The organism is Maricaulis maris, from assembly GCF_036322705.1.
GTDB classification, from domain to species: Bacteria; Pseudomonadota; Alphaproteobacteria; order Caulobacterales; family Maricaulaceae; genus Maricaulis; species Maricaulis maris_B.
In genome coordinates, this window is record NZ_AP027270.1 from 400135 (window position 1) to 457805 (window position 57671).

The window sequence follows — 57671 nt, forward strand, 5'->3', positions numbered from 1 at the left end:
GACGGTGGTCGAATTGGCGGCGGCGAGGGCGCTGTAATCGGCGTCCGGCCCATCCTGCTTGACCACGCCGGAGGCAAACGTCACCGACTGGGCATGGTCGCGATGGGTCAACGGAATACCCGCGGACGCGGCGCAGGCGATGGCGGCCGTGATGCCTGGCGTGACCTCAACGGCGATGCCGGCCGCGCGGACCACGTCCAGCTCCTCGCCGCCGCGTCCGAAGACAAACGGGTCGCCGCCCTTGATGCGGACCACGCGCTGACCCTTGCGGGCCTCGCGCACAAGGATCGCGCTGATCTCGTCCTGCGGAATCGGATGGTGGCCCTTGGTCTTGCCGACATCGATACGCAGCGCATCGCGGCGGGCGAGATCCATGACGCCGTCGGAGACGAGGCGGTCATGGACAATCACATCGGCCTCGCGCAGCAGGCGGGCGGCCTTGAGGGTCAGGAGGTCGGGATCGCCGGGACCGGCGCCGACCAGATGCACGATCCCGGCCGCGGGACCGGTCTCGCCATTGAGCTCGCGCAGCATTTCGCGGCGGGCGCCGGCGCTGTCACCTGACAGGGCGAGATCGCGGGCCTTGCCACGCAGGGCGCGTTCCCAGAAGGCGCGGCGATCGTCGAAATTGCGCAGCACCGACTTCACCGTCCCGCGCAGCTCGCGGGCGAGATCGGCGATGACACCGATGCGCGCCGGCAGGATCTGCTCGATCGCGGCGCGGATATCGACGGACAGGACCGGCGCGGCGCCGCCCGAGGCAATGGAAACGACAATGCCGTCGCGGTCGACAATGGCCGGGGTCTGGAAATCCGAGGCCGCCGGGCTGTCGACGATATTGACCCGAGCACCCTGGCTGCGGCCCCAACGGGCCATCCGGGCAATCGCCCGATCTTCGCCACCGGCGATGAAAATCATTGTCGCGCCACGAAAGTCCCGCCGGGTCGGCACACGGGGGATGATCTTCGCATATCGGGCAATATCCGAAGCGACAGGATCGATGGACTCACCGGTGAACCAAAGCAACCGGGCTGGGGATGACGCAAACAGGCGTGCTTTCGGTTCGGCCATCGGGCCATGCCCGACAACGATCACCGTCTGCCCCTCCAGGGGGATGGATGCAGGGAAAACACGCATGGTCACTCGTCCAATCCTGCGCCTTCGTGGCGCGACGAGTTCAATATTTCTATTCGATGCAGCGATTACAAACGACGATTATTGGCTTTTGAAGTTAGAAAAACTAAACTGATCCCATGGCCCAGACATCCCGCCTTCCGCCGCTCAATGCCCTGCGCGCCTTCGAGGCCGCCGCCCGGCTTGAGAGCTTTGCCCGCGCCGCCGACGAATTGGCCGTCACCCCGGGGGCGATCAGTCAGCAGATCCGGCAGCTGGAAGAGCATGTCGGCGCACCGCTGTTCGTCCGCCAGGGACGCGGTTTGAGCCTGACCGAGGCCGGCCGTGCGGCGGCCGGGATCACCTCGGAGGCCTTCGAGACGCTCGAGCGGGCGGTCTCGCTGATGCGCCAGCCCGTGCACCGTCGCGCGCTGACGGTTTCGGTCGCCCCTTCCTTTGCCGGCAAATGGCTGGCCCCGCGCCTGTTCCGCTTTCAGGAGGAAGTGCCGGGCGTCGAGGTGTGGATTGCCGCGACGTCCGAGCGGGTTGATCTCGCCGCCGGTGCTGCCGATCTGGGCATCCGCTATGGTCCCGGTGGCGACATGACGCTGAATGAGGAGACGCTGCTGGCCGAGGAAGTCCTGCCGGTCTGCTCGCCGGATCTCCTGCGCGATGGCCCGCCGCTGACCCGCGCCCAGGACCTGCAGGGCCAGACCCTGCTGCATGATGCCTCACCGGAGACCGAGGTCAACGGTGCCGACTGGGCCTCCTGGCTCAAGGCGCGCAATGTGCGCGGGGTCGATGTCGCCGGTGGCGTGCGTTTCAACCAGTCCGCCCTGGTCATCGATGCGGCGGTCGCCGGTCGCGGCGTCGCCCTCGCCAAGCGCGCCCTGGTCCAGAACGACCTCGCCAGCGGCCGCCTCGTCGCCCTCTTCCCCGACGGCACCACCCCGGTCCGCTCGGCCTATCATATCGTGACGGCGAGAAACCGCCCGCTGAGCCCTGATGCGCGGGCGTTTATTGCCTGGCTGAAGGCGGAGGCACGTGTGCACGAGCATTCTGTGGATGAGCTTTAGGGCAACGTGGACGAGGGGCGTTCTCGCACTCTCATCCATTCATCGCTTGCCGGGAGTTCGCGCTATCCGGTTTTCAAGGTCAAGGGCGCATACGCGCCGCTTCGCGGTTTCACCCTTGAGCTTGAAAACCGGATAGCGCCCGCTGGCTGACAAGCGATTTATGGGCATTTCCGCGCGAGGCGCTACCAGTCCAAAGCTCATTTTTCCCGGCCGGAGACCTGCGCAGGCAGGTCGCAGAGCGGGGACCGACCCGCCTTTCCGGTGGTGATGAGTCTCCCGTTGGTCCCGGATCGCGCGATGCGCGTCCGGGAAAAATGGGAGGGATTGCTCGCCAGTCTCGCAAATCGCTTTCACCCTTGAGCTTGAAGATCGGATGGAGCCGGCTAGCGGACAAGCGATTTATGGGTAGTTCCGCGCGAGGCGTCGCGCTCCAACAAGTCTCCCTCTGCACCGTCATCCCACGGTCGCGACCGTGTCGCGATCCGGGGGACCTCAGCCAAACCGTCGACAGGGAAGCGCAGGTCCCCCGGATGCCCGCTTCGCGGTCACCGTGGGATGACGGTTGAGTTTAGGCGCGTGCTTCATCTGACGGTTCATCATTCCCCGTTACCGCCACCATTTTGCACTTGCTTCGCACTAACAAACAAAGCCGTGCGCAATCGGTCGCTTAAAGGGGAAATCGCTTGACCCTTGCGGCGTTCACCATGTGAGAATGGACGTAATTCTGCGACCCTCGACGGTCGCCGGCCCACAGCACAGAGCGGGCGCGAGCCCGGGGTGAGGACGATGAAGCCGACTGATACGCGCGATCCCGACTATTTTCACAAGGTCGTGGATTGCCAATGGGCCTGCCCGGCACATACGCCGGTGCCCGAATATATCCGCCTGATTGCGCAAGGTGAATTCACCGAAGCCTATCTCGTCAACCGACGCTCGAACGTGTTTCCCGGCATTCTCGGCCGGGTCTGCGACCGTCCCTGCGAGCCGGCCTGCCGGCGCGGGCGGGTCGAGGAGGAGCCGGTTGCGATCTGCCGCCTGAAGCGGGTCGCCGCCGACCATCGCGACGAGGTCAAGCATCTGGTGCCGCAAAAGCCGGAGCGGACCAATGGCAAGAAGATCGCCCTGATCGGGGCCGGTCCGGCCTCGCTGACAGTCGCCAATGACCTGGCGCCGCTGGGCTATGAATGCACGATCTTTGAAGCCCATCACCGCCCCGGCGGGCTGATGATCTCCAACATCCCCTCCTTCCGCCTGCCGGAAGAAGTGCTGGACGAGGAGATCGGCTATATCCTCGACCAGGGCGTGGAGCTGAAGACCGGTCACCGCATCGAGAGCCTCAAGGCGCTGACCGAGAGCGGCTATGACGCCGTCTTCATCGGTTCCGGTGCGCCCAAGGGCAAGGACCTCAATATCGAGGGCCGCGAGGACGCCGACGCCAATATCCACATCGGTATCGACTGGCTGGAAAGCGTCGCCTTCGAGCATGTCGACAAGATCGGCAAGCAAGTCCTTATCATTGGTGTCGGCAACACCGCGATGGATTGCTGCCGTACCTCGCTGCGCCTCGGCGCCTCCGATGTGAAGGTGATGGCCCGCAAACCGCGGCAATTCTTCAAGGCCTCCCCCTGGGAGCTCGAGGATGCCGAGGACGAGAATGTCGAAATCCTGGTCAATCATTCGCCCAAGCGCTTCGTCGTCGAGAACGGCAAGCTGACCGGGATGGAATTCGAGCTGATGGAATACGAGCTCGATGAAGACGGCCGGATCACCGATACCCGGACCACCGGGACCAAGATCATCCCGTGCACCGATGTCATCCTGGCGATCGGCCAGGAGAATGCCTTCCCGTGGATCGAGCGCGATATCGGTATCGAGTTCGACAAGTGGGGCGTGCCCATTGTTGACGAGAAGACCTTCGAGTCGACCGTGAAGGGCGTCTTCTTCGGCGGCGACAGCGCCTTCGGTCCCAAGAACATTATCTGGGCGGTCGAGCACGGCCACCAGGCGGCGATCTCCATCCACAAGCATTGCGAGGGCTCGGCGCTGGATCAGCGCCTGCCGCGCGGGGTCAATCTGCAATCGGCCAAGATGGGCGTGAATGAGTGGATGTATTCCAACAGCTATACCGGCGAGCATCGCCGGCAGATGCCGTTGGCCGAGCTCAAGGCGCGTCTCTCCAACCGCAAGGTCGAAGTGGAGATGGGCTATACCGCCGAGCAGATCGCGACCGAGGTCCAGCGCTGTCTGAACTGTGACGTACAGACCGTGTTCGAGGCACCCTTGTGCAAGGAATGCGATGCCTGCATGGATATCTGCCCGGTCGACTGCCTGTCGATCGTGCCGGTCGCCGAGGAGGCCGAGCTGCGCCAGTCGCTGCGGGTACCGGCGACCAACAAGGACCAGGACCTGTTCGTCTCGGAACCGCTCAAGGATACCGGGCGGGTCATGGTCAAGGACGAGAATCTCTGCCTGCATTGCGGCCTCTGCGCCGAACGCTGCCCGACGGCTGCGTGGGACATGCAGGACGCCGACATCTTCATTCCGCATGTCGATGACGAAATCAGGAAAGTGGCTGCCGAATGAAGGATCTCGTGGATGTCTCCGGTGACGTGCGGGTCAATGACTTCGTCATCAAGATCGGCAATGTAAATGGCACCGGCTCGGCCTCGGCCAATGGTCTCCTGATGAAGGCCATTTTCCGCATGGGCGTGCCGGTGGTGGGCAAGAACCTCTTCCCCTCCAACATCCAGGGCCTGCCGACCTGGTATGAAATCCGCCTGACCAAGGACGGCTATATGGCCCGCTCCGGAACGGCGGAATTCATCGTTGCGATGAATGCCGAGACCTACAAGCAGGACCTCGCCGCGGTCAGCCCCGGCGGCTTCCTGCTCTATGACTCGACCTGGCCGCGCCCGGACCTGCATGCCCGCGCCGACATCACCGCCATCGGCGTGCCGCTGGCACGCCTGGTCAATGCCGCCTTCGACAATGCCCGCACCCGCGTTCTGATGAAGAACATGGCCTATGTCGGCGCTGTCGCCGGCCTGACCGGTCTCGATGTCGAGGTCATCCGCGGTCTGGTGAAGGAGATGTTCGGCACCAAGGAACACCTGATCGACGCCAATATGAAGGCGATCGGGCTGGGCCTCGACTATGTTCGCGAACACCATCCCGAGCCGCTGCCGCTGCATATCGAGGCGATGGACAAGACCGCCGGTCACATCATGATCGACGGCAATACCGCCGCTGCGCTGGGCTGTGTCTATGCCGGGGCGACGTTCGGCGCCTGGTATCCGATCACACCCTCGACCTCGCTGATGGATGGCTTCAAGTCGTTTTGCGAGAAATTCCGCGTCGATCCGCAAACCGGCGAGCACAATTACTGCATCATCCAGGCCGAGGACGAGCTGGCCTCGGTCGGCATGGCGATCGGTGCCGGCTGGAACGGGGCCCGGGCCTTCACCCCGACCTCGGGGCCGGGCATCTCGCTGATGAGCGAGTTCATCGGCTTTGCCTATTATGGCGAGGTGCCGCTGGTCCTGTTCGACGTCCAGCGCGCGGGCCCGTCGACCGGCCTGCCGACGCGGACCCAGCAATGCGACATCACCCTGGCGGCCTATGCCAGCCATGGCGATACCAAGCATATCCTGCTCTTCCCGGCCAATCCGAAGGAATGCTTCGAGATGGCGATCCAGAGCTTCGACATCGCCGAGCGCTTCCAGACCCCGGTCTTCTTCATGACCGATCTCGATATCGGCATGAATGACTGGATGATCCCGGAACTGGAATGGGATGAGAGCTATACGCCCGATCGCGGCAAGGTCCTGACCGCCGACGAGATCGAAAAGCTTGAGAAATTCTACCGTTATGAAGACCGTGACGGCGACGCGATCCCTTATCGCACCCTGCCGGGGAGCCATCCCAAGGGCGCCTATTTCACCCGCGGGTCGGGTCATAACTGGAAGGGTGGCTATACCGAGGACAGCGCCGAGTACAAGGAAGTGCTCGACCGTCTGACCACCAAGTGGAAGAACGCGGCCAATGCCGTGCCCGCGCCGGTGATCACCCGCTGCGGCCGGAACGCGCGGCGCGCGATCATCTCGGTCGGCGGCTGTGACGGGGCCGTGCTGGAAGCGCTCGACCGCTTCGCCGAAAACGGTGTCGAGCTGGATTACCTGCGCGTTCGCGGCTTCCCGTTCAATGCCGAGGTCGACGCCTTCATCGCCCAGTACGAGGAAGTCTTCGTGGTCGAGCAGAACCGCGACGGCCAGTTGCGATCCCTGCTGGTCAATGAAACCGCGGCCGACAAGACCAAGCTCATCCCGATCCTCGATTATGCCGGGATGGCGGCCAATCCGAAATTCATCATCGAGGGCATCTCGGCCCATCTCGAAGCCCTGGGAGACGTCGCATGACCTCCATGAGCAAGCCTTTCATCGACAAGCACCTGCCCAAGAACAAGCTGGGCCTGTCGGTGCGTAATTATGAAGGCGTGATGTCGACCCTGTGCGCCGGCTGTGGCCATGACTCGGTCACCGCGTCCCTTGTGCAGGCCTTCTGGGAGCTTGATCTGGCGCCCGAGAGCGCGGCCAAGATCTCCGGCATCGGCTGCTCGTCCAAGACGACGGCCTATTTCATGGGCCAGTCGCACGGCATCAACACCGTGCACGGTCGCATGCCGTCGGTCGCAACCGGTGCCAATGCCGCCAATGGCGATCTCAACTATATCGGCATTTCCGGTGACGGGGATTCGCTGTCGATCGGCTTCGGCCAGTTCGCCCACGCCATCCGGCGCAATCTCAACATGCTCTACATCATCGAGAATAATGGCGTGTACGGGCTGACCAAGGGGCAATTCTCGGCGTCCGCCGATTACGGCTCCAAGTCCAAGAAGGGCGTCGCCAACGAGCAGACCCCGATCGACCCGTGCGTCCAGGCGCTGACCCTCGGCGCGGGCTTCGTGGCGCGGGCGTTCTCCGGCGACAAGTCGCAGCTCATCCCGCTGATCAAGGCCGGTCTGAAGCACAAGGGATTTGCCCTGATCGACGTGATCTCGCCCTGCGTGACCTTCAATGACCATGCCGGCTCGACCAAGAGCTATGCCCATACCTACAAATACTATCACCCGCTGGTGCACACCGATTTCGTCGCCCATGCCGACGAGGTGACCGGCTCCTATGACAAGGACGGGGCGATGCGGGTGACCATGCAGGATGGCGGCGAGCTCTTTCTGCGCAAGACGGCGGATGATTATGATCCGCGCGACCGCGCCCAGGCCATCGAGACGCTGTTGATGAACAAGACCGAGGGCGAGATCCGCACCGGGCTTTTGTATCTCAACAGCGATCTGCCGGACATGCAGGCGGCCAACAAACTGCCGAAAATCCCGCTCAACCAGGTGCTCTATGAGCGCCTGACCCCGGGCAAGGCAGCGCTCGCCAAACTGCAGGCGCGCTACCGCTGACCCGTATCGTGGAGGCCTGAGGTGAGCCTGTCAGGGCTTTTCAGTCTGGCGCTGGTTCTGCTCGGCGCACAAGTGATCGAAAGCGGCGACGCGGCCGGGTCAGTCGCGGCGGAGCCGTCGGTATCGACCTGGCGCCCGACGGTTGTCGCCTACCATGCGCCGATCTATCCGGCCGGTCCGATGAGCCGGGGCCTGGAAGGGGCGTGCACCGTCTTGCTGCGGGTCGACCAGGCCGGTCTGGCGGTGATCGAAACGGTGAGCTGCAGCGATGCGGGCTTCGAGACCGCCACGCGGGAGGCCGTCGCCCGTTGGCGCTTCACGCCCTTCCCGGGGCCCGAGCCGCTCAGTGAGCGTTTCCAGCAGCCGGTCACTTTCCGTCTCGAATAAGCGGCGTCAGCGTTCACCAGTTTCGCTGAATCGTTCAATCCGCGGTGCGGCGTCATTGGCCGCTGCCCGCGCGGCCGGGCTGTCTTCCAGGCCGGCCAGGGTCACATGGATGAAGCTGGCACCGGTTTCGTCGCGGATCGGTGTGTAGCGCACCTGCCAGAAGCGGTCGGCCTGTCCGGGATCGGCCCAGACCGCCGACGCGCCGAGTATCTGCCCATCGTCGATACCGCCGCGAGCCAGCAGGTTCAGATCGCTGATCAGGCGAGCCAGCGCCGGAGCGTCGCAAATCCGCGCCCGGCCGCCCATGAAATCCCGGCTCATCTCAGCGCTGATCGCCTCGACCTGCGGGCCCTTGTGGCCGGTCTGTACCAGCAGGCAAGGGAAGGGGCTGTGGTCGACCGTCGCCCGCAGATCGTCAAACAGTGACCGGGTGCGCGGGTCTGCGGCCAGCTTGGTCAGGGCCTCGGCGACCGCCGGTGGCGGCGAGACGGTTCCCGCTTCCAGGCGTGAGACATAGGTTTGGCTGACGCCGATGAGTTCTGCCAAAGCGCCTTGCTTCAGTCGCAGCCTCAAGCGAAGCGAACGGACCGTCTTTGCCCAGTCAGTTTCCAAGGACCGTCCCCAACCCCTTTGAAATTCAGGGTATTATGTTGGCCCTTCACGCGCGAATGGGCACTCATAAAATATGAATGCCTGTTGTCGTCGGTGCGCGTGGTCACAAACCCAGCGCGCGACCAACATATCCCGGCAGGTCCGACATCAGCACGCCGAGCTCGCCGCGGGCCCAGGCGGGCAGGAAAATCGCGAGGACAACGCTGATGATCAGGCCGAGGAAGGCCCGCAACACGTCCGAGGTGACATCCCACAGCGCCGCCAGCCTGGAGCGCAGTCCGGCGATATAGGCGATGGCGATCTCACGGCCCGCCAGCATGCCGAGGAAGACCCAGGTGGTGCTCATCGGCACGTCGTTGAGCTCCTTGAACACGAACAGGATGATGCCGTAGATCACATCGATCGCGGTCGCGGCGCGGATATCGGTCGAATTGGTCTTGGACAGGACGATCTTCTGGATCTCGCCACCGCGATTGCGGAAAATGATGGCGTGCAGGGCCAGCATGACAACGGTCGCAAAGACCAGCAGGAGCGGCGAGAAGCTGACCTGGGTCTGCATCACCGCCACCCCCTCGCGCAGCAGCGGCGCGCCGCTGCCGTCGAGCACCGGTACCAGCTCGGTCGTGCGGGGCAGGAAGATGAAGATGTTGGCGAGGTCCTGCATCAGCCACTGCGACCACAGGAAGGCTGTGGCCGCCCATTGGGCGGCAAACCAAGCCGGGTGATGGGGCTGGTCCTTGGTACGATCGATCCAGCGCTCGAAGACGCGCGAGATCAGCAGGTAGACGAAGAAGGCGGCGCCGATCGCGACGATGTAGCCGAGGCCGGATTTCACCAGCATTTTCGGCAGCACACCTTCCGTATTGGCGCCGCCGGTCAGGGCAAAAATGGTCAGGACGAGGAAGGTCGTCGATACCGGGATGCCGTAGCGGGTGAGGATGAGCAGGAAAAGCGGCGGGATGGCGTGCCACCACTGCACACCGCCTTCCGGGTAGGGCAGGGAGTTCAGGCGGTCGAAGGCGATATCGCCATTGCCGCCGAAAAAGCCCCACAGCATGACCGCGACGATGATCGAGCAGGCATAGGCCCACAATACCCACCAGGGCCGCTTCGCGTTTGAGCTCAGAAACGTGCCGAGCGTCTGGATCGCGTCATTGGCGACAATGGAATAGGCGGCAATGAGGAAGCCGAGGATGGAGAAAATCCAGACCGTGGTGTTCAGATCGGCCATGGCCGGACATCCTTTTCAAGAGCAGTTGTCGGGGCAGGTAGCAAACAGCAGGGCCCTCGATCAATCAGCGTCTTGCCGCGCGCGTGCAATTTCACGCAGGTGTCACAAATAAGCGCTCCTGCGGCTGCCGGCTGTGCCGGGTCACCCCGACCAGTCTCCGAGCCCGCGAAGGTTCCTTTGACGATTCGACGGAAAGCGTTGAAAGTACGGCACGCTATTGCTTTGGCCATTCACATGGTAAATGCGATATCGGGTCCGTGCAGGGGTTGTGCGGATCATACGTGGCCGATGATGCACTGATTCAATGATGCAGCGATCCAGCGCATGATGATCGTGGATCGGATCGGGTCGATGCGGCACTGCCTGGGCTCCAATGGATCGGGCCTGCAAGGGGGACGGATTTGGTAGATGATATCAAATTGTCGATGACGTCGAGCAAGGTGAACTGGCCAGCCGTGATCCGGAATTTCCGGATGTCCAAACGGCTCAAGCAAGCTGCGCTCGCCGGTGATCTCGGTGTCACCCAGGCCATGATCTCGCGCTGGGAAAACGGGGATAGCGAGCCGCCCGAGCGGATCAAGCGCCGGATGGCTGAACTCGTCCAGGACGCCTTCGTGATCGCGCCCGCGCCGACCTGGGTCGATCTGGTCTCACTCAATCCATCCGTTGAATTCGTCACCGACGCCATGGGGATGATCAAGGCGATCTCGATCGGGGCGCTCGACCTGTTCGGCCTCAAGCGCAACGAAATCGAGGGGCGCAATGTGCGTGATTTCCTCGGCGGCGATTTTTCCGCTGCGCTGGTGCAGTTGCGCGCCGAGGGCATGTTCCAGAACAATCTCGCCTTCGCCCAGAGCATGGGCACGCTGGAAGTGAATGTGTCCTCGGGCATGCAGTCGCTGCTGTGCGACTTCATCCACTGGCCGCGCATCTCCGAGGCCCGCACCGTCTATTGCATCCATTCCGGCGCCACTCTGGACGAGAAGCGTTATTCAAAGCGCCTCGAGGAGCGGGGCGACAAGGTCGTGGTGCGGCGGACGTTCTGATACGCCCGCGCGCCGTGCAGACATGACACTTGCGGACATGAAAAAGGGCGACCCGGCGGGCCGCCCTTTTCCGTTCAGTCCAGCAATATCGCTATTCGCCCATCTGCGCATCGCGCAGGGCGCGGAACTCATTGCCCTCATACCAGTTCGGCCAGTCGTCCGAATTGGCCAGCCTCGAGCCGACATTGAAGAACAGCGTGGTGTCCTCGATCATGCCGGACATGTCCCAATCGGCGGAATATTCATCGCCCGGTGCGTGATAGCGATTGGCGCGATAATCCTCGCCCATCGCCTCGCCGCGTTCCGAGCCTCCCTCGCGCAGATCGAACCCGCCATCGGCGTAGAGCATCGGCACGCCCTTCTTGGCCAGCGAGATATGGTCCGACCGATAGAAATAGCCGGCCTCCGGGGTGGGGTCGGGTACGATGTAACGGTCCTGTTCGGCCGCGGCCTCGGTCAGCAAGTTTTCCAGCTCTGACGCGCCATGGCCGACCACGACGACATCGCGCGCCCGGCCGGATGGCAGGATGGCATCGATATTGATCCCGCCCACCGTCTGGTCGTAGGGCACGATCGGGTTTTCGCCGTAATAGGCCGAGCCGAGCAAGCCGGACTCCTCGGCCGTCACGGCGAGGATCATCACCGAGCGCTCCGGCGGATTGGCGACAAAGGCCTCGCCGATCTCGAGGATGGCGGCAGTGCCGGTCGCATTGTCGACGGCGCCATTATAGATGCCGTCCTCGCCCTCGGGCACGTCACGGATACCGATATGGTCCCAGTGCGCCGTGTAGAGCACGTATTCGTCCGGCCGCGTGGTTCCCGGCACGATGCCGACCACATTGCGCGAAGCCATCGTGCTGGTCGTGTTGACCAGGGTGCCCGAAGCGGTCAGCCCGGTCATCGGCACGGCCTCGAAACCCGGCTGGGCGGCGGCCGCGGTCAGGGCGTCAAAGTCGAGACCGGCGAGGGTAAACATCTCGCGGGCCCGGTCTTCCGTGACCCAGCTTTCGACATCGGCGAAGCGGCCCTGACCCGGCTCGCGAGCCAGGTCGAGCTGGGTGCCGGACCAGGATCCGGAGACCACGTTCCAGCCATAGGAGGCCGGGGCAGTCTGGTGGATCAGGATGGCGCCGGCCGCGCCCTGGCGGGCCGCTTCCTCATACTTGTAGGTCCAGCGGCCGTAATAGGTCATGGCATTGCCGTTGAAGAGGCCGCTATCGGGATTGGCGTAGCCGGGATCATTGATCAGCATCACCACCGTCTTGCCCTCGACATCCAGCCCGGCATAGTCGTCCCAGCCATATTCCGGTGCGACAACGCCATAGCCCACGAAGACCAGCTCGCTGTCGGTGATCGAGACTTCGGGCGCGTTCTGCTTGGACCAGTAGACCACATCCTCGCTCATGCTGAGGCCAAGCGGTTCGCCCTCAAAGGCAATGTCGAAACTGGACTGGTCGGTCTCGAGCGTCACCGAGAGCAGCGAGACGGGCTGGAAATAGCTGCCCTCATAGCCCGGCGCGAGGCCGATGCGCGCCATCTCGTCGGCGATCCACTGGCTGGCGGCAATGCCGCCCGGCGTTGCCGGAGCGCGGCCCTCGAAAGCGTCATCGGCGAGGGTGGAAATGCGATAGCGCAGATCGGCCTCGGTGATGGCGGCGCTTGTCATGCTTTCGGTATGGCTGGCCGCGTCGCCCGTTTCGGGTGTGGCGGCGGTGTCCATGCCGCTCTCGCTGGCTGGCGTGCAGGCCGCGATTGCCAAACCAATCAGCGCTGCAGGAAATCCGGTATGTTTCATCTCAATCCCCTATCAAGCCTTGGGCATTGCCCGCTTTGTGTGCAACATCGTGCATTCGTCGCGTCGGGCCGCAAGGTATCGCACGCAGGGGTGACATGGAAATCGGGTTTGACCAAACCTGAATGACCATTCATGTTTGCGGCGCCTTCATGTTTGCGTCGACGGAGAGTGACGCAATGCACAGTCGATCAACGGCTGGCAGGCGAACAATGACCGGCAGGCCTTGAGGGGAGACATCATGGCGACTGATAACGGGAGCGGCGCACTCGGCGCCGAGAAAAAAGCCAGTGCAGGCTATCGCAGCGTCGTCATGCTGCTGCTGTTTCTGGTCTATGCCTTCAACTTCCTTGATCGCCAGATCATTTCCATCCTCGCCATTCCGATCAAGGAAGATCTCGGCCTGACCGACGAGCAGCTCGGCCTGCTTGGCGGGATCGCCTTCGCGCTGCTCTATTCGACGCTTGGCGTTCCGATCGCCTGGTTCGCCGACCGCATGAGCCGGACCTGGATCATGACGATCGCCCTGACCGTCTGGAGCGGTTTCACCGCCGTCAGCGGTTTCGCGCAGAACTTCACCCAGCTCTTCCTCGCCCGCGTCGGCGTCGGCGTCGGTGAGGCGGGCGGGGTCGCGCCGGCCTACACGATCATTGCTGACTATCACCCGCCGGAGGAACGCTCGCGGGCCCTGGCGATCTACTCGCTCGGCATCCCGGTCGGCAGCGCCTTCGGTGTGATCGCCGGTTCGCAAATCGCCGGCGGCGGGATCTCCGACTCGCTCGACTGGCGCTCGGCCTTCTTCATTGTCGGTATCGCCGGCATCGTCCTGGCGCCGATCTTCAAGCTGGTCGTGAAAGAGCCCAAGCGCGGCCAGTTCGACAGCGGCCCCACCAAGGCGGCCCAGTCGCGCCAGGAAGTCGGTGTCTATTCCGACCGGAAAACCCGCATTCTCTCCATCGCCGGCGCGGTCCTGTTCGCGCTGCCGAGCCTGCTCTCGATCTTCAATATCCTGGTTTTCGGCGCCACCTCGATCCAGTCCGTGCCGCTGCTGCTGGCCGCCTCCGTGGTCGGTGCCCTGTCCGGCTGGATGGCCGGTCGCTGGGTTTCGCGCACGACCAGTCCGGCCATGCTGATGCTCGGTCTGGCGGTGCTCCTGCCGCTGTCGGCGCTGGTCGCCTGGGTCGTTCCGGCCCTGAGCGGTGCCGGTTTCGGCGTCTCGGCGATTGGCTGGCTGGTCGGTCATGTCGTCGCCGGTGCCATGATCGGGGCCTTCTTCGCAGCCTTCCGTGACTTCATGTCCCTGGCACTCGAGAAGCCGAGCTTCTGGCTGATGATCATGGGCGCCTCGGCCTCCTCGATGATGGGCTATGGCGTCTTCTTCTGGCTGCCCTCCTTCTTCTCGCGCAGCTTCCAGCTCGGCCTTGTCGAGACCGGCTGGCTGTTCGGCGGCGTGCTGTTCGTCGCCGGTAGCCTCGGCATCTTCCTCGGTGGCGTGATGGGCGATCTGATGGGCAAGTCGAAGCGCTCGGCCTTTGCCACCGTTCCGGCGATCGCCTTCCTGCTCAGCGCACCGCTGTACTGGGCCGGGATCATGGCGCCGTCGCCGCTGCTGGCCGTCATCATCCTGTTCATCCCGACCGCCCTTGGCCTGGCCTGGCTGGGACCGGTCCTGTCGGCCTTCCAGCACCTGATGCCGCCGCACATGCGGACCAGTGCCTCCTCCGTCTTCCTGCTGATCAACAACCTGCTCGGCATTGGCGGTGGTGTGTATGTGCTCGGCCGGGTGTCGACTGTGCTGCAACCAACCTTCGGGGATGGCTCGCTGCGGATCTCGATCGTGATCGGTGCCAGCATCTATCTGGTCGCGGCCTTCTTCATGTTCTGGGCCGCCCGCTACCTGGCCAGGGATTGGGAAGGGGGCGGCGAGACCGTTCCAGTCCCGCAAGCCGAACCGCCGACGGAGGCCGAACCGTCCTGATGACTGACGTTGACTTCACCGAGCATTTCTTCACGACGGCGGATGGTCCGCGCCTCAACTGGCGGGACTATCCGGCGATCGGCCCGGAAACCGGCCTGCCGGTGCTCTGCCTGCACGGGCTGACCCGCAATGTGAAGGACTTCGAGGACCTCGCCCCGATGATCGCGGCGACGGGACGGCGGGTCATTGCGGTCTCGGCCCGCGGTCGCGGCCGCTCCGATCATGATCCGGTCGCCGAGCGCTATCAGCCGCCGGTCTATGCCGGCGATATCCTGGCCCTGATGGCCGAGATCGATCTGCCGCGCGCGGTCTTTGTCGGCACCTCGATGGGCGGGTTGATGACCTTCATCATTGCCGGCCTGCACCCGGAACGCATCGCGGCGGCGGTGATCAATGATATCGGTCCGGAAATCGCTGTCGAAGGGCTCGACCGGATCAAGGCGAATGTCTCCAGCCGCGAGCCGGTCTCGAGCTGGGCGGAGGCGGCGGCGCGGACCCGTCAGGCGAATCTCGCGGCCTTCCCGAAGCGTGCCGATGATGAGGCCTTCTGGGAGGACTTCGCGCACAAGACCTGGGTCGAGCGCGCGGACGGCATGATCGCGCTGGCCTATGACGGGGCGCTGGTGGCGCAGATGGAGGATGGCGCGCCGCTGCCGGACCTGTGGCCGTTCTGGACACCCTTCGCCGAAATTCCGGTGCTGGTCGTGCGTGGCGGCATCTCGGACCTGCTGACGCCGGCAACCATTGCCGAGATGAAGCGTCAGAAACCCGACCTCCGGGTCGTGGAAGTGCCCGATGTCGGACACGCACCCTTCATGACCGAGCCGGAAGCCTGGACCGCGATCAAGGCGCTGCTGGCCGACTGCGACTGATCAGCTGAAATAGCGGCCGATCACGGCCGCGTTCGGCGCCTCATTCCAGCAGATCCGGGTGCCGGTCCCGCCGTCAAAGCGGGCGCCGCAGACATGTCCGGTCTTGACCTTGGCATTGTCGTCATACCCGTCGAGCGCAGCGTGCATGTAGCGCAGGATGCCGTTCGAGGTAATGACCACGGCGAGGCCGTCTGTCTTTGCCGCGTCGGCGAGGGCGGCGAGGGCATTGGCCTTGAGCTCCTCGTCCGGGGGCGACCAGTCGACGCCGTCCGGGCGGGTATGTCGCTTGTCCCAGCAGTCCAGTGTGTCCTGGCCGAATTCGGCGACGATCTCGTCATTGGTCTTGCCGCCCCAGGAGCCGTAATCAATCTCGGTCAGGCGGGTGTCGATCTCGATCGAACCGGCAAATCCGGTCAGCTCGGCGACGATTTCCGCAGCGCGGCGGGTCCGCTTGAGCGGGCCGCAGATGAGGCGCGCCGGCGTCAAACCCTTTTCGGCGAGCGCCTCGCCCAGCGCGCGGGCCTGGGCTTCGCCGCTTTCGACGAGGGGCAGGTCTTCCTTCGCGCCCACCCAGACCGGGGTGTCGCCGGGGCCGAATGTATTGCCGTGGCGGGCAAGCAGGACGCGTCCCATCAGACCAGCTCCCCTTCGCGTGCGATGATTGCCGCGACGCGCTCGGCGTCTTCCGGCGAGTCGACGGACCAGGCCGACCGGCCGCGATAATCGGTCAGCACGACGCGGATCGGGATACCGTTCTCCAGTGCCCGAAGCTGCTCCAGGCTCTCGGTCAGCTCGAACGGCGTCGGTTCCAGCGCGACCAGTCTTTCCAGCGTCTCGCGGCGATAGCCGTACAGGCCGATATGCTGATAGGCGGGTGCACCTTCGCCGGCCTTGCGGCGGAAGGGGATGACCGCCTTGGAGAAATACATCGCGTCCATGGCCTTGTTGAAGACAACGGTCGTACCCGAGGCCGAGCCCTTGGCCTTGTCCTCGCGCATGCGCGCCTCGGTCGCCTTGGGCAATTCGATCGCCGGGGTCGCCATCTGCAGCGACGGATCGGCCCGCAGGGCTTCGGCGACGCCGCCAATGACCCAGGGCGGGATCAGGGGGGCATCGCCCTGCACATTGATGATGATCTCGGCATCGCTGTGCAGGCGGCGGACGGCGTCGAGCGCACGTTCGGTCCCGTTGCGGCAGGCCGGATCGGTCATCACCGCTTCGCCGCCGGCAGCCGTGACAGCGTCGGCGATCCGGTCGTCATCGGTCGCGACCACGACCCGGTCGACCCCGTCGGCGGCGGCCGCGATGCGCCAGACCCGCTCGACCATCATCTGGCCGGCGATGCTGGCCAGTGGCTTGCCGGGGAAGCGGGTTGATCCGTAACGGGCGGGAATGACGGCGAGAACGGACATCGGCGATCCTCAAATCCTGTGGTCTCCGGCTTGTTCCACACACGGCGGCGAAATTCCACTCCCGCTTCAAGGCTGACGCTGCGCCATGCTGGAATTTTCCGTGCGCGAGCGGCGCTGATGTCTTAGAGAGTTCGGGCGCGCCGCTTGGCTGACGCACAGATTTGCCCCCCAACCCGCCAGAAGGACCGGACATGCGCCATTTCCTTTCGACCGCAGACTGGACTCGCAACGAACTTCAGGGCCTGCTCGACCGAGCCAGCGCTTTCAAGTCCGGCGAGCGAAGCCGTGCGCTTGAGGGCAAGTCGGTGGCGCTGGTCTTTTTCAACCCGTCGCTGCGCACCCGTTCCTCCTTTGACATTGGCACCCATCGCCTCGGCGGTCATGCCATCGTGCTCGACGCCAAGGGCGCGACCTGGCCGATGGAGTTCGGGGATGGCGCGGTGATGGATGGGGACAAGGAAGAGCATGTCCGCGAGGCTGCACGCGTCCTGTCCAGCTATGTCGACCTGATCGCCATTCGCTGCTTCCCCGAGTTCAAGAACTGGCAGACCGAGCGCGAGGATCCGCTGATCGAGGCATTCGCGCGGCATGCGACCGTGCCGGTGATCAACATGGAGACCATCGTCCACCCTTGTCAGGAACTGGCCCACATGCTGGCCCTGCAGGAGCGGATGGGCCCGATCGCTGACAAGACCTATCTGCTGACCTGGGTGCCGCACCCCAAGCCGCTCAACACGGCGGTGGCCAATTCCTCGCTCCTGATCGCCTCAAAGTTCGGCGCCAATGTCCGCATCCTGGTCCCGGACGAGGCCTTCCGTCTGGATGAGCGCTACATGTCGGCTGCCGAGCGCTTTACGGCCGAGGGCGGCGGCTCCGTGACCCTGACCACCGATGTCGAGGCGGCCTATGACGGCGCCGACGTGGTCTATGCCAAGAGCTGGGGCGCCTTGCCGTTTTATGGCAATTGGGACGCCGAGGCGCCGCTGCGCGCCAAGGGGGCCGATTTCATGATCACGCCGGAGAAGATGGCGCTGACCAATAACGCCGCCGTCAGCCATTGCCTGCCGATGCGCCGCAATGTGAAGATTGCCGACGCGGTCGTGGACAGCCCGGCCTTCATGGGCATCGAGGAAGGCGCCAACCGCCTGCCGGTCCAGATGGCGGTGATGGAGGCGCTCGCCGCCCAGGCGGGAGGGGTGGAATGAGTTCGAACCCGCCCGGCGTCCGCCAGACCATCGTCCAACTGCTGTCGCATATGCGCGACGGCAAGGAGATCCGCGAATATCTCCATCGCTTCTCCGGGATCGACCAGGAACGCTTTGCCGTTATCAAGGTCGGCGGTGCGGTCATCCAGGACGATCTCGAGGGTCTCGCTGCTGCGCTCGCCTTCCTGCAGACAGTCGGACTGACGCCGGTCGTGGTGCATGGCGGTGGGCCGCAGCTGGATACGGCACTGGAAGCGGCCGGGATCGAAACCGAGCGGGTCGACGGCCTGCGGGTCACCCGTGACGCCGCCATTCCGATCATTCGGGACACGTTGACCCAGGCCAATCTCACCCTGGTCGATGCGATCCGCAATGCCGGGGGCCGCGCGGCGGCCGTCCCGCGCGGCGTGTTCGAGGCCAGGATCGTCGACGAGGCCCGTCTGGGCCGGGTCGGTGAGCCGAGCCGGATCCATCTCGACCTGGTCGGCTCGGCGGCGCGGGCCGGTCAGGCCGCCATCCTCGCCTGTCTCGGCGAGACGGCCGATGGCAAGCTGGTCAACATCAATGCCGACGTGGCCGTGCGCGCCCTCGTGCACGCACTGCAGCCCTACAAGGTTGTCTTCCTGACAGGGACGGGCGGTCTGCTCGACGAGGATGGTGACATCCTGTCCTCGATCAACCTGGCCACCGATTTCGCCAGCCTGATGGAGGCCGACTGGGTCAATGGCGGGATGCGGCTGAAGCTGGAAGAGATCAAGCGTCTGCTTGACGACCTGCCGCTCTCCTCCTCGGTCTCGATCACCCGCCCGGCCGAGCTGGCCCGCGAGCTGTTCACCCATGCCGGGGCCGGCACGCTGATCCGCCGCGGCGAACGCATTGTCGAGGCCGACAGCAAGGACAGTCTTGACCTCGGCCGTCTCGATGCGCTGGTGACCAAGGCCTTCGGACGCCCGGCGATTGCCGGGTACTGGGACGCGCTGACCGTCGACCGGGCCTTCGTGACCGAGAGCTATCGCGCGGCCGCCATCACCACCCGGCTCGATGGCTGGGTCTATCTCGACAAGTTCGCGGTGCTCGACGACGCCCGCGGCGAAGGCCTGGGCCGGACGGTCTGGCAGCGCCTCGTCGATTACGCCCCGCGCCTGATCTGGCGCTCGCGCACCAGCAATCCGGTCAATGGCTTCTATTTCGAGGAATGCGACGGCGCGGTGCGGCGCGATGACTGGACCGTGTTCTGGCGCGGTGACATGGGCCCGACCGAGGTTGCGGGCGTGGTCGAGACCGCCTTTGCCTTGCCGCCAACCCTCGAGGCGCCGCAATGAGCGTCCGGCGGGTCGGCCTGGTCGGCGCGCGCGGCCATACCGGACGGGAACTCCTGCGTCTGATCGCCGACCGCGATGATGTCGAGCTGGTCTTCGCCAGCTCGCGCGAATGGGCCGGGCAGCCGGTGTCCGAAATGGCACCGGAGATCGCCACCGACCTCGCCTTCGAAGCGCTCGGCCCGGACGATGTCGCGGCACGGGCTGTCGACGCCGTGATCCTCGCACTGCCGAACGGTGCGGCGGCGCCCTTTGTCGCCGCCCTCTCGCCCGGGACGGTGATTGTCGACCTGTCGGCCGATTATCGCTTTGATGATGCCTGGACCTATGGCCTGCCGGAAATCCATGGTCGTGAGGCCCTCGCCGGTGCACGGCGGATCGCCAATCCCGGTTGCTATGCAACCGCCGGCCAGCTCGCCATCGCGCCGTGGCGCGGCCGGTTGGCCGGGGATGCCCATGTTTTCGGTGTGTCCGGCTATTCCGGTGCCGGGACGACGCCCTCACGCAAGAACGACACGGCAGCCCTGGCGGACAATCTCATGCCCTATGCGCTGAGCGGGCATCTGCACGAGCGCGAGATGACCCGGCATATGAGCGAGGGGGTGCGCTTCACGCCGCATGTCGCCGCTTTCTTCCGCGGGATTGTCGCGACCACGCATCTGACGCTCAAGGCGCCGGTGACGCCCGCCGAGGTCGCACAGGCCTATGCGGCTGCCTATGCCGGCGAAGCCCTGATCCGGGTCATGGACGGCATTCCGGAAGTGCGCGATGGCGCGCTTCAGCCGGGTGCCGTGATCGGCGGTTTTGCGCTCGATGAGAGCGGCCGCAAGCTGGTCGTGGTGTCGGCGCTCGACAATCTGCTCAAGGGCGCCGCCGTCCAGGCCATGCAGAACCTGGCCCTGGCCCTGGGGCTGCCTGAAGGCGTCTACTCGCCGTCCCCGCTATAGCCGCGCAGCGGGGTCGTCTGGTCGGCCTCGTCAAAGGCGCGCCAGCGGATTTCATAGGCCTCGTCACGGACAACGCGCTGATGGCCCTCGGCCACCCAGAGCGTGAAATCGCGCGTATAGGGACCATCCAGCTCGATCGCCAGGTCCCCGACCGGCTCGAAGCGCTCGAAGTCCTCGCGCATACGGGCGACTTCGCGGGGCCGGTTGGAGACGATCAGCAGGCGTCCCGCCTGATCCTCGGCCAGCGGCCAGACATCCTCGGCATGATTGGTCGGGCCAGCCTGGCGCAACCACATGGCCATGCGGCCTTCGAGCGCCGGCGCATACCGCTGCATCTGGTGAAAGGCGTTGCGATCATCAAACACGATCATCGCGTAGTCGTCGGCGTTGGCGGCGGCGAGGATGGCGTCGGCGGTGTCGTCCCAGGCGCGGATACGCTTGGTCGCGTCGCCGAGACCCAGGGCCTCCACGAGCGGCGGGCTGGCCGCGATCGAGACCGCAAACAGGCCAATCGCGCTATGCACACCGATGGAGCCGAACAGGACCCAGCGCCGCCAGTCGGGGCCGCGCAGGAGGAAGGCCAGTACGAGGAGCGTGCCGGCGACATAGGTCGCCGCAGCCCAGTTGGCGTGGGCCCGTGAAATGAAGGCCTGGACCGACACCACCAGCAGGGGTGGCAGGGCGTAGAGGACCAGCAGGCGCTGGTCGGCGTCGACCCGGAAGAAGCGGGCGAGGGTGAGGCCGAACACCGTCAGCAGGATGACGAAGGTGACGGGCCCGAACACGCCCGGCTGGGCGCCGAGGAACTCGATCAGCTCTCCGGGATGAAAAAGGTCGCCGCCCCAGTTGGCGTTGGCTGCCGTATGGCTGACCGTCGCGAAGTCATGGGCGGCGTTCCAGACCAGGTTCGGCGCGAGCAGGGCCAGGAAAATCGCCAGGGCAACAAGACCGCGCAGGCTGACAAGCGCCCGCCGAACCGGGGCGTCGAAGATGATCGCCAGCCCGGTAGAGAGCAGGAAATAGATCATCGCGTATTTGGACAGGAAGCCGAAGCCGAGCGCGGCGCCGAGCCCGACAGCGGCACCCCAGCCTGCGCCAGCGCGCAGGCGCAATAGCGCATAAAGCCCGCCGGACCAGGCGCTGAACAGGACGGCATCGGTGGAGATCACGAAGCCGGACAGCCAGATCCCCGGCATCGTCAGATACAAGGCCGCTGCCCAGAAACCGGTTCGGGCGTCCCACAGCTGGCGCGCGCTCAGCATCAGGAAAGTCGCCGTCGCGGTGTGCAGGAGCGGGGCGGGCAGGCGGATGGCAAAATCGCTGTCGCCAAACAGGCCGGTCGACAGGCTGATCAGCCAGGCGATCATCGGCGGCTTTGAGTAATAGCCCCAGTCAAAATTCCGCGACCAGACCCAGTACTGGGACTCATCCTGGTAGAGCGAGACCGGGCTGACCGCGAGCGCGAGGATGCGCAGGACCGCGAAGCCCAGGATCAGGACGATGGCAGCCTGCGTCCACGAGAATCGACTCGGCAGGATAGAGGTAGGCGACTCGGGCATGGCGGGTCCGGAGGCTGTCAAAAAGTGTTACATTTTCGCCGCAGGCTATGCGCTTTTCGACTCCGACCGTAAAGGGCCGCGTGGATAAAATTCTGCGCGCAAAAAATCTGAAGGTGGCGGATTTTGAGGTTTTGTGCGGCTGCACACACATATCTTGCGGTTTGCTGCGATCGCGAATGGCCGCGTCGCGGTCTATCCGGACGCGGACTGTCACAAAAGGTTCGTTTATGTGTCTTGGAAAGTTCGACCCCGCAGCGTAGATCGCCCCTGCTTCGTACGGGGACCTGTGTCCCTGCTCTTCGGTTTATCGGGGGACATGCTCAATGTCTTTTACTAAGAAACTCTCTCTCGGCACGGCGGCCATCGCCCTGCTCGCCGCGGCCCCGGCTGCGGTTCACGCTCAGCAGACGTCGTCTCAGCTGCGCGGCGTCGTTGTCGATGCAAGCGGTTCGCCGGTTTCCGGTGCCGCCATCACGATCATCCACGCTCCGTCGGGCACGGCTTCTGTCGCGACCACGAACGAGTCGGGCAGCTTCGTGCAAACCGGCCTTCGCGTCGGCGGTCCTTACAGCATCACGGTTTCCGCGTCCGGCTTTGACGGCCAGGCGATGGACGGCATGTTCCTCCAGCCGGGCAGCCAGGCTCCGATCACGGTCACGTTGAACTCCAGCGTCGAGACGATTGTCGTCACCGGTGCCGCGATCAACATGATCGACCTGAACAACGGTGTTGGCTCGAACTACTCGGCTCGCGACATTGCGAACCAGCCGGCCGCCAACCGCGACGTGCTCGCCACGATCGCCCGCGACCCGCTCGCTTTCTCCGGCGCTGAAGGTCAGCTGACCGTCGCCGGCGTGAACCCGCGCTTCAACGGCCTGTCCATCGACGGCTCGCTGCAGCAGGACGATTTCGGTCTCGGTTCGAACACCTACGCCACCGCGCGTTCGCCGATCTCCCTCGATGCCGTTGAATCGGCCTCGCTCGCCATCTCCGACTACTCGGTTACGGCGTCCGGCTTCACCGGCGGCCTGGTCAACATCACGACCCGCTCGGGTACGAACGAGTTTGACGGTTCGGCTTACTACTATCGCCAGAACGAAGAGTATTTCGGTGACGAGTCCGACGGTCGCCCGGTGACCATCGCTCCGTTCGACGAAAAAGAATACGGCGTCACCCTCGGTGGCCCGATCGTTGAAGACACGCTCTTCTTCTTCGTCTCCTACGATGAGTTCGAGTCCGGTTCGGGTTCCGACTTCACCGTTGCCGACGCCAATGACGACATCGACGCCGGCTTCTACTCGGCGCTCAACGACCTCGTCCTGACCGAGCTCGGCTACGACATGGGCGGCCGCCCGTCGACCGTCTCCCTGCCGGTCACCTCCGAGCGCCTGCTCGGCAAGATCGACTGGAACATCAACGCCGATCACCGCGCGTCGTTCACCTACCAGTCGACCGAAGAAGGTGGCAGCTCCGTCAGCCGCCAGAACTTCACCACCGCATGGTATGACGTCCCGGTCGAGCTGACCGCCTATACCGGCCAGCTGTTCTCCGATTGGACGCCGGAATTCTCGACCACGCTGCGCGTGAACTACAAGGAATTCTCCCGCGGCCAGATCTGCGGCGGCGGCACCACCAGCCCGCACCTCGAATTCCGCCTCTCGCAAGCCGACATCGCCGGTACGGCGCTTGACGGCCTGCTGACCGCTCCGGGCGAAGAGACCTTCGTCGGTGGTTGTGACCGTTTCCGTCACGCCAACGAGTACAATGATGACCGCCTTCAGATCCTCGCCCAGGGTGACTATGTCTATGGCGATCACCTGATCACCTTCGGCGCCGAGTACGAGCAGTTCAACCTGTTCAACCTCTTCGTCGCCGGTTCGAATGGCCGTTTCATCTACAGCGATGTCACGGAAATCCTGAACAACACCCCGCAGATCGATTACGTCAACGTGCCGAGCAACGTGGCCGCCGACGGCGCTGCGGCCTGGGGCTATGACCAGCTTGCCCTGTTCCTGCAGGACACCTGGCAGTTCAACGCGGACCTCGAACTTGGCTTCGGCATCCGCTACGAGCGCTTCACCCAGGGTGACGTTCCGGCCAATGATCCGTCGATCCTCGCCACCTATGGCCAGTCCTCGACGGAAAACCTCGACGGCAAGGACCTCATCCTGCCGCGCGCCAGCTTCCGCTGGACCCCGAGCGAGCGTACGACCGTGACCGGTGGTTTCGGCCTGTTCGCCGGTGGTGAGCCGAATGTCTGGATTTCGAACGCGTTCCAGAGCCCGACCGGCTTTGCGCGCCAGAATGCCGGCACGCCGATCACCAATTTCGACATCCCGGCGGCCCTGCTCGCCTCGGTGGCCGGTTCCACCGGTAACGCGATCGACGTGATCTCCCCGGACTTCGAAATCCCGTCCGATTGGAAGGCTTCGATCCGTTTCGATCACGAGCTGAACCTGAACCGCTTCGGCTTCAACCTCGGTGACGGCTACAACTTCTCGGCCCAGTACCTCTACACTGCGCCGCGTGACGCCTTCATCTGGACCAACCTGGCCCAGACCGAGCTGGCCGCAGCCCTGCCGACGGGCGTGGCACCGGATGGTCGCACCATCTATGCCGACCTCGACGATCTCGGCATTCGTAACCTGACCGAGCTTGGCAATGCAGACGGCAGCGACAGCCACGTCTTCTCTGTCAGCCTCTCCAAGGAATACGAGAACGGCTTCGGCTTCTTCGTGTCCTATGCCTACCAAGACGTCCAGTACGTCTCCGAGGGCAGCTCTTCGCGCGGCATCTCCAACTGGCGCGGCATCACGGCGATCGACCGGAACAATCCGGAAGTTCGTACGTCTGCCTACCAGATCTCGGACGCCTTCAACGTCGCGCTGTCCTACGAGCGTGATTTCGTCAGCGACCTGACCACGCGCTTTGACATCTTTGGCCAGATCACGTCGGGCTCGCCCTACACGCTGACCTATGACGTCAACAACTCCAACGCTCTCTTCGGCCGTGCCGGTGACGGCGAAGGTCCGTTCGACAACAACCCGCTCTACATTCCGCTCTCCGGGACGGATGCGCGCGTTGTTTATGCGACCGGCTTCGATCAGACCGGCTTCTCGAACTTCGTCGACTCGATCGGCGCAGCTCGCGGCAGCATTCATGAAGTGAACTCGGCCCAGTCGGCCTGGAACCAGCAGTGGGACTTCCGCGTCTCGCAAGAACTGCCGGGCATCCCGGGTGCTGACCGCTGGGTCGGCGAGAACAGCTTCTCGATCGTTCTCGACGTGATCAACTTCCCGAACCTGCTGAACAGCGACTGGGGCACCCAGACCAATGGTCCGGGCAATGGCCAGCTGGGCGTGGTTCGTGCTGACCTCGTCAGCGCGGCTGACGTGGCTGCCAACGGTGTTGACGGGGCCACGGCTCTGACCGGCGACGCACCGCGTACCGCCTGCCTCGCGGCTGGTGATTGCGTGTATCGCTACAACTCCTATCGCGACAGCGACACGGCGTTCGCGAGCAACTTCAACTCGGTTTACCAGGTCCGCGTGGGTCTGCGTTACGAGTTCTAGTCACTCGACAAAACGTGAAGTCCGGAAGGGCGGCCCTCGGGCCGCCCTTTCTTTTTGCCGGTTCGAACAGGCGGCTCGCCAAGGTTCAATCTGCGTGATAGAGGCGCGATCATGATGATTGATCTGCCTCACGAAACCGCCCCCCAGTCCCGCCTGTTCACCTGCTGGCCGTCCGATGCCTCGCTGTGGGAAGAGAATCTCGAACCGGCCCAGGCCGAGTTCGCGGCCTTCCTGAAAGCGGTGATCGCGCCGTCTGCGACGGGCCGGACACTCGATCTCACCATTCTCGCCTCGACCGGCCAGGCCGAAGCGTCGGCCCGCAAGGCGCTGGGGAATCGGGCCAAGGTCGTCCGGGCGCCGTTCGGCGATGTCTGGGCCCGCGATACCGGTCCTGTCTTCCTGCGCGAGGACGGCGAGCCGGTTGCTGTACGTTTCCGCTTCAATGGCTGGGGCGGCAAGTATGAGCTGCCGGGGGATGACACGATCGGCGGCGTGATCGCCCGCCTGGCCGGTGCGCCGGAGCGTCGGATCGACCTCGTCGCCGAGGGCGGGGCGCTGGAGTTTGACGGCGAGGGCACGCTGATCACCACGCGGCAATGCCTGCTCAATCCCAATCGCAATCCGGGGCTCGGCGAAGCGGACGTCGAGGCTCGCCTCAAGGCCGCCCTCGGTGTCGAAACCGTGCTGTGGGTCGATGAGGGCCTCGTGGCCGATCATACCGACGGGCATATCGACAATATCGTCCGGTTTGCCCGGCCGGGCGTGGTCGTGTGTCAGAGCCCGTGGGGCGATGACGACCCGCAGGCCGAAGTGCTCGAGGCGATTGCGCGGCAGGTGTCGCGGATGAGCGATGCGAAGGGCCGGCGTCTCCAGGTCCGGCGTATTCCGTCTCCGGGCCGGGTCGACCTGGGCGATGGCGAGGTCGTTCCGGCGAGCCACATGAACTGGGTGATCGGACCGCGACGGGTCGTCGTCCCGACCTATGGCACAAGCGGCGGCGAGGCAGCCGTCCGGGCCCTGCGAAGGATTTTCCCCGATCATGAGGTGGTCGGAAGCTCGGCGCGTGCCATATTGTCGGGTGGGGGAGCCTTTCACTGTGTGACCTGTCACCAAGCCGGAGACTAGGGATTGATCCGATCCGCCCTGACTGCCTTCACGACTGTCTTGTGTGCGGCCCTGACCGGTCTGGCGGCGTCGCCGCGGGCCGCGGCCCAGCTGACGGCCCTGGTCGCCGAGCCGGCGCCCGCGGTGCCGTCTGACAGCGTGACCCCGTCGGATCAGGCCGGGCTGGCGGTGCTCTATCCCTACCGGGCGACCTTCCCCTATCTGGAAACCCTCGAGGCGCGGCTTGACGAGGCGCTGGCCGACCGGCGCGTGGTCGGTCTCGTCGCGGCCGTGATCGAGAATGGGGAGCCGGTCTTCATCTATACTCATGGCGAGACCGCGGCCGGTTCCGGCGAGGCGGTGACGCGCGAGACGCTGTTCCGAGCCGCGTCTGTCTCGAAGACCTTTACCGGCACGCTGCTCGGTGTTCTCGAAGCCGAGGGCCTGCTCGACCTGTCAGCCCCGGTGCCGGGCGATGTGCTGCGGGTCCGCGGCAGCCGACAGCCGACGCTGGAAGAGATCGCCAGTCACCGGACCGGCCTGCCGCCAAACGCCTATGATCTCGATCTCGAGGCTGGCCAGGCCCCGTCGCGGATCCGGGAACGCCTGTCCGGCGTCGAGCTGATCTGCCCGGTGGGCGAGTGCTATACTTACCAGAATATCGCCTTTTCGGCGCTCGAGAGCCTGGTCGAAGACGCCACGGGCGAGGACTTCTCCAGCGCCTTGCGCGACCGGCTTCTGGAGCCGCTCGGCTTGCCCTCGGCCTCCATTGGCACAGCGGCGCTGACAGCGTCACCGTCCTGGGCGCGTCCGCACAGTGGCTGGCGGCGGCTCGGAAACCGGCCGGGCGATCCGGCGACACCCTATGACACCATCCCCTCGGCCTCGGGGCTCAACCTGTCGCTGGACGATATGATCGTGTGGGCGCAGGTGCAGATGGGCACGCGGCCGGGCCTGTCCGAACCGGTCCGAACCCGCATCCATGCGCCTCTGACCGATACCGTGCGCGAGACCCGTCGTCTTGGCGATCTGCGCACCCGGGTCGACCAGACCTGGTACGGGCTGGGCTGGCGGGTGTATGACTGGGAAGGGCGGACCCTGGTGCTGCATTCCGGTTACCTGTCCGGCTATGGCGCGCAGATCGTGCTTGAACCGGAGACCGGTTTCGCCTTTGTAGCGCTCTGGAATTCGGATAACCGCCCGGCCTGGTGGTTATGGCCGACCGTCATGGACCTGCGCACCGGAAATGGTCCGGGAACCTGGCTTGATCGCTTCGTGGAGGACTGACCCTCATGGCACGTACACTCACTGTCGCCGGCCTTCAGGCCGCTTTCGGGACCGATATGGCCGCCAATATCGCGACCGTCACCGCGTTGGTGCGCGAGGCGGCGGCCAAGGGTGCCCAGGTCATCCTGCCGCCGGAACTCTTCCAGGGGCCCTATTTCTGCAAGGTCCAGGACGAGGCCTTCTTTGCGGCGGCCTATCCGGCTATGGAGCACCCCTGTGTGACGGCCCTGCAGCCGCTGGCCGCCGAGCTGGGCGTCGTCATTCCGGTCTCGATCTATGAGCGCGACGGGCCGCACTACTACAATTCCATGGTGATGCTGGATGCCGACGGCTCGGTGCTGGGCGTCTACCGCAAGAGCCATATCCCCGACGGGCCGGGCTATATGGAGAAATTCTACTTCCGGCCGGGCAATACCGGCTTCAAGGTCTGGGATACGAAATTCGGCAAGATCGGGGTCGGTATCTGCTGGGACCAGTGGTTCCCGGAAGCGGCCCGGGCCATGACCATGCTGGGCGCCGAGGTGCTGCTCTACCCGACCGCGATCGGGTCGGAACCGCATGATGACAGCCTCGACACCGCGGCGCGCTGGCAGCGGGCGATGCAGGGCCATGCCGTCTCCAACGTGATCCCGGTGATCGCCGCCAACCGGATCGGTGACGAGGGGGGGCAGGTCTTCTACGGCTCATCCTTTGTCGCCAGTCATACCGGCGAGAAGACCGACGAGCTGGGACGCAGCGAGAGCGGGATCGTGTCGGGCACGTTTGATCTGGATTACCTGCAGCGCCACCGCGCCGCCTGGGGTTTTTTCCGTGATCGGCGTCCGGACCTCTACGAGCCCTATTTCACGCCGCGCTCGTCCTGACGGTGTCGGTCGTGGCGGGCCCGGTCACGGCGCTTGCCGGTCGGCAGTAGCATGATGATGACGAAGGCGACCGCGATGGCGGGCCAGCCAAAGGCGATGGCCTGGTCGGTCTGACCCTGGGTCAGGCTGAACGCTGACGCCGTCAATCCGCCGGCGGTTACGGTCGCTGCCGTGAGCAGCATGGCAAGGCTGTAGCCCATGCATTCCTCCAATACCCCCGCGTGGTCGTTATCATCGACCCCTCTGTGGCATCACAATGGCAGAAATCGGCTAACACTTGGTTTCCGCAAGGCTTGATCTGTTTCGGGCAGTCGGGTGGACGGGCGGCGCTCGAATCCCGCTATCAAAAAGTACTTTGTAATGTAAAGTACTCTTGCATCAGTCAGTGGAGATCGACATGCAGACCGAAATCACAGGAACTCCGGCCCCAGCCGGCCAGGCACCGCGCGCGACGGGCCGCAGCAATTTCGCCGGGACCGTCATGTTCGCCTGTCTCGCCATGACAGGTATGGGGGCGCCTGCCGCTGCGCAAGTGGCCGTGCCGGATATCCTGCCCGGAGACGCCCTGGCCAGCATGGTCGGGGAATGGCAGGGCACCGGCTGGTCGGCCATGCCGGATGGCAGTCGAGAGAGTTTCGACATTTTCGAGCGCGTCGAAAGCATTGGTGGCGGCAATGCGATCATGATCCGCGGCATGGGCTATGCCCCGGCAGGTCAAGGCCGCAACGGTCGATTGGTCCATGATGCCGGCGGCTTTGTCAGCATCGCGGACGGCGGCTACCAGATGTTCGCCGCAACCGCGCGGGGCGCGCCGGAAAGCTATCCGATGACGATCACCGAGACCGGTTATCAGTGGGAAATCACGCTCGGGCCGCAGGGCCGGATGGTGTTCGAGGCCTGGATCGAGGGCGACAGCTGGGTCGAGACGGGCCAGTACTGCAATCCGCAGGGCACGTGTTTCCCGACCCTGGAAATGACGCTGACCCGGGTCGCCGACTAGGCGTGACCGGTGACCAGGGCGCCGAGAATGCCGTCGATGATGAACTGGGCGGCGAGGGCGGCCAGGATGACACCGAGGATGCGCGTGATCATGGCGGCCATCGAGTCGCCGATCACCCGCATCACCGGGCCGATCAGCAGGAAGGTGACCAGGCAGACCACCAGGATCACACCGGCCGAGGCCAGCACGACACCGCGTTCCATCCAGCCACTGGCGTCGGACATGTAGAGCATCACCGTGGCGATGGCGCCGGGACCGGCCAGCATCGGGATGGCCATCGGGAAGACCGAGATGTCGTCCCAGGTCTCGGGGTGCTCGTCATGCTCGCCGATGATCGTCTCGGCCCGTTCCTCGCGGCGCTCGGTCCGCTTCTCGAAGATCATTTCCAGCGCCATCAGGAAGAGCAGGACACCGCCGGCGATGCGGAAGGCGTCGAGGCTGATATGCATGGCATTGAGCAGCCAGCCGCCGCCCAGCGCGAAGCCGAGCAGGACACCGGTCGCGATGATCACCGACTTGATCGCCATCCGGCGCCGGTGCGCGTTCGGCGCACCATCGGTCAGCGCGGCAAAAATCGGCGCCACGCCGGGCGGGTCGATGGCGACAAAGAAGGTCACAAGGGCGGAGGTGAAGAGTTCAAGCATGTCGGCGGTCCTGTCTGAGCCGCCCGCATATCGGTTCGGCGCCGCGGCGTCACCCCCTGTTTCGGCGGCGAGCTGCATGGTTCCCATGCCAAAACGCTGCAACTTGCTTCCCAAGTCTTCGATAATTGCCTGATCACTGGCGAGCCGGGCGGTTTTTCTTGCCCGGTCCGCCGCGCCGGTCCACGCTGCTGAGGAGCAGGGGGGATTGCCATGAAGCGCCTGACCGGATTGATGTTTGCCGCGCTGACGGCCTCGCTTTTGCTGGCCGCCTGCCAGCCCGCTGCCGGCGGTGGCGAGGCCCGCACGATCTATCGCGGCAATACGATCGAACCGCTCAGCCTCGATCCCGACAAGGCCCATATCATGGACGAGCGGGTCATCATCGCCGACCTCTTCACCGGGCTCTACGAACCGACCGCCGATGCGCACCCGATCCCGGCCCTGGCCAATACCGCGGATGTTTCGGAGGACGGCCTGGTCTGGACCTTTACCCTGCGCGAGGCGCTGTGGTCGGACGGCACACCGATCACCGCCGATGATGTCGTCTTCGGCCTGCAGCGCGCCCTCGATCCGGCGACCGGCAACCAGTTCGGCGCCCCGCTCTTCCCCATCGCCAACGCCCAGGCCGTCTATGAGGGCCGCGTGCCGGTCACGTCGCTGGGCGTGCGGGCGATTGATGAGCGGACGGTCGAGATGACCCTGGAAGGGCCGACGCCCTTCCTGCCCTCCATCCTCATGTTCTGGGGGCAGCCGGTGCCGCGCCATGTCGTTGAGCAACATGGTGACGCCTGGATCCGGCCGGAAAACATCGTCACCTCGGGCGCCTTCACCCTGGTCGACTGGCGGGTGAATGACTTCATCCACCTGCGCGCCAATCCGACCTTCTTCGACGCCGCCAATGTCTGCCTGACGGATGTCTATTACTTTCCCACCGTCGACACCGCCGCCGCTGAACGCCGCGTGCGTAGCGGTGAGCTCGATCTCAACAATGATTTTTCCAGCGGCAATACCGCCTTCCTGAACGAGCGCGCGCCGGAGATCGTCCGGGTCGCGCCGGGCACGCTGTCGCGCACACTCGATTTCAACACGACCTCACCGCCCTTCGACGATGTCCGGGTCCGCCGGGCCCTGTCGATGGCGATCGACCGGACCTTCATTACCGATACCGTGCTCGGCGGCAGCGACATGCCGGCGACCCGCGTGGTCGCCGAGGGTATTGCCGGGCGCCGCGATGATGTCCGCATCGATTATCTCGACCTGTCGATGGAGGCCCGCCGGGCCGAGGCGCGGGCCTTGCTCGAAGCCGCCGGCTTCGGCCCCGACAACCCGCTCGCCTTCACCCTTTTCTACCAGCCCTCGGCCAGCTGGCCGCGCACCGTGCCGGTGATCCAGCAGGACTGGGCAACGATTGCGCCCTGGGTCCAGGTCGAGCTCGCCGGGCGTGACAGCCAGCTTCACTATGACGCCATGCGGGTCGGTGATTTCCAGGTCGCGACCTCCGGCTGGGTGCCCGATTTCGACGACCCCTATGCCTATCTCCTGCAATGGGAAACGCGCGCCGGCGAGATCAATTACGCGCGCTATTCCAACCCCGAATTCGACGCACTCACCGCGGCCGCGGTGGCCACACCGGACCCGGAAGAGCGCGCCGACCTGCTGGCGCAGGCGGAACGTCTCTTCCTCGCCGGCAGTGCCTCGACGCCGATCCTGTTCGAAGCCAGCCGCGACCTCGTCAGCCCCCGCATCACCGGCTGGCAGACCAATCGCGTCGGCATCAACCAGAGCCGCTGGCTGTGCACGACAGATGTCGTGGAGACGTCGGAGTAGGGGCCCGGGGGAGATGAGGCGAAGGCGGCCGCCTCACGGTTTGCCTTCGCCCTTCCGGCGTCCACCGACATGCGCCCAGCTCGCCTCCCAGCGGGGTTCCTCCACCGGGTATCCGGCCTGACGGGCGCGGCGGATGCGTTCGGCATCCTCTTCGATCTGCAGGTCGATCTCGACCTCCTCGACCGTGGCGCCGACCGCATTGTACCAGGCGACCCTCGCGGCGCGCCGGGCGGCTTCGGTCTCGTCATTCAGGCGGATCTGCTCGCGGGCCAGTGCAACACTGGCCCGTGACTGGGCAATGAAAGTCCCGGCCAGATCGAGCAATTTGCGGGCGACCCTGTCATCGCCCCTGTCCAGCGCCAGGGCCGCCGCTCCCAGGCAGTGCCGTCCGACCCGCGGCGCATCGGGCGGCTCTCCGCTCAGTCGTGACTGGAGCGTCATCGGGCACTTGCGCTGGCGCTGACGATGGCGGGCGGGGAGCCGACGTGACATGGGCGATCCTTTCCTGAAGGTGTGCGTGGCAGGGGCGGGCAGGTTTGCCCGCGCCACGGTGTTGCCACCTGGCGATATGAGGGGTGCGGGGCCCGGCCGGTGCCGGATGGCTTGTGTTTATGTGAGTGGCACCGGAGGTACCCCGCACACGGAGATTTGGTCGGAGCCGTTACCGGCCCCGTCTCGAAACCGACAGGAACAAACGGTAGAGCTTTGTGCCGCCGTCCTGCCGATGGCCACGCCGGGTTGGTCTGGCGGTGTTTCCAGACAACCGGACGAGCTCCGTCCTCCCAGCGCCCCCGGATCACCAATCCGGGCCTCGAGCAGCGCGGGACGGGAAGGAGTATGGGGCGGGCGAGAAGGGGGGCGGATAAGGTAGGTGGGAAAGCGAGTATTTGCAGTGGGTTAGGGCGGCGCGGCGGGGGATAAGCCGGTCGACTTCGATCCCTTTGATCGCTTCATACCCACCGTCATCCCACGGTCGCGGCAAGGCCGCGATCCGGGGGACCTCAGCCCGGCCGTCGACGGGGAAGCGCAGGTCCCCCGGATGCCCGCTTTGCGGTCACCGTGGGATGACGGTGGGGTTGGGTTTTGCGAAGTGCGTGCTGGCGCCCGCTTCGTCCTTCAAACCTTGCCGGGATGACGCAATATCCGCTCCAACACCATCACCCCCAATTCCCCACCGTCATCCCCCGGCTTGTCCGGGGGACCTCAGCCAGGCCGTCGACGGGGAAGCACAGGTCCCCCGGATGCCCGCTTCGCGGCCACCGTGGGATGACGGTGGGGTTGGGTGTTGCGAAGAGCGTGCCGGCGCCCGCTTCGCCCTTCACCCCTTGCCGGGAGTGCGCCGCATCCGCTCCAACACCATCACCCCAATTCCCCACCGTCATCCCACGGTCGCGGCACAGCCGCGATCCGGGGGACCTCAGCCAGGCCGTCGACGGGGAAGCGCAGGTCCCCGGATGCCCGCTTCGCGGTCACCGTGGGATGACGGAGGAGTTGGGTGTTTCGAAGAGCGTGCCGGCGCCCGCTTCGCCCTTCACCCCTTGCCGGGAGTGCGCCGTAGCCGCTCCAACACCATCACCCCAATTTCCCACCGTCATCCCACGGTCGCGGCAAGGCCGCGATCCGGGGGACCTCAGCCAGGCCGTCGACGGGGAAGCACAGGTCCCCCGGATGCCCGCTTCGCGGCCACCGTGGGATGACGGTGGGGTGGGGGGTGAGGTGGAAACAAAAAAAGCCCCGGCGTCACCGCCGGGGCTTTTCTCGTCAGAGCTGAGCCGAAGCCCTAGTCCTGGAACATGTCCCCATAGCGGTGACGCGGGCGTTTTTCCCAGTCGCGGCGGTGGTAGACGTCGGAGGCGATGACCGGGGCGACCGTGCTGGCTTCGGCGAAGACCATCTGTTCCAGGGCGACGTCGACCTTGCCCCAGGAGCAGGCTTCCTTGAGCGTGGAGGAGGAGCAGGCACCGTCGCGGACGTCGGCGACGGTGATCTGGACGGCATAGGCGTGCATCGGCACTTCGACGCCGAGGATTTCGGCGCAGACGACGGTGTCCTGGGCGAAGTTCTTGGGCACGCCGCCACCGACCATGAAGAGGCCCGTCTTGCCGGCCTTGATCTTGATGTCGGTGAGCTCGCGGAAATCGGCGACGCTGTCGATCGAGAGATAGGGCTTGTTGGCCTTCATGCGCTCGACCTGGTGCTTGACGAGGCCGAAGCCGGCCGAGCAGTCGGAGAAGGCCGGGCAGAAGATCGGCACGCCCTGCTCATAGCATTCCTGGACCAGCGAGCCTTCTTTCTTGGCATTGCCGTCGGCCAGCCATTTGCCCATCGCCTTGATATAGGAGCGCGAGGAGCGCGGACCCGGCTCGAGCAGGTTGGCGATTTCGAGCGTCGCGGCGTCGCAGGCCTGCAGCTCTTCCTCGTCGATATAGGTGTCGTAGATGCGGTCGATATAGAGATCGCGCAGCTCGCGGTCGTCGGGGATTTCCTTGGCCTGGTAGTGCTTGAAGCCGAGCGCTTCGAAGAAGTCCATGTCGACGATGGAGGCACCGGTCGAGACGATGGCGTCGACCATGTTGTTGCGCACCATGTCGCGCCAGACATGCATGCAGCCGCCGGCCGAGGTCGAGCCGGCCAGGGTCAGGATCACCGAGCAATCGGGATCGGCGACGGCCTGCTCCAGGATGCGGGCAGCGCGCGCGGCATCGCGCGAGGTGAAGGACATCTTCTCCCAGGCGTCGATCATGTGACGGCCGTCGAAGGCGGTGATGTCGATATGTTCGACCGGGCTGGAGAGCAGCTCGGCCTTGCGGTTGGACGTGTCGGTCATGGAAATCTCCTCGGTCCTGACGGATCAGGCTCGTGTTGCAGGGACCTGACCCGCCGGGTCAGGCCGCCTGACAGATCAGGCGCGTCGTTTCAGACGCGGGCGGCGCCGGCGGGCGCGGGCGAAATTGATGACCGTGGACTGGTCGTCCTCGGCCTGGTCGGACTGGACCTCGAACATCGACGGCCACGGCATGTCCTCGACGGCGACGAACTCGACCGAGCCGAAGCCGTTGAAGTCGGTCGCCAGCGCGGTGCCATAGGCGCCGAGCATGCCGATCTCGATGACATCGCCTTCGCGGATGTCGGCCGGCAGTTCGAACGGTCCGGGAATGGCATCCAGGCTGTCACAGGTCGGTCCGAAGAAGCGGAAGGACGCGGTCTGCTCGCTGGCTTCGCCAACCGGCCCATGGGTCCGCGGGCGGTGCAGCCGGACCGGGAAGGGCCATTTGGCGTGCGCCGCGTCGAACAGGCGGCCATAGGCGCCGTCATTGAGGTAGAGGGCGTCGCCCTTGACCAGCTCGACCCGGGTCAGCACCGACTCGGCCTCGGCCACCAGGGCCCGGCCGGGTTCGCACCAAAGGTCGGCATTCTCGAGCACCATCATCTCCTCGAAGGCATCCTCGATGGCGGTGATGTACTCGTCCATGGGCGGCGGGTTCATGCCCGGATAGATCGACGGGAAACCGCCCCCGACATCGACGATGTCGACGGTGACGCCGGCCTGGGCAATCAGGCGCGAGGCTTCCATCATGGCCGAGCGGTAGGCCGAGGGCTGCATGCACTGGCTGCCCACATGGAAGCTCACACCCAGCTCGAAGGCGTGGGCGCGGGCCGTCCGGATCAGTTCCGCGGCCTCATAGGCCGGGACACCGAACTTGCCGGCGAGCGAGAACATTGCGCCGTCATTGGAGACCGCCAGGCGCACGATCAGCGTGACGTCGTCGGCATTATTGGTCTCTTCGCGGATCTTCGCGAGCTCGGCCTCGCAGTCGAGCGCGAAGATGCGCACGCCGAACTCGTAATAGGCGCGACGGATCGACTCGCGGCTCTTGACCGGATGCAGGAAGGCCATGCGGCTATCGGGACAATGGGTCGCGACCAGCTGGATTTCCGGGATCGAGGCGACGTCGAAGAAACGCGTTCCGGCCTTGTGCAGCGCCTGGAGGATCCAGGGTGCGGGGTTGGCTTTCACGGCGTAGAGGACTTCGCCCGGGAAATTGTCCTGGAACCAGCGGCCTGCTTCAGCAACACGCGCCGGACGTACACAGACGACCGGACTTTCTACGTGCCGCGAACGGACCAGGTCCAGGGGAGTATGGTACGTGTGCAATTCACGTGACCCCCTGCTCGTTGTTAACCCAATCCGGCATCGTCACCTCCGCCGGGAAGAGCGCGATTAAGGCCAATTTTCCGGTGTGTAAAGCAGGAAATTTTCGGGGGGCGAAATTTCGGGTCGGCATGGTGTCCTCCCTTGCTTTGCCGGGCCGGAAGCGCGGCGTTCAAATGAGGGCGGACGGTCGCGCATCGCCACCCGATAAGCAACCCCCGCTATTTCCGTCCGTGCCCGGATCAATCCCCTCGAGAGCCCGATTCCCGGTCTCGTTTCGGGCCTTCCCGAAATGGCGTCGAGGCGCGCCCGGAAGGGCTGCCTGTCACAAAAAATTCAAGCCATAACGCTTCGTAATTACCCGAAAAGACGATGAAAATAAAAAGCTGAGGCAGAACAGGGCTGAGCCGCGGCCGGGATCAGGAATCCGCGTCGCTCGCCGACGATCAGCCGCCGCTCGCGACCGGTTTGCGACGCGCCGTGTCATTCAACCGTTACAATGCTGCTGTCTACCCGCCTCCCGAGTGATCGGGGCGAAACGGATCCCCTCGATCGTCGATGAAATTCATTCCTGACCCGGGGGACTTCCATGTCGGTGAAGCCAAACTTTCGCAAGCTCCTGCTTGTCTCGACCGCCTGCTGCCTGTTTGCAGCCTGTTCGGACACGTCCATCTCCTCGCCTGGCGCGCCCAATGTCGGTACGCCTCCGGGCGGCGGTGGTGGCGGTGGCGGCGGCGGCAGCCAGACCACGATCGACCTGGTTCCGGCCGGCGGCTGTGGCACCGGCTCGATCCGCGAGACCTCGGTCACCAATGGCACGATCACGATCAATGCCTGCGAGATCACCGGCAATATCACCACCAACACCGTGGTCGCCCCGAATGCCGGCGTGATCATCACCGGCCCGACCTTCGTCGGTCTTGATGGCGGCACCTCGGTGACGCTGGAAATCGGCGCCGGCGCCACGCTGTTCGGCTCGGCCGGTTCGGATTACCTGGTCGTGACGCGCGGCTCGCGCCTCGAAGCGGTCGGCACCGCCGATGCGCCGGTGGTCTTCACCGCGCGCTCGGACATTGAAGGCACGGCAGCGCCGCTGGATCGCGGTCTCTGGGGCGGCCTGATCATCAATGGCTATGCACCCATCAACGCCTGTATCGACGGCACCGCGGTCGGCGGTTCGGCCCAGTGCGTCAAGTCCGGCGAAGGCTCATCGGGCCTGTTCGGCGGCGACAACCCGGCCGATGACAGCGGCATCCTGCGCTATGTCCAGGTCCGCTATGCCGGCTTCCTAATCAACAATGAGGACGAGCTCAACGGCATCGCCTTCCAGGGCGTCGGCTCGGGCACCGAGGTCGACTATGTCCAGGTCTCCAACAATGCCGATGACGGCATCGAGATGTTCGGCGGCACCGTCGACGTCAGCCACCTGGTGCTGACCAATATCCGCGATGACAGCTTCGACTACACCGATGGCTGGATCGGCCGCGCCCAGTTCGTGCTGGTCCGCCAGTCCGGCGATGATGCCGACCAGGGCTTCGAGTTCGACAATCGCGGCTCCAACAACACCCTGCTGCCGCGCTCCAACCCGCGCATCTCCAACTTCACCCTGATCGGCGAGCGCAACGCCGCCGAGAGTGACCAGGGCATGCTGATCCGCGCCGGCACCGCCGGTGAGCTCTATAACGGCATCGTGGTCGATTTCGGCGAGGATTGCCTCGACATCGACGACACCGAGACCTTCAACCGCATCGGCGCCTCGGGCGCGGCGGGTGATGAAGACCTGATCATGCAGTCCATCGTGCTCGATTGTACGACCAATTTCGACGAGAGCGCCGGTGACCCGGTCGACGTGTCGACCTGGTTCCTGAGCCAGCCGAACAATGCCGAGATCACCCACACGATGTCCGGCGTCTTCCCGGGACCGGTCGAGCTGGCCACCCCGGCCTTCGACATCAATGGTCTCGATCCCTGGTTCAGTGATGTCGACTATATCGGTGCCTTCTCCGGCGCCGAGACGAGCGCGTCCAACTGGGCGGCCGGCTGGACCTTCAACCTGTTCGCCGATCCGGGCTGCCCGACCGGCACCACCGAATCGTCCGAGACGATCAACAACCAGCGCGTCTGCCAGCTGACCGGCAATGTCACCTCCGACCTGCGCCTGACCCGCGGCTCGATCTACGAGCTCGTCGGTCCGGTCTTCGTCGGTGTCGACCGCGGCCCCGATCCGGCCAGCCCGCTGCCGTCCGGCATCGAAGCCCAGCTGACGATCGATCCGGGTGTCACCATCTTCGGCTCCGCCGGGTCCGACTATATCGTCGTCACCCGCGGCTCCACCATCCGCTCCAACGGCACCCGCACGGCGCCGGTGATCATGACGGCCCGCGCCGATGTCGAAGGCACGGTCGGGACGAATGATCGCGGTCTCTGGGGTGGTCTGGTGATCAATGGTCGCGCCCCGATCAATGCCTGTATCGACGGCACGGCCGTCGGCGGCACGGTGGATTGCGAAAAGTCCGGCGAGGGCTCTTCGGGCCTGTTCGGCGGTGCCACGCCGACCGATGACTCGGGCAATATCTTCTACACCCGCCTGCAATATGCCGGCTTCCTCATCAACAATGAGGACGAGCTCAACGGCATCGCCTTCCAGGGCGTCGGCTCGGGCACGGAAGTCGACTATGTCCAGGTCCACAACAATGCCGATGACGGCATCGAGATGTTCGGCGGCGCGGTGGATGTCAGCCACCTGGTCCTGACCGGCATTCGCGATGACAGCTTCGACTACACCGATGGCTGGATCGGTCGCGCCCAGTTCGTGATCGTGGCGCAGGCCGGCGACGATGCCGACCAGGGCTTCGAGTTCGACAATCGCGGTTCCAACAACACCCTGCTGCCGCGCTCCAACCCGCGCATCTCCAACTTCACCCTGATCGGTGAGCGCGGAGCCGCGGAATCGGACCAGGGCATGCTGCTCCGCGCCGGTACCGCCGGTGAGCTCTATAACGGCATCGTGGTCGATTTCGGCGAGGATTGCCTCGACATCGACGACCAGGAAACCTTCGACCGTATCGGCGCCTCCGGCGCTGCCGGCGATGAAGACATCATCATGCAGTCCATCGTTCTGGATTGTACGACGAACTTCGACGAGAGCGCCGGCGACACCGTCGACCTTTCGACCTGGTTCCTGAGCCAGCCGAACAATGCCGAGATCACCCACACGATGACGGGCTTCACCTTCATCCCGGGCAATGCCGGTGTCGTGCCGGGCGCAACCGAGCAAGCGGTCACCGCCTTCGACATCAACGCGCTCGACAGCTGGTTCGTCGACGTCGACTACATCGGCGCCGTCAAGGACGCCAATGACACCTGGTACCAGGGCTGGACCTACCAGCGCCCGTAACGCAACCGCCTGAACCGGCCGGTCCTGCGGGGCCGGCCGGCCAGGCTGCATGTCAATCGCAGTCACATGGTGATGAAGATGAAAACCACTCGATTTGCGCTCTCGGCTGCGTTGCTGGCGTCCACGACGCTCGTACCGGTCAGTGCCCTCGCCCAGGACGCCGATGAAGATGTCATCGAAGTCCGCTTCCAATACATTCCCGATGATCGCCGGGTGACCTCGGAGGTCGCGGCCTCGCTGTCGATCGATGACCTGGAAACAACCGGCGACAGCGACCTGGCCTCGGCCCTGGTCCGCGTCACCGGCCTGTCCTCGACGGGGGGCCGCTTCGTGGTCGTCCGCGGTCTCAACGAGCGCTATTCCAACACGCTTCTCAACGGCTCACCGATGCCGTCGCCGGAGCCCTTCCGCCGCGCCGCCCCGCTCGACCTCCTGCCGACCAACGTCCTCTCCAACGTCCTCGTCCAGAAGACCTTCTCGCCGGAATTCCCCGGTGAATTCGGTGGCGGCGTGATCGGCATCGAAACCTCGACCCTGCCGGATGACCGCTTCTTCAGCGTCTCGATCGGAGCCAGTGGCGATACCGTCACGACCGGCAATCACGGTCTGACCTATGCCGGTTCGGACACTGACTGGATGGGTTATGATGACGGCCTGCGCGACATGCCGGCCGAACTCGCGGCGGTTTTCGACACCACCCGCGTCGGCAACAACCTGCCCGCCGACCAGCAGCAGGCAATCGGCCGTTCGCTGGTCAATTCCGAGCTCTGGGTTGTCCAGCAGATCGACACGGACGCCAATGGCTCGATCTCGGTCGAGGCCGGAGAGCGCTTTGACTTCGAGAACTTCTCGCTCGGTGTGCTGGCCTCGGCTTCCTACTCGAACGAGTGGGAGACCCGCGAAGGCCAGCGCGGCAAGGGCGCCATCGGGGCCGGCAATGAGCTGGTCTACGAGAACGGTCCGCCCAGCGCCGATCGTCTCGGCCTGGCCCCGCTCGGCGAAGGCATCAACAACTTCTTCGGAACCGAGAACACGATCGAAGCCTCGGGCCTTCTCTCGGTCGGCGTTGATTTCTACAACGATCACGCGCTGACCTTCCTGTCGATGGTGCTGCGCTCGACCTCGAAAGAGGCCCGAATCGAAGAGCAGTTCAATGCCGGCTCCTCGGCCGTCCTGCGGGGCGATTATACCGAATGGTTCGAGCGCCAGGTGGTGTTCAACCAGCTGCGCGGCGAACACCTGTTCGACAGCCTGGGCGGCCTGTCGCTCGACTGGCGCCTGTCCGACGCCACCGCGACCCGCGACGCGCCCTATCAGCGCTTCGTGAACTACCAGTATGAAGACGCCCTCCAGACCTACCGCTATGAAGGCGATATCAACGACAACTTCACGCGCTTCTCGGAGATCGAGGACAGCACCCGGGATGCCGGTTTCGACCTGACCCTGCCGGTGTCCGTCGGTGGCCTGGATGCCGAGCTGAAGGCCGGCTACGCCAACACCAGCCGTGAGCGGGATGCCTATACCCGCCAGTTCGCCTTCGAACAGGGTTCGGACGGCATTCCGGCAGACCTCCTGTTCTCGCGGATCGACTACATCTTCGCGACGCAGAACATTGTCGATGAGCGCCTGCGTCTCGTCGAGACGGGCGGTCTGACCTTCCCGGAAGCCTATAACGGGACTCTGGACGTCGAAGCCTATTATGCCGGCGTCGATGTCGGGCTGACCGACTTCGTGCGGGCCGCTTTCGGTGCCCGTTTCGAGGACGGCACCCAGGAAGTCGACACCTATGCCTTCCCGGCCAGTGCGGCGGACAGCGGCCTCGTCGAGACCCGGATCGCGGAGGATTATGTCCTTCCGGCCCTGACCCTGACCTGGACGTTTGCCGACAATCTCCAGCTCCGCACCGGCTATTCGCAATCGATCGCCCGCCCGCAATTCCGCGAGCTGGCCTTCGCCGAGTTCTTCAACACCGATACCGACCAGCGTTTCCAGGGCAATCCCTATCTGGTGAACACGGATATCGAGAGCTATGACGCCCGTCTGGAATACTATTTCGGCCGGGACCAGTTCATCACGGTCGGCGCCTTCTACAAGGTGCTGGAAAACCCGGTTGAGGAATACATCATCCCGATCGGTGACGGGCTCAACACCTCCTTCATCAACGCGCCGGAAGCGACGCTGACAGGGGCCGAGTTCGAGTTCGAAAAGTCCTTCGACTTCTCGGATCGCTGGGACGGGGCCTTCTTCAATGACCGTGAGTGGTTCATCAAGACCAACTTCACCTACATCCAGTCCGAGGTCTCGGCAGATGGCACGGTCACGATCGCCCAGGGTGCCTTCGGCAACCCGCTGGCGATCGAGCTGAACGCGGCCGGCTTCGTCGAGGATGGCCGGGCCCTGCAAGGCCAGTCGGAATACCTGTTCAACCTGCAGGTCGGTTTCGAGACCTTTGATGGTCGGGCCCGCGGCGCCTTGCTGTACAACTATACCGGTGAGCGGACCCGGGCCGTGGCCAACCTGTCCGACGATCTCCCGGCGATCGTCGAGCAATTGCCGGCCTCGCTTGATTTCGTCTACTCGCGGACGCTCGATCTGGGCGGCAATGACTGGGATTTCGGGTTCTCGATCCGCAATATCCTGGGCGAAGACTATCAAGCCTTCCAGGCTGCCGGCGGCGTCGAACTTCCGGTCGACACCTATGATATCGGCACCTCGCTGAGCCTCTCGGTGAGCCGCACCTGGTAGCCTGCAAGCGCTGACAGGGACGATGAGAAGGACGGGGCGGACCAGGCGGTTCGCCCCGTTTTTTCATGATGAAACGACGAACCGCGAAACGTCGTAAAACTGACGGCGAACCGTCGTCAAACTGACGTACAGCGCGTGTATCCGGGGCGGATACCCACGGGTTCAACCGCGCCCCGCGCGCTCTGTCCCGGGACGCAGGCACGGGCGCTGATCGCGATGACGCAAACACCGACACTCGAGCAGGGACGCGGCGATCGCTCGCGGATGCCGGCACGGGTCCGTCTGGTCATTCGCGCGGTTGAACTGGGTCTGCTGGTCGCCCTGACCTTCGTTCTGGCCCGGCTGATCTGGCTGATCGCCTTCGGGGCCAGCGCCAGTGATTTCCAGCAGGACAGTTTCGAGGCCGGCGCCGGTGCGCGCGGCGGGTCTGCCTATGTCGCCGACCTGACCCGGCTGCGCGAGACGCATCTCTTCTCCGACCCGCGCACCGGCGCGGTTGACCGGGCCGAGCCGGACCTGGTGCCTGAAACCCGGCTCGCCCTGGTCCTGCGGGGGGTGCGCCGTGGTGCCACGCCCGAGGCCGGGGGCGCGATCATCCAGACACCGGACAATCGCCAGCGCTTCTTTCGCGTCGGCATGGAGATCCTCGATGGCGTGACGCTGGAGGGGGTGCATGTGGATCATGTCCGGATCAGCCGCCGCGGCATCGCCGAAGTCCTTTACCTGCGACCCGAGGACGCCGCAGCCGCGCGCGAGACAGCGCCGTCGGGCGTCGCCGCTCCGGCCGCCCGCAGCCAGCCTGCCGCCGACCGTCGCGGCCAGCTCCACGACGTCGCCGGCCTGTTCCAGGTTCGCGGCCTGTATGCCGGTGACAGCCTGACCGGCTACCGCATCGAGAGCGGCAATGCCGACATGCTGGCCGTGCTCGGCCTGCGTGTCAGCGATGTCGTGACCGCCATTGATGACCGCCCGGTTGCCGCAATCGGTGACCTGCAGGCCTTGCTCGACAGCAATGCCGGCGGCGAGGCGATCCGTTTTTCCATTACCCGGGGCGGTCTGCCCCTGACCCTGTCGAGGACCTTGCCGCAATGACCCTGTTTGCGAAATCCGCCCTCGCGGCGCTGTGCGCCCTGACCCTGCTGGTGGCCGTGCCTGTCGCCCGGAGCGAGGCCCAGGACCAGGTGGTCAATTTCAACCAGGCCGAGATCCAGGCCGTCATCGACGATGTCTCGGCGGTGACCGGCTATACCTTCATCGTCGACCCCAATGTGCGCGGCCGGGTGACCATCACCTCGCAGGCGCCGCTGACCGCCGACCAGTATTTCCAGGTCTTCCTGTCGACCATGCGGGTGCATGGCTACACCGTGGTGCCGACCGCGTCGGGCGCCTACCAGATCGTGCCTGACCAGGCCGGCGCGCGTTCGGCCAACCCGGTCAATTCCAATCTGCGCGGTGACCAGTACGTGACCAGCGTGGTCCGGCTCAACCACGTCGCCTCGCGTGACGCGCTGGCCGTGGTGCGGCCGTTGGTCGGCGCCCAGGGCAGCGTCAATGCGACCGAGACCGGCAATGTGCTGGTGATGGTCGACTATGCCGAGAATATCGCCCGCCTGCGTCAGGTGATCCGCGACCTCGACCGCGACACTTCGGTGGTCGAGATGGTCGAGCTGGCCAATGTCTCGGCCGCCGACATGACCCGTATCCTGCAGCAGATGCGGACCCGCTCGGCGACCGGCGAGGACGAGGTCGCGTTCAATGTCGCGATCGCGCCGATCCCGGCCTCCAACACGGTCCTGCTGCGTGGCAATCGCGCGGCGGTCGACCAGATGATCGCCCTGGTGCGCCGGGTCGACAGTGTCAGCCAGTCCAACCAGAGCTTTCGCGTCATCTATCTCAGCCATGCCGATGGCGAGGATCTCCTGCCGATCCTGCAGCAGGTCGTCGACACGCTGGCCTCGAGCGATGGCGTCAGCCGCTCGCCGTCGGTCTCGCACCATGCGCCGACCAATTCGCTGGTCATCAATGCCGAGCCTGACGTCCAGCGCCAGCTCGAACTGGTGATCCGCCAGCTCGACATCCGCCGTCCGCAGGTTCTTGTCGAGGGCATCATTGTCGAGATGTCCGATGATACGGCTTACGAGCTGGGCGTGCAGATGCTGCTGGCCGGCGGCGAGGGCGACGCCCCGCTGGCGATGACCCGTTTCTCCTCGACCAATCCCGACTTGCTGGCGATCACCGGCGCGGCGGCCTCGCCGGGGGATGACACCAGCGATCTCAATGTCTCGCTGCGCCAGGCGGCGATCAATTCGCTGCTCTCGGCAACCGGCGGCACGCTCGGTTTCGGCGGCCAGAATGGCAACGGCAATCTGTTCGGCCTGGTGCTCAACGCGGTCGAGAGCGATGTGAACTCCAACGTGCTGGCCACGCCCTCCATCCTCGCGCTCGACAATGAGGAAGCCTCCTTCCTGTCCGGCCAGGAAATCCCGGTCACCACCGGCGAGGCGCTCGGCTCGAACAATACCAACCCCTTCCGCACCGTGGATCGCCAGGAAGTCGGCGTGAAACTTACGGTCCGCCCGCAGATCACCGAGGGCAATACGGTGCGCCTCTATATCGAGCAGGAAGTCTCCTCGGTGGCCGGTGCGGTCAATGCGGCCTCGACCGACCTGATCACCAACAAGCGCCAGATCTCGACGACGGTGCTGGCCGACAATGGCGAGATCATCGTGCTCGGCGGTCTGATCCGCCAGGAGGATGAAGTCTCGGAGACCGGTGTGCCGGGCCTGCGCCGCCTGCCCGGTGTCGGACGTCTCTTCCGCTCCGAGGGAACCCAGCGCCGCCGCACCAATCTGATGGTTTTCATCCGCCCGACCATCATCCGCTCTGAAGCCGACATGCAGGCGCTGACGGACAATCGCTATGACTTCATCCGCTCGGCCCAGATCGCCGGCAGCGAGAACGGTACCAGCTCGCTGGAGTCGATCGTCGAGATGATGCTGGTCGAAATGGGCCAGGACGCCGTGGCCTCGCGGGAGACAGCGGGTGACTGAAACCGCTGACATCGCCGACGCCGCTCGCGCCGGAGCCGATGATGCGGTCGGCCGGACCCCGGTTACCTACGCCTTTGCACGCCAGAAAGGCGTCGCTTTCCAGCCGGCGACCGGGAGCGGTGAGGCGGGCGTTTTCCTCTTGCGCAGTGGTTCGGATCGCCGGGCCCTGCTGGAGCTGCGCCGTGTGGTGGGACAAAGCTGTCCGGTGCGCGAATGCGCGACGGACGCGTATGACCGGGCGCTGTCCGACATCTATGCCTATTCCGGCCTCGGGGCCGACACGCTCGACAGTGCCGACGCGGGCGATGACAGCCTGACCCGCCTGATCGACGAGATGCCGCGTACCGAGGATCTGCTCGACAGCAATAGCGATGCGCCGATCATCCGCCTGATCAATGGCATGATCGCCGAGGCGGTACGAACGGCCGCCTCCGACGTCCATGTCGAACCTTTCGAGGACCGCGTCTCGATCCGCTATCGGGTCGATGGCGTGCTTCACGAGACGGCCTCCGTGCCGCCGCGCCTCGCCGCGCCGCTGGTCTCGCGGATCAAGGTGATGGCCCGGCTCGACATTGCCGAGAAACGCATTCCCCAGGATGGTCGCCTGTCGATCACCTTGGGCGGGCAGTCGGTCGATGTCCGCGTCTCGACCCTGCCGTCGCGGCATGGCGAGCGGGTCGTGCTGCGCCTGCTGGACAATTCCGCGGCTCGTCTGCGGCTCGACGATCTCGGCATGCCCGCGGCGATGCTGGACGAGATGAAGGCGGCGCTGGCCCAGCCCAATGGCATCATCCTGGTGACCGGCCCGACCGGTGCCGGCAAGACCACCACCCTCTATGCCGGGCTCAATCGTCTCAATGAAGAGACCCGCAATATCCTGACCGTCGAGGACCCGGTCGAGTACGCCATCGACGGGATCGGCCAGACCCAGGTCAATGCCAAGGTCGGGATGACCTTTGCCGCCGGCCTGCGGGCCATCCTGCGGCAGGACCCGGATATCGTCATGATCGGCGAGATCCGCGATGCCGAGACCGCGCAGATCGCGGTCCAGGCCAGCCTGACCGGTCACCTTGTCCTGTCTACCGTGCACACCAATTCGGCGGTCGCCGCGATCGCCCGGCTGCGTGACATGGGCGTGGAGAGCTATCTGCTGGCCTCGACCCTGACCGCCATCATCGCCCAGCGCCTGGTCCGCCGCCTGTGCGGTCACTGCCGCGAGGCCTATGTGCCGGATGCCGCCGAGCACGCCCTGCTCGGCCTGAGTGGTCCGGCCGGGGTCACGCTCTACCGGCCGACCGGTTGTGCCCATTGCAAGCAGACCGGCTATGACGGCCGGACCGGTGTCTACGAGCTGGTCCGGATCGACGAGACACTGCGCAAGCAGATCCATGACGATGCCCGCGAGAGCGATATGGCGGCGCACGCCTTCGCTCATCGCCCGACCCTGTTCCGCAACGGCGTCGACCTTGCGCTGGCCGGGACGACCAGCCTGGCTGAAGTGCTGCGCGTCTGCCGCGAGGAGGGCGAGCGTCATGCCGGCGTTTGAGTATGAAGCCCTCGATGCCCGCGGCAAGAAGGCGCGCGGGCTGATCACCGCTGACAGCGCGTTGGCGGCACGGCGCGCCTTGCGCGGTCGGGCCATGGCGCCGCTATCCATTCGCGAGGCCGAGGCGCGCCGCGGTGTGGCGTCCGGTGAGGGCGCCGGGGCCAGCCTGATGGACCGCCTGCGCCAGCAGGACCTGTCGGCACGCGAACGCATGCTGGTGACCCGCCAGATGGCCAGCCTGCTCGGGGCCGGCATGCCGGTCGCCGAATGCCTCGGACTGCTCGCCGAGCAGGGCGGCCGCCATCACATGCGCCGCGTCCTGATGGCCGTGCGCGCCCGGGTCTCGGAGGGTGAACGCCTGTCCGACGCGATGCAGGCCTTCCCCAGATCCTTCCCCGCCGTTTATCGCGCCATGGTCGCGGCCGGCGAGGTCGCGGGCGGGCTCGACCAGGTGCTGGCCCGACTGGCCGACTATCTGGAGAAGGAGGAGGCGGTCGCCAACCGGATCACCGGCGCCCTGATCTATCCGCTTGTGCTGAGCACGGTCGCGGCCGGTGTGGTGACCCTGTTGATGACCTTTGTCGTCCCGCGGATCGCCGAACAATTCACCGGCATGGGCATGTCCCTGCCGGCCCTGACCCGTTTCATGATTGCCGCCTCCGGTTTCTTGAGCGCGGGCTGGCCGCTCATCCTGGCCGGCTTGCTGGCCCTGGTCGCGGGCGGTGTCCTCGCCTTGCGTCAGCCGGCCGCGCGCCTGCGACTGGACGCGGCGGTGGCGCGCCTGCCCGGTCTGGGGAGCTTCCTGCGCCAGGTCGAATCGGCGCGCTTTGCCCGCACCATGGGCATTCTGATCGAGAGCGGGGCGATCTTGCCCGATGCCCTGCGCGCGGCGACACGGGCGACCCGGAATCTCGCTTTCCGGGACCGGCTGAAGACCGTTCTCGTCGAGGTCGAGAGCGGCCGCTCGCTGACCGATGCGCTGCGGGCCCGGACCTGGTTTCCGGCCCTGATGCTGTTCATGGTCGCTGCCGGCGAACGCTCGGGCGCGCTGGGGGAAATGTTCCGCCGCGCCGCCGACCAGATGGACCAGGAAACCGACGGCGCCATCACCGTGGGTCTCAATCTGCTCGAGCCCGGGATCATCCTTGTTCTGGGCGGCGTGGTCGTGGTGATCGTGCTCTCGATCCTGCTGCCCATCCTTCAACTCAACACTTTGGCTCTAGGCTAGGGAGGCGTCGATGACCGACCATCTCGCTCACACCGCACAGGGCGACGAGACCGACCGCGAAGCCGGTTTCTCGCTGCTCGAAATCCTGATCTCGATCACCATTCTGGGTCTGCTGGCGACGATCGTCGTGATCAATGTCCTGCCGGCCCAGGACCAGGCCATGGTGCAAAAGGCCCGTACCGATATCGCGACGCTGGAACAGGCCCTCGATGCCTACCGCATGGACATGCGTGAATATCCCTCGTCCGAGGCCGGCCTTGTCGCCCTCACCATGCCGCCGCGCGACGGGGCCGAGCGCTATCGTGATGGCGGCTATATCCGCCGCCTGCCGAGCGACCCCTGGGGCAATCCCTACCAGTATGTCTATCCCGGCCGGAACGGCATGATGGATATCTTCTCGCTCGGCCGCGATGGCCGCGAGGGCGGCGACGGCCTCGACGCGGATATCGGCAACTGGCAGGGCTGATGCAGGCCCGGCCGTCATATGCCAGCCGGGAGGCCGGACTGTCGCTGATCGAAATCCTCGTCGGGATCTCGATCCTGGCGATTGTCGCCTTTGCCGTGACCCTGACCATGGCCCCCACGCGCACGCCGTTGCAGGCGGCGTCGGATGCCCTGTCGGCGCGGCTGCAGGTGGCGCGCGACGAAGCGATCATCTCCGGCACGCCGATCGGTCTCGCCATTGATGATTTCGGCACCGGTTATGCCTTCTACCGCTATCTCGACCAGACTTGGTGGCCGCTCTCCGATCACCCCGCCCTGCGCGCCCGTGTCCTGCCGGAGACGGTCCGGCTGGTGGCCCGTGAGGCGATGTATGCGGCGTCGGACAGCGACACGGCGGCGGCCATTCCGGTCATCTGGTTTGATCCGGCCGGCATGACCGAACCCTTCCGCCTCCGCCTCGAGACTGCCGAGGCCTCGGTCGATCTCGATTGGCCGGATTCAGCCGGGCGGACCTCTGGCGGGCAGACCTCTGGCGGGCTCACCTCAGGCGGGCTGACCCGGCAGGCGGGCCTCTGAGATGTCGCAATCGCGCTCCGATACCGGCTTCTCGCTGATCGAGATGATGGTCGCCCTGGCGGTGATCGCGATCGCGGGTCTGGCCCTGATGAACCTGACCCAGGTCACCACGCGCAATACCGCTGCCGTCGAGACCCGGGCGCTGGCCGCGCTGGCGGCGGAAAACCTGATGAATACCGAGTGGCTGCGCGCCGGCGCGCCGGAAGCGCGGTCCGGTCGCTATGAGCTGGGCGGGGTCAGCTATGACTGGCGGACCCGGGTCGAGCCGACCGGGGAAGCCGGCTTCGTGCGTATCCATCTCGAGCTCAGCGAAAGCGGGCAGACCCAGGTGCTCGCTGTGCTCGATACCTTCCGCCGGGTGACCGCATGACCGTTTCTGTGGCGCCCCGCGCGGACGGCCAGGCCGGCTTCTCGCTCACCGAAGTCCTGGTCTCGGTCTTCATCTTTGCGGTGATCGGCACGATCTCGGTCGGTTTGATGTCGACCAGCCTGTCGGCGCGGGACCGCAATGGCGCGGTGCTGGACCAGACCGCGCAGCTCGACACGGCGCGCACGCTGCTGCGCGAGGATCTCGGCCAGATCGTTCTGCGTCCGGTCCGCGACGCATCGGGCCGAACCGATCGGGCGGTGTTTGCCGGGGATGCCTCGGGTATCGCTGTGACGGGTCCCGCTCTGCGCGATGATGACGGCCGAACCCTGCTGAGCTTTACCCGGCGCGGACGCTCCAATCCGGGTCTTCTGCGGCCGCGCTCCAGCCTGGCGCGGGTCGATTACCTTCTGCGCGACGGCAATCTCGTGCGCCGGGTCAGGGGGGCGCCGGACGGGGCCGGGCCCGGCGAAGGCGCGGAGCGTGTGCTGGTGACGGGCGTCACGGACGTCGAACTCGACTTTCTGGTTGGCGCTGCCTGGACGCGCCGGGTCAGCCTGCAGCCGGGGCAGCGCGACGTCGCCCTGCCGAGAGCTGTCCGCCTGCGCTATACGGCGCCGCGACTTGGCGCGATGGAACATGTGGTGCTGACCTCGGAGGCGGGCGGATGAGCGCGCGGGTCGTCGATCTGTCGCATCGCGAAAGCGGGGCCTCGCTGGTCAGTGCCTTGCTGCTGGTCGCGGTCATGGCCTCGATGGCAATGATGCTGGCCGGAGACCTGCGGGTCTCGCTGCGTCGCTCCGCCAACATGGAGGTCCGCGACCAAGCCTATTGGTATGCGCTGGGCGCGCGTGATTATGCCAGCGGCTTGATCGCCGCCGCCATGCGCGATCCGGGCACGGCCTTGCGACCTGATGCGGCCTGGCTGCAGCAGGCCCGGGAGTTTCCGATCGAGCGCGGGCGCCTGGCCGGGCGTATCAGCGACGGCAATAACTGCTTCAACCTCAACGCTCTGGTCGTCGATGACGGAGCGGGCGGCCTGTCGTCTGACCCCGACCAACGCGCCCGCTTCGAACGGCTCTTGCGCGCGCTTGGCCTGCCCGGGGCCGAGGCCGGCCGCATCGCCGCCGAGGCGACGGACTGGATCGACAGTGATACGCGGCCGCTGTCCGGCGGGGCCGAGGACGCGGTCTACATGGCGCGCCCCATACCCTACCGGACCGGCAATACGTTGATGGCCGAGCGCGAGGAATTGCTGGCGCTGGCCTCGATGACGCCGGCGCTCTACCGCCGTATCGAGCCGTTCATCTGCACCCGACCCGTCGCCGCGCCGATCCCGCTCAACATCAACACCCTGACGACCGAGGACTGGCCGCTCCTGGTCGCCCTGTTCGATGGTGCGCTGGGGCGGGTTGCCGCCGAGGGCATCCTGCTCGCCCGGCCGTCCTCCGGCTTTCCCAATGCCGAGGCCTTCTGGGCGCTGGACAGTGTGCGGGCGCTCGAACTGGAGGCCGACAGGGAGGCCGGAAACGGTCCGGCCCTGGCTTCGTCGATCGGGGTCGAGACCCGCTATTTCGAGCTGGCGGTGGATGTCCTCCATGACGGCCAGAGCTATCGCCTTGAGGCGCTTTATGAATGGACGGGGGCTGAGACGCCGGCCCGTCTCAGCCAACGCTATGGACATGTGATATGAGCCAGGACCTGATCCTGAAACCGGTGCGCGGTGGCGGGGTGGCGTGGTCCATTGTGGATCGCGGCCATCGCGCCCGCCTGCAGGAGGGCCGGCTGGCGGCAGACGAGAGTCTGCCCGAGGCAGCCCTGGACGCGGTGACCCGCACCCTGATCGTGCTGCCGGCTGAAGACCTTCACCTCGCCCGGCTGAGCATTCCGGCCCGCTCGGAACGCGAGGCGCGTCTGGCGGCGCCCTATCTGCTCGAGGACGAACTTGCCTCCCGCCTCGACGAGACGACGGTGCTGCCCGGGCCCCGTCGTGCCGAGGATGACCGGCGCTGGGTTGTTGCACTCGACAGTGCGCTGCTGGCCGACTGGCGCGCGCGCCTCGCCGGTCTCGCCATTCGCCCGGCCTACCTCGTCCCCGACAGCCTCGTTGCCATCGAGCCGGGCGCTGCGCTGACCCTCTATGATCGCGGCGACAGCATTCTCTTTGCCTACGACCCGGACGCGGAAAATCCAGCTTCGCCGCTGGCCGGGGTCATGGATACTGCGCTGTTCGGCTCGGTCATCCAGCCCTTGGTCCAGGCCGCCGGATCCGGCACGGTCGCCGCGTCACGCTCGCTCGGTCTGACCGGCGCGAATTTCCGGGCCATTGGCCAGGGCGAACTCGACCTGCGCGCCAGCGGCCTCGATGACGCCTTGCTGACCGCCCTGCCGCGGCTGTTCGGTGAGGGGCTGGCGTCCGGTTTTGACGGGGCGGCGCTGATGCGACCCCTGCGCCGGCCGCTGGCGATGGCGGCCGGTCTACTGCTGGCCTTCTGTCTGCTGATGGCCGGGGAGGCGCTCTATTATCGCTTCCAGGCCGAACGCTTCGAGTCGGCAACCGTGGCGGTCTTCAATCATGCCGTGCCTGATCTCGGACGGCCGGTGATCGCCGCCGAGGCCGAGCGCCTGCTCGCTGATCGCCTCGCCCGGCTCGAGGGCAATGGCCAGTCAGCCTTCCTCCAGCTGGTCACCGCGCTCGACGATCTGACCGCCGACAGCGAGCGGATCCGGATCGACCATGTCCGCTTCGACCCGGCCGGGGGCCGTCTTTCGGTCGGTGCGACCTATAGCGATTTTTCCGATTTTGACGCCCTGAGTGCTCGCGCCGACCTGCTTGGCCTGCGGCTCGAGGACGGTGGGGCCCGCGAGGGTTCGGCCGGGATCGAGGGCGAGTTTGTGGTGAGGCTGCCATGATGTCCGCTGTCCTGAGCCCGATCCGCGCCTGGTGGGACGGGTTGTCCAATCGCGAACAGATCATGCTGGGCCTGGCCGGCAGCCTGTTGCTGGTTCTGGTTATCACTGGCCTGGTCATCCAGCCGCTGATCGGCTGGCATGCGCGGGCGCGGCATGAGTACGCCTCGGCCATGCAGCTCTATCGTGCGGTTGAAGCCGACGCCGAGCGGTTCCGGATCCTGTCCGCGGCGCAACCGGCCAGCGACGCACCGACCCAGTCGCTGCGCTCCGTGGTCGGTGCCCTGGCGCTGCGTCATGACATTGCCCTGGCCCGCATGGTGCCAGGCGAGAATGGTCGGCTGACGGTCAATATCGATCGCGCCGAGACCACCGCCGTGCTCGCCTGGCTGGTCGATCTGGAGCAGCGCTACGGCATCCGTCCGCAAGCCTCGACGCTCGACCGCGAGGCCGATGGTTACGTCTCGGCTGCCTTCGTGCTGGGCCGGGGTGGCCTGTGATGGCGGGGCGTCTTCTGCTTGTTGCCGGATTGCTGCTGATCTGGCTGATCGTGCTGATGCCGCTCAAACTGGTCGCGCTGGCGGCCGGGGGCAGCGAGACGCTGGGCTATCGCGATGTGTTCGGGACGGTCTGGCAGGGCCGGGTCTACGGGCTGCGCGTCAATGGCGTGCCGGTCCGCGAGCTGGAAGTCGCAACCGATCCGCTCGCCCTGCTGACAGGCCGGCTCGGCGGCAGCTGGCGCGTCAATGATGCCAGCCTGCGCGGCGCGGGCCGGGCGCGTCTGTCCGGCAATGGCAACAGTCTGGATCTCGGCCCGACGCAACTGGTCGCAACGCTGGATCGGCTCGGCCTTGACCGCCTGCCCGGGCTGGACCCGGCCGAGCGGGTCTTCATCCGGCTGGATGGTCTGGTTGTCCGGGATGGGCTGTGCGTCAGCGCCTCCGGCACGGCCCGCAGCGGCGCGCTGATCGCTCTGGCTCGGCTCTATGGCCATGACGGGCCGACCGTGACCGGCACCTTTGCCTGCGACGAGGGCCGGCTGGTGCTGGACTGGGCGGGTGAGGCCGAGGGGCTGGCGCTGCGGGGCCGGGTCGGCTTCCGTGCCGGGGGGTATGACTGGACCGCCCGGATCGAGACCGCCTGGCCCGAGCTCGCCGACAGCCTCGCCCTGGCTGGCCTGGAACGCGACGGGGATGCCTGGCAGGCCGCAGGGCGTCAGGCCTATGCCGATCAGAACGCCGGATAGAGGCCGGGCCCATAGGCCCGGTGCAGCCAGCCGATAAAAAAGCCGAGCGCCAGCCAGGGTCCGAAGGCCCAGGGCTGTGACGAATCGGGCAGACGGCGCCGGATCAGCGCCAGCGCGCCGATGAAGGCCAGCGCGCTCGCCGTGCCGACCAGCACGATCAGCGGCAGCAGCCAACCGCCGCACCAGGCACCAGCGGCCGCCATCAACTTGGCATCACCGCGACCCAGCCCGTCGCGTCCACGCCAGTGCCGGTAGCCGGTCTCGATGGCAACAAAGCTGCCATAACCGAGAGCTGCGCCCACAAGCGATGTCCAGGGCGTGCCAAGGAAAACCGTGTTGATGGCGACTCCCGCGGCGATCAATGGCAGGGTCCCGAGGTCGGGCAGGCGGAAGCTGCGCGCATCAATCCAGGCCAGGGTGGCGAGGGCGACCAGGAGGGTCGCTGTAGCGAGGTGAATGTGAATCATTCCCGTCCTGTCACAAAAGTGTAATACGCATGAGCCACAAGGTCTGGACTCAACAGGGGAACGACACAATGACAGACGCCGCTCTGGCGCTCCACGCTGAAAATGTCCGAATGACATTCGGCGAGACCAAGGCGCTCGACGATGTCAGCCTGTCCGTGAAACCGGGCGAGATGGTTGCATTGATCGGTCCCTCCGGCTCGGGCAAATCCACCTTGCTGCGCGTTGCCGCAGCCCTGCAGGTCGCCGACGCCGAAAGCGGACCCGTCTCCGTGCTCGGCCGGACCATGCAGCAGCACGGCAAGCTGTCCAATGGCGTCCAGCGCAACCGGATCAAGCTCGGCTTCATCTTCCAGCAGTTCAACCTGGTCGGCCGCCTGTCCCTGTTCCAGAACGTGCTGGTCGGCGCGCTCGGTCGCCTGCCGACCTGGCGCGGCGTGCTCGGCATTTTTCCCGACAGCGTCAAGCAAAGCGCCATGGACGCGCTGAGCCGCGTCGGTGTCGACGCCTTTGCCGCACGCCGGGCCTCCAATCTGTCCGGTGGCCAGCAGCAGCGCGGTGCGATCGCCCGCGCGCTCGTGCAGGGCGCCGAAGTGTTGTTCGCCGACGAGCCGATCGCCTCGCTCGACCCGGTCTCCGCCCGCAAGGTCATGGAGACCCTGCGCGAGCTGAACCTGGATGACGGGCTGACCGTCGTGGTGACGCTGCACCAGGTCGATTACGCCCAGCGTTTCTGTGATCGCATCGTGGCCCTGAACAAGGGCCGGATTGTCTATGACGGCCCGGCTTCCGGCCTCGAACGTGACAAGCTGGTCGAAATTTACGGTCCTGAATTCGAGACGGCTTTCCAAGGGGGAGAGGCGTGATGACCTCGATGTTGACCCAATCCTTCCGCATGCTGGCGAAAGCCGGCCTCCTGCTCGCCGCCCTGTCCTTGGCCGCCTGTTCCGGCAGTGCCAATGAGCCGCGCTCCTCGACGACCTCGTCCGAGACCGCCCAGCCATCGGACGGTAGCCGCCGGGTGCTCAATTTCGGCATTATCGCGACCGAATCCTCGGCCACCCAGGAAACCAACTGGCGCCCCTTCATCGATGCGATGTCGGAATGGACGGGCTATGACATCCAGCCCTATTACGCCTCGGACTATGCCGGCGTGATCCAGGCGATGCGCTATGACAGCGTGCAGTTTGCCTGGTTCTCCAATTTCTCCGGTCTTCAGGCCGTGCGCCGCGCCGGCGGCGAGGTCTTCGCCAAGGCCACCTATCCGGACGGCTCGGAGGGCTATCATTCGGTCCTGCTGGTGCCGACCGATAGCCCGATCCAGACCCTGGACGACATCCTGGCCTGTGACGGCAGCCTCGATTTCGGCATGGGCGATCCCAATTCGACCTCCGGCTATCTGGTGCCGTCGGCCTTCATCTTCGCCCCGCGCGGGATTGACCCGAACGAGTGCTACAACTCGGTGCGCAACGCCAATCACGAGGCCAATGCGGTCGCCGTGGCCAATGGCCTGATCGATGTCGGTACCAACAATACCACCAACATGATCCTGCTGGAGCGCTCGCGTCCGGACATGTACAACCGTCTGCGCGAGATCTGGCGGTCCCCGATGATCGGCACCGATCCGATCATCTGGCGCGCTGATCTCGACGTCGAAGCCAAGCAGCGCCTGCAATACTTCTTCATGAATTACGGCCGCATGGGCACACCGGAAGAGGTCGCTGAAGCCCGGGCGGTCCTCGACCCGCTCTACTTCGGCACCTTCCTGCCGGCATCCAATGCCCATCTGGATCCGATCGTACAGCTCGAAATCGTGCGCGACCTGACCAATGTCCGCAATGATCCCGATCTCACCGATGAGGAGCGGGCGACCCGTATCGCCGAGCTGCAGGCGCGTCTGGCCGAGGTCGAGGCCGGTAATTCCGGACTGACCAGCCAGGGTAATTCCTTCGAGCAGATCACCAATGAGGCCGAAGGCCAGATCCATGCCGAGGCCGCCGGCGTCGACTGGGTGATGGGCGGCGTTCTGATGATCGTCGCGGTCGGCGGGCTGGTCCTGCTGCTGTGGGCGTCCGCGCCGCGCGGACCAGGCCCCAAGGTTCCGCTGATGGAGCGCATCGCCAATGCGGTGATTGCCGCTGGCGTCGTGGTCATCCTGGTCTGGAGCTTCGACTCCGCTGACATGGACCGGTCCTACCTGCTGGTCGAAAACGCCGGCGATATGGGCGAGTTCATTGGCGGTTTCCTGCCCGATGACATCGCCGACAGCGCCTCCCGCGCGACCTATTGGGAAGCCCTGTCGAACGGCTTCGAGGAAGCCATTCCGCAGATGATCGTGACCGTCCAGATCGCGATCTGGGGGACCTTCATCGCCGTCATCTCGGCGATCCCCTTCGGCCTGCTCAGCGCCCGCAACGTCGCGCCGGGCTGGCTGGTCCAGCCGGTGCGCCGCCTGATGGACGTGTTCCGCTCGATCAACGAGCTGATCATCGCCCTCGTCTTCATCGCCGCGGTGGGCCTCGGCCCGCTGGCCGGGGTGATGGCGCTCGCGGTCCACACCACCGGCGTCCTCGCCAAGCTGTTCTCGGAAGCGGTCGAGTCGATCGATCATGGTCCGGTCGAGGGTGTCCGGGCGACCGGTGCACGGCCGATCCACGAGGTGATCTGGGCGGTGATTCCCCAGGTCGCACCGCTGTGGACCTCCTTCGGTCTTTACCGGTTCGAGTCGAATGCGCGTTCGGCGACGGTGCTGGGCCTGATCGGCGCCGGCGGTATCGGACAGATCCTGTTCGAAGCCGTCCGGGCGTTTGACTACCAGCGCACCGCGGCCATCGTGATTGTGATCGTCATCGCCGTCAGCGCGATCGACATGATGTCGCAATTGCTCCGCAAGCGACTGACCTGATTTTACGAGGATAATCGAAGAAAGCCCGGGGCACTGACGTCCCGGGCTTTTTTGTGCGCGCAATGAAATGCAACAAAGGTGTCACGAGGCTGTAGCAAAACCGTCATCGAGTCGAAGTACGAAAATTCGCGAAACAACGAAATCGTAGCAAAACCTTCACTCAACGGACGCCTCTTTGACACATTGTGCCTATAGCGCAACGGATCAGACAGGTGTCCTGACAACATCAGGAACACCAGCGTGACCCGACGTTTTCTTGCGAGCACCCTCTTGGCCGCCAGCGCTGCCCTTGTCGCCACCGCCACAGCAACTGCCCAGGAGGCGGGGGGC

47 protein-coding genes and 1 pseudogene (2 of these 48 only partly in view) are annotated in these 57671 nt (G+C 65.4%); 35 read left to right on the forward strand and 13 right to left on the reverse strand.

What is annotated here, in order from left to right; genetic code table 11:
* A protein-coding gene (gene cysG / locus AAA969_RS01735; RefSeq protein WP_338247209.1) for a siroheme synthase CysG crosses the window boundary here: on the reverse strand, positions 1 to 1137 show its 5' portion. It extends 267 nt beyond the left edge of the window; 1137 of the gene's 1404 nt are visible here — the first part of the coding sequence; it begins with the start codon at positions 1135 to 1137; its stop codon lies beyond the left edge, outside the window.
* Positions 1138 to 1253: 116 nt separating this feature from the next.
* Here cysG and gcvA point away from each other — a divergent pair, with 116 nt between their 5' ends.
* The 5 genes from gcvA (at position 1254) to AAA969_RS01760 (ending at position 8040) form a co-directional block, all read left to right on the forward strand.
* Positions 1254 to 2189 (forward strand): transcriptional regulator GcvA, encoded by a 936-nt coding sequence (gene gcvA / locus AAA969_RS01740; protein WP_338242964.1) that lies wholly within the window; start codon positions 1254 to 1256, stop codon positions 2187 to 2189.
* 786 nt (positions 2190 to 2975) lie between these two features.
* Positions 2976 to 4772, forward strand: a complete 1797-nt coding sequence (locus AAA969_RS01745; RefSeq protein WP_338242965.1) for an FAD-dependent oxidoreductase — start codon at positions 2976 to 2978, stop codon at positions 4770 to 4772.
* Positions 4769 to 6604, forward strand: coding sequence for a 2-oxoacid:acceptor oxidoreductase subunit alpha (locus AAA969_RS01750; protein ID WP_338242968.1), 1836 nt, complete (start codon positions 4769 to 4771; stop codon positions 6602 to 6604). The genes AAA969_RS01745 and AAA969_RS01750 overlap by 4 nt, the downstream gene beginning before the upstream one ends.
* Positions 6601 to 7653 (forward strand): 2-oxoacid:ferredoxin oxidoreductase subunit beta, encoded by a 1053-nt coding sequence (locus AAA969_RS01755; RefSeq protein WP_338242970.1) that lies wholly within the window; start codon positions 6601 to 6603, stop codon positions 7651 to 7653. Before AAA969_RS01750 ends, AAA969_RS01755 begins: the two co-directional genes overlap by 4 nt.
* 21 nt (positions 7654 to 7674) lie before the next feature.
* Positions 7675 to 8040, forward strand: a complete 366-nt coding sequence (locus AAA969_RS01760; RefSeq protein WP_338242972.1) for a TonB family protein — start codon at positions 7675 to 7677, stop codon at positions 8038 to 8040.
* A 6-nt stretch (positions 8041 to 8046) separates the two neighbouring features.
* Here the strand turns inward: AAA969_RS01760 and AAA969_RS01765 are convergent, their stop codons facing one another.
* Together AAA969_RS01765 and AAA969_RS01770 are read right to left on the reverse strand one after the other, a co-directional pair.
* Positions 8047 to 8652, reverse strand: coding sequence for a helix-turn-helix transcriptional regulator (locus tag AAA969_RS01765; RefSeq protein ID WP_338242974.1), 606 nt, complete (start codon positions 8650 to 8652; stop codon positions 8047 to 8049).
* Between the two features lie 103 nt (positions 8653 to 8755).
* Positions 8756 to 9883 (reverse strand): hypothetical protein, encoded by a 1128-nt coding sequence (locus AAA969_RS01770; protein ID WP_338242976.1) that lies wholly within the window; start codon positions 9881 to 9883, stop codon positions 8756 to 8758.
* Positions 9884 to 10308: 425 nt separating this feature from the next.
* Between AAA969_RS01770 and AAA969_RS01775 the strand changes: the two genes are divergently transcribed.
* Positions 10309 to 10929, forward strand: coding sequence for a helix-turn-helix domain-containing protein (locus AAA969_RS01775; protein ID WP_338242978.1), 621 nt, complete (start codon positions 10309 to 10311; stop codon positions 10927 to 10929).
* A 91-nt stretch (positions 10930 to 11020) separates the two neighbouring features.
* Here the strand turns inward: AAA969_RS01775 and AAA969_RS01780 are convergent, their stop codons facing one another.
* Positions 11021 to 12724, reverse strand: coding sequence for a M28 family metallopeptidase (locus tag AAA969_RS01780; protein WP_338242980.1), 1704 nt, complete (start codon positions 12722 to 12724; stop codon positions 11021 to 11023).
* Positions 12725 to 12962: 238 nt separating this feature from the next.
* Between AAA969_RS01780 and AAA969_RS15060 the strand changes: the two are divergent.
* The 3 genes and pseudogenes from AAA969_RS15060 to AAA969_RS01790 form a co-directional block, all read left to right on the forward strand.
* Positions 12963 to 13637, forward strand: a pseudogene (locus AAA969_RS15060) (MFS transporter); the annotation flags it as partial.
* 378 nt (positions 13638 to 14015) lie between these two features.
* A complete protein-coding gene (locus AAA969_RS15065; RefSeq protein WP_425325021.1) occupies positions 14016 to 14699 on the forward strand; it encodes an MFS transporter in 684 nt (227 codons plus the stop codon).
* The gene (locus AAA969_RS01790; RefSeq protein ID WP_338242984.1) at positions 14699 to 15571 is read left to right on the forward strand and encodes an alpha/beta fold hydrolase; all 873 of its coding nucleotides are present in this window, start codon (positions 14699 to 14701) and stop codon (positions 15569 to 15571) included. The genes AAA969_RS15065 and AAA969_RS01790 overlap by 1 nt, the downstream gene beginning before the upstream one ends.
* On the opposite strand, the gene AAA969_RS01795 is transcribed toward AAA969_RS01790, so the two are convergent.
* Together AAA969_RS01795 and kdsB are read right to left on the reverse strand one after the other, a co-directional pair.
* Positions 15572 to 16204 (reverse strand): histidine phosphatase family protein, encoded by a 633-nt coding sequence (locus AAA969_RS01795; protein WP_338242986.1) that lies wholly within the window; start codon positions 16202 to 16204, stop codon positions 15572 to 15574. It abuts the gene before it with no gap.
* Entirely contained in the window at positions 16204 to 16983 is a 780-nt protein-coding gene (gene kdsB / locus AAA969_RS01800; protein ID WP_338242988.1) for a 3-deoxy-manno-octulosonate cytidylyltransferase, read from the reverse strand. Before kdsB ends, AAA969_RS01795 begins: the two co-directional genes overlap by 1 nt.
* Before the next feature lie 191 nt (positions 16984 to 17174).
* Between kdsB and AAA969_RS01805 the strand changes: the two genes are divergently transcribed.
* The 3 genes from AAA969_RS01805 to argC are packed head-to-tail and all read left to right on the forward strand — an operon-like array spanning position 17175 to position 20454.
* Positions 17175 to 18188 (forward strand): N-acetylornithine carbamoyltransferase, encoded by a 1014-nt coding sequence (locus AAA969_RS01805; protein WP_338242990.1) that lies wholly within the window; start codon positions 17175 to 17177, stop codon positions 18186 to 18188.
* Positions 18185 to 19510 (forward strand): acetylglutamate kinase, encoded by a 1326-nt coding sequence (locus AAA969_RS01810; RefSeq protein ID WP_338242992.1) that lies wholly within the window; start codon positions 18185 to 18187, stop codon positions 19508 to 19510. The genes AAA969_RS01805 and AAA969_RS01810 overlap by 4 nt, the downstream gene beginning before the upstream one ends.
* Positions 19507 to 20454: an N-acetyl-gamma-glutamyl-phosphate reductase gene (argC, locus tag AAA969_RS01815; RefSeq protein WP_338242994.1), complete on the forward strand. Its 948-nt coding sequence runs from the start codon at positions 19507 to 19509 to the stop codon at positions 20452 to 20454. Before AAA969_RS01810 ends, argC begins: the two co-directional genes overlap by 4 nt.
* On the opposite strand, the gene AAA969_RS01820 is transcribed toward argC, so the two are convergent.
* Positions 20433 to 22013: an ArnT family glycosyltransferase gene (locus AAA969_RS01820; protein WP_338242996.1), complete on the reverse strand. Its 1581-nt coding sequence runs from the start codon at positions 22011 to 22013 to the stop codon at positions 20433 to 20435. The genes argC and AAA969_RS01820 overlap by 22 nt on opposite strands.
* 323 nt (positions 22014 to 22336) lie before the next feature.
* Here AAA969_RS01820 and AAA969_RS01825 point away from each other — a divergent pair, with 323 nt between their 5' ends.
* The 4 genes from AAA969_RS01825 (at position 22337) to aguB (ending at position 28839) form a co-directional block, all read left to right on the forward strand.
* Positions 22337 to 25585, forward strand: coding sequence for a TonB-dependent receptor (locus tag AAA969_RS01825; protein ID WP_338242998.1), 3249 nt, complete (start codon positions 22337 to 22339; stop codon positions 25583 to 25585).
* A 111-nt stretch (positions 25586 to 25696) separates the two neighbouring features.
* Positions 25697 to 26710, forward strand: coding sequence for an agmatine deiminase family protein (locus AAA969_RS01830; RefSeq protein ID WP_338243000.1), 1014 nt, complete (start codon positions 25697 to 25699; stop codon positions 26708 to 26710).
* Between the two features lie 3 nt (positions 26711 to 26713).
* A complete protein-coding gene (locus AAA969_RS01835) occupies positions 26714 to 27976 on the forward strand; it encodes a serine hydrolase domain-containing protein (protein WP_338243002.1) in 1263 nt (420 codons plus the stop codon).
* Positions 27977 to 27981: 5 nt separating this feature from the next.
* A complete protein-coding gene (gene aguB, locus AAA969_RS01840) occupies positions 27982 to 28839 on the forward strand; it encodes an N-carbamoylputrescine amidase (protein WP_338243003.1) in 858 nt (285 codons plus the stop codon).
* On the opposite strand, the gene AAA969_RS01845 is transcribed toward aguB, so the two are convergent.
* On the reverse strand, positions 28815 to 29039 hold the full coding sequence (locus AAA969_RS01845; RefSeq protein WP_338243006.1) for a hypothetical protein: 225 nt from the start codon (positions 29037 to 29039) through the stop codon (positions 28815 to 28817). The genes aguB and AAA969_RS01845 overlap by 25 nt on opposite strands.
* 197 nt (positions 29040 to 29236) lie before the next feature.
* Between AAA969_RS01845 and AAA969_RS01850 the strand changes: the two genes are divergently transcribed.
* A complete protein-coding gene (locus AAA969_RS01850; protein ID WP_338243008.1) occupies positions 29237 to 29839 on the forward strand; it encodes a hypothetical protein in 603 nt (200 codons plus the stop codon).
* Here AAA969_RS01850 and AAA969_RS01855 read toward each other — a convergent pair.
* Positions 29836 to 30483: a MarC family protein gene (locus tag AAA969_RS01855; protein WP_338243010.1), complete on the reverse strand. Its 648-nt coding sequence runs from the start codon at positions 30481 to 30483 to the stop codon at positions 29836 to 29838. The genes AAA969_RS01850 and AAA969_RS01855 overlap by 4 nt on opposite strands.
* Positions 30484 to 30693: 210 nt before the next feature.
* Here AAA969_RS01855 and AAA969_RS01860 point away from each other — a divergent pair, with 210 nt between their 5' ends.
* Positions 30694 to 32310: a peptide ABC transporter substrate-binding protein gene (locus AAA969_RS01860; protein ID WP_338243012.1), complete on the forward strand. Its 1617-nt coding sequence runs from the start codon at positions 30694 to 30696 to the stop codon at positions 32308 to 32310.
* A 33-nt stretch (positions 32311 to 32343) separates the two neighbouring features.
* Here AAA969_RS01860 and AAA969_RS01865 read toward each other — a convergent pair whose 3' ends face one another.
* From AAA969_RS01865 to AAA969_RS01875, 3 genes are all read right to left on the reverse strand, one after another.
* Positions 32344 to 32802 carry a hypothetical protein gene (locus AAA969_RS01865; protein WP_338243014.1) on the reverse strand — a complete coding sequence of 153 codons (459 nt, stop codon included), beginning with the start codon at positions 32800 to 32802 and terminating at the stop codon, positions 32344 to 32346.
* Positions 32803 to 34090: 1288 nt separating this feature from the next.
* Positions 34091 to 35137 (reverse strand): 1,9-bis(guanidino)-5-aza-nonane synthase, encoded by a 1047-nt coding sequence (locus tag AAA969_RS01870; protein ID WP_338243016.1) that lies wholly within the window; start codon positions 35135 to 35137, stop codon positions 34091 to 34093.
* A 75-nt stretch (positions 35138 to 35212) separates the two neighbouring features.
* Positions 35213 to 36466 carry a type III PLP-dependent enzyme gene (locus AAA969_RS01875; RefSeq protein ID WP_338243018.1) on the reverse strand — a complete coding sequence of 418 codons (1254 nt, stop codon included), beginning with the start codon at positions 36464 to 36466 and terminating at the stop codon, positions 35213 to 35215.
* Between the two features lie 586 nt (positions 36467 to 37052).
* On the opposite strand from AAA969_RS01875, the gene AAA969_RS01880 reads away from it, so the two are divergent.
* The 14 genes from AAA969_RS01880 (at position 37053) to gspN (ending at position 53972) form a co-directional block, all read left to right on the forward strand.
* Positions 37053 to 39860: a hypothetical protein gene (locus AAA969_RS01880; protein WP_338243020.1), complete on the forward strand. Its 2808-nt coding sequence runs from the start codon at positions 37053 to 37055 to the stop codon at positions 39858 to 39860.
* A gap of 78 nt (positions 39861 to 39938) precedes the next feature.
* Positions 39939 to 42605, forward strand: coding sequence for a TonB-dependent receptor domain-containing protein (locus AAA969_RS01885; RefSeq protein ID WP_338243022.1), 2667 nt, complete (start codon positions 39939 to 39941; stop codon positions 42603 to 42605).
* 216 nt (positions 42606 to 42821) lie between these two features.
* A complete protein-coding gene (locus AAA969_RS01890) occupies positions 42822 to 43697 on the forward strand; it encodes a type II secretion system protein N (RefSeq protein WP_338243024.1) in 876 nt (291 codons plus the stop codon).
* Positions 43694 to 45655, forward strand: a complete 1962-nt coding sequence (gene gspD, locus AAA969_RS01895; protein ID WP_338243026.1) for a type II secretion system secretin GspD — start codon at positions 43694 to 43696, stop codon at positions 45653 to 45655. Before AAA969_RS01890 ends, gspD begins: the two co-directional genes overlap by 4 nt.
* Positions 45648 to 47201 carry a type II secretion system ATPase GspE gene (gspE, locus tag AAA969_RS01900; RefSeq protein WP_338243028.1) on the forward strand — a complete coding sequence of 518 codons (1554 nt, stop codon included), beginning with the start codon at positions 45648 to 45650 and terminating at the stop codon, positions 47199 to 47201. The genes gspD and gspE overlap by 8 nt, the downstream gene beginning before the upstream one ends.
* Complete coding sequence (gspF, locus tag AAA969_RS01905; protein WP_338243030.1) at positions 47188 to 48429, forward strand: type II secretion system inner membrane protein GspF; 1242 nt, start codon at positions 47188 to 47190, stop codon at positions 48427 to 48429. The genes gspE and gspF overlap by 14 nt, the downstream gene beginning before the upstream one ends.
* 10 nt (positions 48430 to 48439) lie before the next feature.
* Complete coding sequence (gene gspG / locus AAA969_RS01910; protein WP_338243032.1) at positions 48440 to 48895, forward strand: type II secretion system major pseudopilin GspG; 456 nt, start codon at positions 48440 to 48442, stop codon at positions 48893 to 48895.
* Positions 48895 to 49449 (forward strand): GspH/FimT family pseudopilin, encoded by a 555-nt coding sequence (locus tag AAA969_RS01915; RefSeq protein WP_338243034.1) that lies wholly within the window; start codon positions 48895 to 48897, stop codon positions 49447 to 49449. Before gspG ends, AAA969_RS01915 begins: the two co-directional genes overlap by 1 nt.
* 1 nt (position 49450) lies before the next feature.
* Positions 49451 to 49819: a type II secretion system minor pseudopilin GspI gene (gene gspI / locus AAA969_RS01920; protein ID WP_338243036.1), complete on the forward strand. Its 369-nt coding sequence runs from the start codon at positions 49451 to 49453 to the stop codon at positions 49817 to 49819.
* A complete protein-coding gene (gene gspJ / locus AAA969_RS01925) occupies positions 49816 to 50487 on the forward strand; it encodes a type II secretion system minor pseudopilin GspJ (RefSeq protein ID WP_338243038.1) in 672 nt (223 codons plus the stop codon). The genes gspI and gspJ overlap by 4 nt, the downstream gene beginning before the upstream one ends.
* A complete protein-coding gene (gene gspK, locus AAA969_RS01930) occupies positions 50484 to 51509 on the forward strand; it encodes a type II secretion system minor pseudopilin GspK (protein ID WP_338243040.1) in 1026 nt (341 codons plus the stop codon). The genes gspJ and gspK overlap by 4 nt, the downstream gene beginning before the upstream one ends.
* Positions 51506 to 52729: a type II secretion system protein GspL gene (gene gspL / locus AAA969_RS01935; protein WP_338243042.1), complete on the forward strand. Its 1224-nt coding sequence runs from the start codon at positions 51506 to 51508 to the stop codon at positions 52727 to 52729. Before gspK ends, gspL begins: the two co-directional genes overlap by 4 nt.
* Entirely contained in the window at positions 52726 to 53226 is a 501-nt protein-coding gene (locus tag AAA969_RS01940) for a type II secretion system protein M (protein ID WP_338243044.1), read from the forward strand. The genes gspL and AAA969_RS01940 overlap by 4 nt, the downstream gene beginning before the upstream one ends.
* Positions 53226 to 53972 (forward strand): type II secretion system protein N, encoded by a 747-nt coding sequence (gene gspN / locus AAA969_RS01945; RefSeq protein WP_338243046.1) that lies wholly within the window; start codon positions 53226 to 53228, stop codon positions 53970 to 53972. The genes AAA969_RS01940 and gspN overlap by 1 nt, the downstream gene beginning before the upstream one ends.
* On the opposite strand, the gene AAA969_RS01950 is transcribed toward gspN, so the two are convergent.
* A complete protein-coding gene (locus AAA969_RS01950) occupies positions 53957 to 54439 on the reverse strand; it encodes a prepilin peptidase (RefSeq protein WP_338243048.1) in 483 nt (160 codons plus the stop codon). The genes gspN and AAA969_RS01950 overlap by 16 nt on opposite strands.
* Positions 54440 to 54507: 68 nt before the next feature.
* Here AAA969_RS01950 and phnC point away from each other — a divergent pair, with 68 nt between their 5' ends.
* The 3 genes from phnC to AAA969_RS01965 form a co-directional block, all read left to right on the forward strand.
* On the forward strand, positions 54508 to 55302 hold the full coding sequence (gene phnC / locus AAA969_RS01955) for a phosphonate ABC transporter ATP-binding protein (RefSeq protein WP_338243050.1): 795 nt from the start codon (positions 54508 to 54510) through the stop codon (positions 55300 to 55302).
* On the forward strand, positions 55302 to 57341 hold the full coding sequence (phnE, locus tag AAA969_RS01960) for a phosphonate ABC transporter, permease protein PhnE (protein WP_338243052.1): 2040 nt from the start codon (positions 55302 to 55304) through the stop codon (positions 57339 to 57341). The genes phnC and phnE overlap by 1 nt, the downstream gene beginning before the upstream one ends.
* Positions 57342 to 57581: 240 nt before the next feature.
* Positions 57582 to 57671: the 5' portion of an OprO/OprP family phosphate-selective porin gene (locus tag AAA969_RS01965; protein ID WP_338243055.1), read on the forward strand. The gene runs 1110 nt beyond the window's last position; 90 of the gene's 1200 nt are visible here — the first part of the coding sequence; the start codon lies at positions 57582 to 57584; the stop codon falls past the right edge of the window.

What these genes read in the sequence shown, in the direction of transcription:
- AAA969_RS01845 (WP_338243006.1), bottom strand. Translation starts at nt 29,039, where the DNA reads ATGGGCTACAGCCTTGCCATGCTGCTCACGGCAGCGACCGTAACCGCC.
- phnE (WP_338243052.1), top strand. Translation starts at nt 55,302, where the DNA reads ATGACCTCGATGTTGACCCAATCCTTCCGCATGCTGGCGAAAGCCGGC.
- AAA969_RS01890 (WP_338243024.1), top strand. Translation starts at nt 42,822, where the DNA reads ATGACGCAAACACCGACACTCGAGCAGGGACGCGGCGATCGCTCGCGG.
- AAA969_RS01850 (WP_338243008.1), top strand. Translation starts at nt 29,237, where the DNA reads ATGCAGACCGAAATCACAGGAACTCCGGCCCCAGCCGGCCAGGCACCG.
- AAA969_RS01810 (WP_338242992.1), top strand. Translation starts at nt 18,185, where the DNA reads ATGAGTTCGAACCCGCCCGGCGTCCGCCAGACCATCGTCCAACTGCTG.
- kdsB (WP_338242988.1), bottom strand. Translation starts at nt 16,983, where the DNA reads ATGTCCGTTCTCGCCGTCATTCCCGCCCGTTACGGATCAACCCGCTTC.
- AAA969_RS01880 (WP_338243020.1), top strand. Translation starts at nt 37,053, where the DNA reads ATGTCGGTGAAGCCAAACTTTCGCAAGCTCCTGCTTGTCTCGACCGCC.
- AAA969_RS01885 (WP_338243022.1), top strand. Translation starts at nt 39,939, where the DNA reads ATGAAAACCACTCGATTTGCGCTCTCGGCTGCGTTGCTGGCGTCCACG.
- AAA969_RS01770 (WP_338242976.1), bottom strand. Translation starts at nt 9,883, where the DNA reads ATGGCCGATCTGAACACCACGGTCTGGATTTTCTCCATCCTCGGCTTC.
- gspI (WP_338243036.1), top strand. Translation starts at nt 49,451, where the DNA reads ATGTCGCAATCGCGCTCCGATACCGGCTTCTCGCTGATCGAGATGATG.
- AAA969_RS01795 (WP_338242986.1), bottom strand. Translation starts at nt 16,204, where the DNA reads ATGGGACGCGTCCTGCTTGCCCGCCACGGCAATACATTCGGCCCCGGC.
- AAA969_RS01915 (WP_338243034.1), top strand. Translation starts at nt 48,895, where the DNA reads ATGCAGGCCCGGCCGTCATATGCCAGCCGGGAGGCCGGACTGTCGCTG.
- AAA969_RS01825 (WP_338242998.1), top strand. Translation starts at nt 22,337, where the DNA reads ATGTCTTTTACTAAGAAACTCTCTCTCGGCACGGCGGCCATCGCCCTG.
- AAA969_RS01940 (WP_338243044.1), top strand. Translation starts at nt 52,726, where the DNA reads ATGATGTCCGCTGTCCTGAGCCCGATCCGCGCCTGGTGGGACGGGTTG.
- phnC (WP_338243050.1), top strand. Translation starts at nt 54,508, where the DNA reads ATGACAGACGCCGCTCTGGCGCTCCACGCTGAAAATGTCCGAATGACA.
- AAA969_RS01865 (WP_338243014.1), bottom strand. Translation starts at nt 32,802, where the DNA reads ATGTCACGTCGGCTCCCCGCCCGCCATCGTCAGCGCCAGCGCAAGTGC.
- AAA969_RS01855 (WP_338243010.1), bottom strand. Translation starts at nt 30,483, where the DNA reads ATGCTTGAACTCTTCACCTCCGCCCTTGTGACCTTCTTTGTCGCCATC.
- gspL (WP_338243042.1), top strand. Translation starts at nt 51,506, where the DNA reads ATGAGCCAGGACCTGATCCTGAAACCGGTGCGCGGTGGCGGGGTGGCG.
- gspF (WP_338243030.1), top strand. Translation starts at nt 47,188, where the DNA reads ATGCCGGCGTTTGAGTATGAAGCCCTCGATGCCCGCGGCAAGAAGGCG.
- aguB (WP_338243003.1), top strand. Translation starts at nt 27,982, where the DNA reads ATGGCACGTACACTCACTGTCGCCGGCCTTCAGGCCGCTTTCGGGACC.
- AAA969_RS01805 (WP_338242990.1), top strand. Translation starts at nt 17,175, where the DNA reads ATGCGCCATTTCCTTTCGACCGCAGACTGGACTCGCAACGAACTTCAG.
- gspD (WP_338243026.1), top strand. Translation starts at nt 43,694, where the DNA reads ATGACCCTGTTTGCGAAATCCGCCCTCGCGGCGCTGTGCGCCCTGACC.
- AAA969_RS01830 (WP_338243000.1), top strand. Translation starts at nt 25,697, where the DNA reads ATGATGATTGATCTGCCTCACGAAACCGCCCCCCAGTCCCGCCTGTTC.
- AAA969_RS01820 (WP_338242996.1), bottom strand. Translation starts at nt 22,013, where the DNA reads ATGCCCGAGTCGCCTACCTCTATCCTGCCGAGTCGATTCTCGTGGACG.
- gspN (WP_338243046.1), top strand. Translation starts at nt 53,226, where the DNA reads ATGGCGGGGCGTCTTCTGCTTGTTGCCGGATTGCTGCTGATCTGGCTG.
- AAA969_RS01870 (WP_338243016.1), bottom strand. Translation starts at nt 35,137, where the DNA reads ATGACCGACACGTCCAACCGCAAGGCCGAGCTGCTCTCCAGCCCGGTC.
- gcvA (WP_338242964.1), top strand. Translation starts at nt 1,254, where the DNA reads ATGGCCCAGACATCCCGCCTTCCGCCGCTCAATGCCCTGCGCGCCTTC.
- AAA969_RS01750 (WP_338242968.1), top strand. Translation starts at nt 4,769, where the DNA reads ATGAAGGATCTCGTGGATGTCTCCGGTGACGTGCGGGTCAATGACTTC.
- AAA969_RS01860 (WP_338243012.1), top strand. Translation starts at nt 30,694, where the DNA reads ATGAAGCGCCTGACCGGATTGATGTTTGCCGCGCTGACGGCCTCGCTT.
- gspG (WP_338243032.1), top strand. Translation starts at nt 48,440, where the DNA reads ATGACCGACCATCTCGCTCACACCGCACAGGGCGACGAGACCGACCGC.
- AAA969_RS01950 (WP_338243048.1), bottom strand. Translation starts at nt 54,439, where the DNA reads ATGATTCACATTCACCTCGCTACAGCGACCCTCCTGGTCGCCCTCGCC.
- AAA969_RS01745 (WP_338242965.1), top strand. Translation starts at nt 2,976, where the DNA reads ATGAAGCCGACTGATACGCGCGATCCCGACTATTTTCACAAGGTCGTG.
- gspJ (WP_338243038.1), top strand. Translation starts at nt 49,816, where the DNA reads ATGACCGTTTCTGTGGCGCCCCGCGCGGACGGCCAGGCCGGCTTCTCG.
- AAA969_RS01755 (WP_338242970.1), top strand. Translation starts at nt 6,601, where the DNA reads ATGACCTCCATGAGCAAGCCTTTCATCGACAAGCACCTGCCCAAGAAC.
- AAA969_RS01775 (WP_338242978.1), top strand. Translation starts at nt 10,309, where the DNA reads ATGACGTCGAGCAAGGTGAACTGGCCAGCCGTGATCCGGAATTTCCGG.
- AAA969_RS01780 (WP_338242980.1), bottom strand. Translation starts at nt 12,724, where the DNA reads ATGAAACATACCGGATTTCCTGCAGCGCTGATTGGTTTGGCAATCGCG.
- AAA969_RS01790 (WP_338242984.1), top strand. Translation starts at nt 14,699, where the DNA reads ATGACTGACGTTGACTTCACCGAGCATTTCTTCACGACGGCGGATGGT.
- AAA969_RS15065 (WP_425325021.1), top strand. Translation starts at nt 14,016, where the DNA reads ATGTCCCTGGCACTCGAGAAGCCGAGCTTCTGGCTGATGATCATGGGC.
- argC (WP_338242994.1), top strand. Translation starts at nt 19,507, where the DNA reads ATGAGCGTCCGGCGGGTCGGCCTGGTCGGCGCGCGCGGCCATACCGGA.
- gspK (WP_338243040.1), top strand. Translation starts at nt 50,484, where the DNA reads ATGAGCGCGCGGGTCGTCGATCTGTCGCATCGCGAAAGCGGGGCCTCG.